This window comes from Craterilacuibacter sp. RT1T (assembly GCF_023502145.1).
Lineage (GTDB): Bacteria > Pseudomonadota > Gammaproteobacteria > Burkholderiales > Chromobacteriaceae > Craterilacuibacter.
The window spans coordinates 111,188-165,196 of record NZ_JAMFLI010000007.1; the positions used below are offsets into that span (position 1 = coordinate 111,188).

A 54,009-nucleotide genomic window follows, 5' to 3' on the forward strand; every position below is an offset into this window, starting at 1 on the left:
TATGATCGTACGCCGCCGCTATTCCACTAAAGGTTAATTGAAATGGCACGTTCGCTTAAAAAAGGCCCGTTTGTTGATCTCCACTTGCTGGGTAAGGTGGATGCGGCGCGTGCAACCAGTGACAAACGTCCGATCAAGACTTGGTCGCGTCGTTCGACCGTCCTGCCGGACTTCATTGGTCTCACGATTGCTGTTCACAACGGTCGCACTCACGTTCCGGTCTACATCTCCGAGAACATGGTTGGTCACAAACTGGGTGAATTCTCTCTGACTCGTACCTTCAAAGGCCATGCTGCCGATAAGAAGGCTAAGAAGAGGTAAGGTGAAGCGATGAGAGTATCTGCACATTTGAAAAACGCTCGCTTGTCGGCACAGAAGTGCCGCCTGGTGGCCGATCTTATCCGCGGTAAGTCCGTTGATGAAGCCCTGAACATTCTCGCATTCAGCCCTAAAAAAGGTGCGGAACTGCTGAAGAAAGTGCTCAACTCGGCGATTGCCAATGCTGAGCATAACGAAGGCGCTGATATCGACACCCTGGTGGTGGCGACCGTTTTTGTTGACAAGGGTCCGAGCCTGAAGCGCTTTACGGCCCGCGCCAAAGGTCGTGGCAATCGCATCGAAAAGCAGACTTGCCACATTACGTTGACCGTAGGCAATTGAGGGGTTAGCAATGGGTCAGAAGATTCATCCGACGGGATTCCGTCTTGCCGTTACTAAGAACTGGTCTTCGAAATGGTACGCCAGCTCCCAGGATTTTCCTGGCATGCTGTTGAAAGATATCGAAGTCCGTGAGTTCCTGAAAAAGCGTCTTGCTCACGCATCCGTAGGTCGTGTAGTGATCGAGCGTCCGGCTAAGTCCGCACGCATCACGATTCACAGCGCACGTCCGGGTGTGGTGATTGGCAAGAAGGGCGAAGACATCGAGTTGCTCAAGCGTGATCTGCAGAGCAAGCTGGGTGTGCCTGTGCACGTTAATATCGAAGAAATCCGCCGTCCTGAAGTGGATGCGCAAATCATTGCCGATGGCATTGCTTCTCAGCTCGAGAAGCGTGTAATGTTCCGTCGTGCCATGAAGCGCTCCATGCAGAACGCCATGCGCATGGGTGCCTTGGGCATCAAGATCATGAGTGCTGGCCGTCTGAACGGTATCGAAATCGCCCGTACCGAGTGGTACCGTGAAGGCCGTGTGCCTTTGCACACTCTGCGTGCTGATGTCGATTACGCGACTTCTGAAGCCAAGACCACCTACGGTATCATCGGTATCAAGGTTTGGGTCTACAAAGGCGATCTGAAGCCGGGTCAGGTTCAGGCTGCTCCAGTAGCGCCTGAGAAGAAAATCAGAAAGTCGGGGGCACGAAATGCTACAGCCAACTAGACTCAAGTACCGTAAACAGCACAAAGGCCGTAACACCGGTATCGCCACCCGTGGTAACAAGGTGAGCTTCGGTGATTTTGGTCTGAAGGCTGTGGGTCGTGGCCGTCTGACCGCGCGTCAGATCGAGGCAGCTCGTCGCGCCATGACTCGTCACATCAAGCGTGGTGGTCGTATCTGGATTCGTGTATTCCCAGATAAGCCGATCACCTCCAAGCCTGCCGAAGTACGTATGGGTAACGGTAAAGGTAGTCCGGAATTCTACGTGGCAGAAATCCAGCCTGGCAAAATGCTGTATGAGATGGACGGTGTAGCTGAAGAGCTCGCCCGCGAAGCTTTCCGCTTGGCCGCAGCAAAATTGCCGATCGCCACTATGTTTGTGATTAGACAGGTAGGTCAGTAATGAAAGCGTCCGAACTGAGAGCAAAGAACGTGGACGAGCTGAAGGTTGAACTGTTGAGCCTGTTGAAGGCCCAGTTTGCCCTGCGCATGCAAAACGCCACGCAGCAGCTCGCCAAAAACAGTGAACTGAAGAAAGTTCGCCGCGACATCGCTCGTGTGCGCACCATTCTGAAAGAGAAGGCTGCTTAATATGAGCGAAATCAAAATGGTACGTACGCTGACTGGTAAAGTCGTCAGCGACAAGATGGACAAGACCGTAACCGTACTGGTCGAGCGCAAAGTTAAGCACCCGATCTACGGCAAGGTGATCCGTCTTTCCAACAAGTTCCACGCGCACGACGAAGCCAACGAGTATCGTGAGGGTGATCTGGTTATTATCAGTGAGTCCCGTCCGCTCTCGAAGACTAAGACGTGGGTGGTAACTAGCCTGGTCGAGAAAGCTCGTCAGGCGTAAAGCTTGCAGAGGGGGCAGCCCCTCTGTATAATGGCCACTTCCCCATCATGTCTGGTGGGGATCTGCCCTTACGGGGTCCAAAACTGGCCGTTAGATACGCCGCAATTATTGCGGCGTTTCATCTGTGAAGTCGCTCAGCAACGCAGCTGACCGATCAGATGAAAGTGACGGGGTAAGTTGGATAAAAAAGGTAATCATAAATGATCCAAATGCAGACCATGCTTGAGGTCGCGGATAACACTGGTGCACGTCATGTCATGTGCATTAAAGTGTTGGGCGGCTCCAAGCGTCGCTACGCTAGCGTTGGCGATATTATCAAGGTGACCATCAAGGATGCTGCTCCGCGCGGCCGCGTCAAGAAAGGCGACGTATACAACGCTGTTGTTGTACGTACTGCCAAAGGCGTTCGTCGTCCAGATGGCTCGTTGATCAAGTTCGACGGTAATGCTGCGGTATTGCTGAATGCCAAACTTGAGCCTATCGGCACTCGCATCTTCGGGCCTGTTACGCGTGAACTGCGTACCGAGCGTTTCATGAAGATCGTGTCGCTGGCACCGGAAGTGCTGTAAGGAGCTAGCATGCGCAAGATTCGCAAAGGTGATGAAGTCGTAGTAATCACCGGTAAAGATAAAGGTAAGCGTGGCACCGTGTTGCGTTCGCTGGAAGGTAAAGTTGTTGTTGAGGGCGTTAACGTCGTCAAGAAGCACATGAAACCAAATCCGGTACGCGGCATCGCAGGCGGCATCGTTGACAAGACCATGCCGATTGACGTGTCCAATGTGGCCATTTTCAACACCGCCAGCCAGAAGGCTGATCGTGTTGGCTTCAAGACACTTGAAGACGGTCGCAAGGTGCGTGTGTTCAAGTCCTCCGGCGAAGTCGTCGGGGCTTAAGGAGTCAACATGGCACGTCTTTACGATTTTTACAAAGAAACGGTTGTTGCTGATCTGGTAAAACAGTTCGGTTACAAATCGATCATGGAAGTACCGCGCATCGAGAAGATTACCCTGAACATGGGTGTCGGCGAAGCTGTTGCGGACAAAAAAGTCATGGAATTCGCCGTTGGTGATCTGCAGAAGATCGCCGGCCAGAAGCCAGTTGTGACCACCGCTCGTAAGTCGATCGCCGGCTTTAAGATTCGTGATCACTACCCGGTTGGCTGCAAGGTGACACTGCGCCGCGAGCGCATGTACGAATTCCTGGATCGCCTGGTTACGATTTCGCTGCCACGTGTACGCGACTTCCGTGGTGTGTCCGGCAAGTCTTTTGACGGCCGTGGCAACTACAACATGGGTGTTAAAGAGCAGATCATCTTCCCGGAAATCGAGTACGACAAGATCGATGCTCTGCGTGGTATGAACATCACCATCACCACCACGGCGAAGACTGACGAAGAGGCCCGCGCACTGCTGGCTGCTTTCAAGTTCCCGTTCAAGGGTTAAGCACATGGCAACACTTGCACTGATTAACCGTGAAGAGAAGCGTACCAAAACTGTTGCAAAATTTGCAGCAAAGCGCGAAGCACTCATCGGCATCATCAACAACCAAAGTCTGTCTGACGATGAGCGCTTTGCTGCTCGTCTGAAGCTGCAACAGCTGCCGCGTGACGCTAGCCCGGTTCGCCAGCGTCGCCGTTGCGCTATCACTGGTCGTCCACGTGGCGTTTTCCGCAAGTTCGGTCTTGGCCGTAGCAAATTGCGTGAGATCGCCATGAAGGGTGAGATTCCTGGCGTTACAAAGGCCAGCTGGTAATAGGAGAAAACGAATGAGCATGCATGATCCTATTTCCGATATGTTGACCCGCGTTCGTAACGCTCAGCGTGCTTCGAAGGTTTCGGTTTCTATGCCGTCTTCCAAGCTCAAGGTCGCTATCGCTCAGGTTCTGAAAGAAGAAGGTTATATCGAAGACTTCGCCGTTGCCGGTGAAGAAAAGAAGCCTTCTCTTGATATCCAGTTGAAGTACTACGCTGGTCGTCCGGTCATCGAACGTATCGACCGTGTATCGCGCCCTGGTTTGCGCGTATACAAAGGTTCGAACGAAGTCCAGAAGGTCCTGAACGGCCTGGGCGTGACCATCCTTTCGACCTCCAAAGGTGTGATGACCGATCGCAAGGCACGTGTTGCCGGCGTCGGTGGTGAACTCCTTTGCATCGTGGCGTAAGGGGAGGGTTTAATGTCTCGCGTAGCTAAAAATCCCGTTGCGATTCCAGCCGGCGTTGAAGTTAAATTCACCGCAGAAGAAATCGTTGTTAAAGGCCCAATCGGTAGCCTGAGCACTGCTTTGTGCGCAGACGTTGCCGTTAAGCTGGACAACAATGAGCTGACTTTCGCAGCCCAAAATGACAGCAAGTTTGCACGTTCCATGTCCGGTACGTTGCGTGCTCTGCTGAATAACATGGTTATTGGTGTTACCAAAGGCTTCGAGCGCAGGCTCCAGCTGGTTGGCGTGGGCTATCGTGCCCAGGCTCAAGGTGATGCTGTAAACCTTTCTCTCGGTTTCTCCCATCCGGTTGTCCACAAGATGCCGGCAGGTGTTTCGGTAGAGACTCCGTCTCAGACCGAGATCCTGATCAAGGGCGCAGATAAGCAACAAGTCGGCCAGGTAGCAGCGGAAATCCGCGCATATCGTTCGCCAGAGCCTTATAAGGGCAAGGGTGTTCGCTATGTTGGCGAGGTTGTGACGCTGAAAGAAACCAAGAAGAAGTAATTGAGGCACTGACATGGATAAGAAACAAACTCGACTCCGCCGCGCACGCAAAACTCGTGCACGCATTGCGGAGCTCAAGGTGGTGCGTCTGTCTGTACACCGCACCAACTGCCACATTTACGCTCAAATCATTGATGCGACCGGTAGTGTTGTGCTTGCCAGTGCTTCCAGCCTGGAAGCCGAAGTGCGCGCAACCATTACCAATGGTGGCAACGTAGATGCAGCTGTTGCAGTCGGCAAGCGTATTGCCGAAAAAGCTAAGGCTGCAGGCGTTCTGCAGGTTGCCTTCGACCGTTCGGGCTTCAACTACCACGGCCGTATCAAGGCCCTGGCTGATGCAGCTCGCGAACACGGCCTGCAATTCTAATTCGGAGTGAAGAATGGCTAAGCACGAGATTGAAGATCGTGGCGACGGTCTGATCGAAAAGATGATCGGCGTCAACCGCGTCACCAAAGTGGTGAAGGGCGGTCGCATCATGGCTTTCTCCGCTCTCACCGTTGTAGGTGATAGCGACGGCGGCATCGGCATGGGTAAGGGCAAGTCCAAGGAAGTGCCTGTTGCCGTGCAAAAAGCGATGGAGCAAGCCCGTCGCACCCTGGTGAAAATTCCGCTCAAGAACGGCACGCTGCATCACGCTGTTTTTGGCAAGCACGGTGCTACCACCGTCTTCATGCAGCCGGCCAAAGAAGGTACCGGTGTGAAGGCTGGCGGCCCGATGCGCGCGATTTTCGACGCCATGGGTGTGCGTAACGTTTCTGCCAAGGTTCATGGTTCGACCAACCCGTACAACGTAGTTCGCGCTACCATTGACGGTCTGTTGAAGATCCAGACGCCTGCTCAGATCGCTGCCAAGCGTGGTCTGACCGTAGAAGAAATTCTGGGGGCGCATCATGACTAATGCTAAGACTGTCAAAGTGACCCTGGTTAAGAGCCTGATCGGTCGCCTTGAGTCGCACAAAGCTTGTGCGCGTGGCCTGGGTCTGAAAAAGATCCGCCAGACTGTTGAAGTGCTGGATACCCCTGAGAATCGTGGCATGATCACGAAGATCAACTATCTGCTGAAATGCGAGGGCTAACATGGAACTGAATACCGTTAAGCCTGGCGTTGGCTCCAAGCACGCCAAGCGCCGTGTAGGTCGTGGCATGGGTAGTGGTCTGGGTAAGACTGCTGGTCGTGGTCACAAGGGTCAGAAGAGCCGTGCCGGTGGTTTCCACAAGGTCGGTTTTGAAGGCGGTCAGATGCCACTGCAGCGTCGTCTGCCTAAGCGTGGCTTCAAGTCGCTGTCCGCTGGCAAGACTTCTGAAGTACGTCTGTCCGATCTGGCTTCGCTGCCAGTTGACGAGATCGATCTGTTGGCTTTGAAGCAGGCTGGTCTGGCAACTACGCAGGCTTTGGCTGCTAAGGTCATCCTGTCCGGCACCATCGATCGCGCTGTTAAGCTGCGTGGTGTGGCTGTGACTGCTGGTGCCCGTGCTGCTATCAAAGCTGCGGGTGGCGTTATCGTTGAATAAGGCGTAAGTACGTGGCGAATACTTCTCTAGTGGCAAACACCAATAAATTTGGTGATCTCAAGCGTCGCATCTGGTTTTTGATCGGCGCCCTGATCGTATACCGTATTGGTGCGCATATTCCGGTACCCGGGATCAACCCTGCCGAGCTAGCGAAGTTGTTCCAGTCGTCGCAAACGGGTCTGCTGGACATGTTCAACATGTTTTCCGGCGGAGCCTTGTCGAGATTTACGGTTTTTGCCATCGGCATCATGCCGTACATCTCGGCCTCTATTATTCTGCAGCTGGGCTCCGAGGTTGTACCTCAGCTCAAGCAGCTGAAGAAGGAGGGCGATGCGGGGCGTCGTAAGATAACCCAGTACACGCGTTATGCGACCGTTTTGCTTGCGACTTTCCAAAGTTTCGGCATTGCGGTGATGCTCCACAAGCAGCCTAATCTGGTGGTTGTCGGTCAGTGGGAGTTTTATCTCTCGACCGTAGTAACCCTGGTGACGGGTACAATGTTCCTGATGTGGTTGGGCGAACAGATTACAGAGCGAGGTATCGGTAACGGTATTTCCCTGATTATCTGTGCCGGTATCGCATCGGGTGTGCCTGCTGCCATCGGCAAGACTTTGACGCTTACCGGTCAGGGTTCTTTGCCCGTGTTGTTTGCGATTCTCCTGTTTGTCGGAGTGATTGCCGTAACCTATCTGGTTGTGTTCGTAGAACGCGGTCAGCGCAAGGTTCTGGTCAATTACGCCAAGCGTCAGGTAGGCAATCGTGTGCAGCAGGGACAAAGTACGCACCTGCCGTTGAAGCTCAATATGGCCGGGGTGATTCCGCCGATTTTTGCATCCAGCATCATTCTGTTTCCTGCGACTGCTCTCGGGTGGTTCGGTAGCGGAGAGGGTGTCGGTTGGTTGAAGTCGATTGCAGATAAACTGCATCCAGGTCAGCCGCTGTATGTCCTGCTGTATGCTGCAGCGATTATTTTCTTCTGTTACTTCTATACCGCCTTGGTATTCAATCCTAAGGAAACGGCAGATAACCTGAAGAAAAGTGGGGCTTTTATTCCCGGTATCCGTCCAGGCGAGCAGACTTCCCGTTATATCGAGAAGATCATTCTGCGGCTGACATTGATTGGTGCCGTTTACATTACTCTGGTATGTCTGTTGCCGGAGTTCCTGATCCTGAAGTGGAATGTTCCATTCTACTTTGGCGGGACTTCGCTGCTGATTATCGTGGTGGTGACAATGGATCTGATGGCGCAGGTTCAGTCCTATGTGCTGTCTCACCAGTATGAAAGCTTGCTGAAGAAGGCAAACTTCAAGGGTAATGGCCTTACCCGTTGATATACCGAGTTCGCTGGGTTATTTGGCTAGGAAGATACGATCCAGATGCAGGGCGGGGTTGTTATGACTCCGCCCGCTACGGACTTCATGGTCAAACTGAATCTGGGTATGTAGTCACCGGATAATGCTTGTTTTTGGTCGTGGCCTTCGGGTCTAGGCTACAGACGGGCAAGGAAAAGTCGGCGATATATGCTGATTTTCCGTTTTTCGGGTGGTCATCGTGCTCCAGGCGAAGTAACGCTAGCTCTTTCGTGTTCGATAAGGAACTGATATGCGAGTACAACCTTCGGTAAAGAAAATTTGCCGTAATTGCAAGATCATTCGCCGCAACCGTGTGGTTCGCGTGATTTGCACTGATCCCCGTCACAAACAGAAACAAGGCTAACATTTGTTAGCCGGAAGCTTGCGTGGTACAATCGCAAGCTTTTCTAGGTCTTAAGGATAGACTATGGCCCGTATTGCAGGGGTAAACATCCCCAATCATGCGCACGCCGTTATCGGCCTGCAAGCAATCTACGGCATCGGCCAGACCCGCGCTAAGCAGATCTGTGCAACCGTTGGCGTAAATCCTGCCTCTAAGGTCAAAGATCTGACCGATGTGGAGATGGAATCGCTGCGTGAGGCTGTTGCCAAGTTCACCGTAGAAGGTGATCTGCGTCGCGAAGTTACCATGAGCATCAAGCGATTGATGGACATGGGCTCCTATCGTGGCCTTCGCCATCGCCGTGGCCTGCCGTGCCGCGGTCAGCGTACCCGCACTAATGCTCGTACCCGCAAGGGACCGCGCAAAGCGATCGCTGGCAAGAAGTAATTTAAAGGATCTCTGAAATGGCTAAAGCAAACACAGCAGGTCGTGTACGCAAAAAAGTGCGCAAAAGCGTAAGCGAGGGCATCGTCCACGTTCATGCTTCCTTTAATAACACCATCATCACCATCACTGACCGTCAAGGGAATGCTTTGTCTTGGGCTACCTCCGGCGGTGCTGGTTTTAAAGGTTCGCGCAAAAGTACACCGTTTGCAGCTCAGGTAGCTGCAGAACATGCTGGTAAAGTTGCCCAAGAATATGGTGTAAAGAATCTGGAAGTTCGCATCAAGGGCCCAGGCCCAGGTCGCGAATCTGCAGTTCGTGCTCTCAACTCGCTTGGCTTCAAAATTACCAGCATCTCCGACGTGACGCCGGTGCCGCACAACGGCTGCCGTCCGCCCAAAAAACGTCGTATCTAATTCGGAGAGTGTGAGAACATGGCACGTTATATCGGCCCAAAATGTAAACTCGCGCGTCGCGAAGGCACGGATCTGTTCCTGAAAAGCGCGCGTCGTGCACTTGATTCCAAGTGCAAGCTCGACACCCCACCTGGCCAGCACGGTGCTCGTAAGACCCGTCTGTCCGAGTATGGTGTTCAGCTGCGTGAGAAGCAAAAAATTCGTCGTATCTACGGCGTCCTGGAACGTCAGTTCCGCAACTACTTCGCTGAAGCCGTACGCCGCAAGGGTTCGACTGGCGAAAACCTGTTGCAGATCCTCGAGTCCCGTCTGGACAACGTAGTGTATCGCGTAGGTATCGGTTCGACTCGTGCAGAAGCACGTCAGCTCGTCAGCCACAAGGCTGTGACTGTTAATGGTCAAACCGTGAATATCCCGTCCTACCAGGTTAAGGCCGGTGACGTGATTTCCGTTCGCGAAAAGAGCAAGAAGCAGGTTCGTATCCAGGAAGCCCTGGCGCTCGCAGAGCAGATCGGTTTCCCGTCTTGGGTCGCAGTTGACACCAAGAAGATGGAAGGTGTCTTCAAGACTGTTCCGGAGCGTTCCGAACTGTCTAGCGATATCAATGAACAGCTTGTTGTGGAATTCTACTCCAAGTAATCGCTAGCTCTAGGGAATGTCTATGCAAAACAACGCTTCGGAATTTCTTAAACCCCGTCTGATCGATGTTCAGCCGGTAAGTGCTACCCATGCCCGCGTTTCTATGGAACCGTTCGAGCGTGGCTATGCACATACCTTGGGTAACGCTCTGCGTCGCATCCTGCTGTCGTCGATGCCGGGCTTTGCTCCGACCGAAGTGACCATCGCTGGCGTTTTGCATGAGTATTCCGCACTTGATGGCGTTCGGGAGGATGTTGTAGATATCCTCCTGAACCTCAAGGGCGTGGTGCTTAAGCTGCATGGTCGTGACAGTGTCGTTCTGACCCTCAAGAAAGAGGGGCAGGGTCCTGTTCTGGCTAGCGATATCGATTTGCCGCACGATGTGGAAGTGATTAATCCTGACCACGTTATCTGCCATCTTTCGGCAGGCGGTAAGATCGAAATGGAGATCAAGGTTGAAAAGGGCCGTGGCTACCAGCCGGTTTCCACGCGCGTCAACAATGATGAAAACCGTTCGATTGGTACCATTCAACTCGATTCGTCGTTTTCGCCGCTCAACCGTGTCAGCTTTGCTGTTGAAAGCGCACGTGTAGAACAGCGTACCGACCTTGACCGTCTGGTCATGGATATCGAGACCAATGGTGTCATCGAGCCGGAAGAGGCTGTCCGCGAGGCTGCCCGCATCCTGATTGACCAGTTGTCCATTTTCGCCGATCTCCAGGGCACGACGGTAGAAGTCATCGAAGAAAAGCAGCCTCCGATCGATCCGATCTTGCTGCGCCCCGTCGACGATCTCGAACTGACGGTACGTTCGGCCAACTGCCTTAAGGCTGAGAACATCTATTACATCGGTGATCTGATTCAGCGCACCGAAACCGAGCTTCTGAAAACTCCGAACCTCGGCCGTAAGTCTCTGAACGAGATTAAGGAAGTTCTTGCCTCTAAAGGTCTGACTCTGGGCATGAAGCTCGAGAACTGGCCACCGGCAGGGCTCGAAAAACCGTAAGGTTTGGGATAAAAGGACAATAGAATGCGTCATCGTTATAGCAATCGTAAACTGAATCGCACGACCAGCCATCGTCTGGCCATGCTCCGTAATATGGCGGTATCGCTGCTGCGTCACGAAGTTATCGTGACTACGCTGCCTAAAGCCAAGGAGCTGCGTCGTGTTGCCGAGCCGCTTATCACGCTTGGTAAAAAGCCGTGCCTGGCCAACCGCCGTCTGGCGTTTGACCGCACCCGTGATCGCGAGATCGTGGGCAAACTGTTCGACGTTCTGGGCGAGCGTTATGCTACCCGTAACGGCGGCTATGTTCGCATCCTGAAATACGGTTTCCGTAAGGGCGACAACGCTCCTATGGCTCTGGTAGAGCTGGTAGACCGTCCGGAAGGTGAAGCTGTCGTTGTTGACGACGCTGAATAAGCCGACGCAGTTTAAAAAAGGCCATCCTGCGGGATGGCCTTTTTGTTATTTACCGTCCAGAAAATCCCATAGCAGGCTGTTGCGGCTATAGGCGACATTGAAGCGCCACCAATCCTGATAGCCGTCGCTGCTGGAAAACAGCTTGCCCGGTGCCAACATAATGCCCTGCTTGCGCGCACGCTCGGTCAGATTGGCGGCATCGCAGCTGGCAGGAGGTTTTGCCAGCAAGAAGAGGCCGTGTTCAGGTTGGGCAAACAAGCTCCAGCCGGCCGCGTGAAAGCGCTGTTGGCAGAGGTATTGCGCCTGGCTCAGCGCATCGCGCGCATCATCCAGCTGGCGGCGGCTGCCTGGCGCACCGTTCAGCTCCATCACCAGCATTTCATTCAATACCGGCGTAGTAAGCCCGGAGATCATTTTGTAACGCAGCAGCAGTTCGCTATGCCCGCTGTGGCTGGCGACATAGCCCACCCGCAAGCCGGGTGCCAGCGACTTGGAAAAGCTGCCGATATACAGGCTTTTACCGGGTGCTGCCAGCGAGCACAAAGGGGGTTGCGGCTTGGGGTGGAAAGGCTGGGCGACATTGTCTTCCACCACGATACAGTCGTGCGCATCCATCAGCTTCATCACAGCATGGGCCGTTGCCAGTGTATAGCTGGCACCGGTCGGATTGTGCAGCAGCGGATTGGTAAAAAACAGTTTCGGCTTGTGCCTGACCAAGAGAGCCTCAAGTTGCACCAGATCCGGCCCCTGTGCCGTCCAGGGTACGCCGACCAGATTGAAGCCCCTGAAGCGCAGGCAGGAGATCAGGTTGCAATAGCCAGGCTCGTCGATAAACAGCGTGTCCCCAGGGCGGGCTAGTGTGCAGGCCACCATATCCAATGCCTTGCTCGCGCCCTGGGTTAGGATGATGTGCTCGGGCGAAACATCCAGATGTTCCCGGGCTAGCTGACGGGCGATTTCACTTCGTAAGGGGGCATAGCCCTTGGGGTCGCCATAAGGATGGAAAGGTTCGTTGCGTCGAGCGATGGCCCGCATGGCCCGCGCATTGGCTTCTCGGTCATACCAGTGCTCCGGCAGCCAGCCGCAACCCGCCATCAGCAGCTTGCTGTCGCGTTGATAAATGCGGCTTAGCAGCCAGTCGTCGTCCACTGGCAAAGTGTTCAGCGCAGGGGAGGGAGGGGCTGACTGACGGCCTTGTGCCGCAACATAGTAGCCCGAGCCTTTACGGGAAACTGTATAGCCTCTGCTGACCAGGCGCTGATAGGCTTCGCTGACTGTAAAGGTACTGATCTGGTGCTCTTGGGCATATTGGCGTACGGAAGGCAGGCGGCTGCCGGGCGGTAATATACCCTGATCGATGCTGTCGCACAGGCGCATCACGATTTGCTCGGCCAGTGTGGCGTTTGCGGCTTTGCCCATAGGTTTCGTCTTGGCTGCTTGCGATTCTTTTAGCATAACCGCTTATTGTGGCGAGTACAGCCTCTGCCGCTCTTTTGCTGTAACTGTACAGTGCATATTTCTGTACAGATTGCTGCTTTTCGAACTAACTGCCTCTGTTATGCCATCTTGCTCCTGTCTACATTGCTGCTCATGGCACGCATGTGCAATGAGGAGAAAACCATGACCCAGGATCAGATGCAGGCTTACTGGATGCCCTTTACATCCAATCGCCATTTCAAGAGCGCACCGCGCATGCTGGTTTCGGCCGATGGCATGTATTACCGCGACGATTTGGATCGGCAGATTCTGGATGGCTGTGCCGGTTTGTGGTGTGTGAACGCAGGCCACAACCGCCAGCCCATTGTTGAGGCCATCCAAAAACAGGCGGCCACACTGGATTATGCCCCTCCTTTCCAGATCGGCCATCCCAAGGCATTCGAGGCGGCTGAGCAGCTGGCGGCAATGGCGCCGGCCGGTTTGTCCAAGGTGTTCTTCGTCAATTCGGGTTCCGAGGCTGCAGACACGGCGCTAAAGATGGCGATTGCCTACCACCGCGTAAGGGGGGATGCAGCAAGGGTCAAGCTGGTGGGGCGCGAGCGCGGTTACCATGGTGTCAATTTTGGCGGTATTTCGGTCGGTGGCATTGCAGGTAACCGCAAGCTGTTCCCGGTCAGCCTGCCGACGGTAGACCATATCAAGAGCACGCATGATCTGGCACGCAATGCCTTTAGCCGCGGCGAGCCCGAGTTCGGTGCCGAGCTGGCAGACGAACTGGAGGCGCGCATCACGACCTTGCATGACCCTTCCACCATCGCTGCGGTCATTGTCGAGCCTATGGCCGGCTCGACCGGGGTGCTGATTCCACCCAAGGGCTATCTGAAGCGGCTGCGTGAAATCTGCGACAAATACGGCATCCTGCTTATTTTTGATGAGGTCATCACCGGCTTTGGCCGTCTGGGTGCCGACTGGGCCGCCAACCGCTTTGATGTCCTGCCCGATATTATTACCTGTGCCAAAGGGCTGACCAATGGCGTCGTACCGATGGGTGCCTTGCTGATCAAGCCCGAGATCCATGATGCCTTTATGGCGGCTGCGGCAGACCGGGCTATCGAATTCCCGCATGGTTATACCTACTCGGCACATCCGCTAGCTTGCGCTGCGGCGATTGCGACGCTGGATGTCTACCGTCAGGATGGCTTGTTCGAGCGTGCCGCAACTCTGGCGCCACGTTTTGAAGACAAGGTGCATGCGCTGCGTGGCGAGCGCCATATCAAGGACATCCGCAATCTTGGACTGGTTGCCGGCATCGAGCTGGAGAGCCGGCCGGGTGCGCCGGGCGCGCGCGGCATGGATGTCTTTCTCAAATGCTGGGAAAAGGGCGTACTGGTGCGCTTTACCGGCGACATCATCGCCTGCTCGCCGCCTTTGATTATCAGCGAACAGGAAATCGACACCCTGTTTAGCGTGATTGGCGAAGCCATTCACGAAACCGAATAATAAGGAAACCCATCATGCAAAGCATTGCCCATTTTATTGGCGGTGAGCATTACGCCGGCCAGAGCGAAAGACATAGCGAAGTTTTCAATCCTGCATTGGGCGAAGTGATTGCCCATGTGCCCTTGGCGACGCTGGATGAAGTCAATGCCGCCGTAGCCTGCGCGCGCCGTGCCTTTCCGGCCTGGGCCGAAACGCCGCCGCTTAAGCGCGCACGGGTCATGTTCAAATTCAAGGCATTGCTGGAAGAAAACCAGCAAAAAATAGCCGAGCTGATTTCCCGCGAGCACGGCAAGGTCGTCTCCGATGCCATGGGCGAGGTGACGCGCGGTCTGGAGGTGGTGGAGTTTGCCTGCGGGATTCCGCAGCTGCTCAAGGGTGAATTTACCGAACAGGTGGGCGGCGGTATCGATAGCCATTCCATGCGCCAGCCCTTGGGCGTGGTTGCCGGGATTACACCATTCAACTTCCCGGCCATGGTGCCGATGTGGATGTTCCCGGTCGCCATCGCCTGTGGCAATACCTTTATTCTCAAGCCATCCGAACGCGACCCGTCGACGGCGCTGTTGCTGGCCGACTTGCTCAAGCAGGCGGGTCTGCCGGACGGCGTATTTAATGTGGTGCATGGCGACAAGGTCGCGGTGGATGCGCTACTGACCCATCCGGAGGTGGCGGCCTTGAGTTTTGTCGGCTCGACGCCGATTGCCCGCTACATTTATGAAACCGGTGCCCATCATGGTAAGCGGGTGCAGGCATTGGGCGGTGCCAAGAACCATCTGGTCGTGATGCCGGATGCGGATCTGGATGGCACGGTCGAGGCCCTGATTGGTTCGGCTTACGGCTCGGCCGGCGAGCGCTGCATGGCGATCTCGGTCGCCGTGGCGGTGGGCGATGTGGCTGATGCACTGGTGGAAAAGCTGGCCGAACGTGCCCGCAGCCTGAAAATAGGCGTAGGCGGCGAGGCGGATGCGGAAATGGGGCCGCTGGTGACGCGTATTCACCGCGACAAGGTGGCCGGCTATGTTGATGCCGGTGTCGCCGAAGGCGCGAAACTGGTGGTCGATGGGCGCGCTTACCGCCATCCAGCGTATGAGAACGGCTTTTTTATCGGCCCTTGCCTGTTTGATCATGTCTCGCCCGAGATGACCATCTATCAGGAGGAGATTTTCGGGCCGGTGCTGGCCGTGGTGCGTGTGCCCGACTTTGAAAGTGCCGTGCAGCTGATCAATGCCCACCCTTACGCCAACGGCACCGCCATCTTTACCCGTTCGGGTGCGGCTGCGCGCGAGTTCGGTCACCGTATTCAGGTCGGGATGGTTGGCGTGAATGTGCCGATTCCTGTGCCGATGGCGTTCCACAGCTTTGGCGGCTGGAAGGCTTCGCTGTTCGGCGACCATTCCATGCATGGCCCGGAGGGCGTGCGCTTTTATACCCGCATCAAGACCATTACCAGCCGCTGGCCGGAGAAACTCACTGCCGAGTTTGTCATGCCCACCATGAAGTGAGGTGAGACGGTAGGCAAAAGAGCCGGCATCATGCCGGCTCTTTTGTTTTCGGCCTTGCTTAGCGGGTTTTGGCGAGGCGGCGGCACTGCCACCACTCAAGCAGCATCACCCCCAGCAATAGCATGGCACAGCCTATAATCACCGGCAGGTTGCCGCTACGCATATAGGGCGTCAGGCCGCGACGCCCTTGCACCTCGACCTTGAGCACCTGTTCGGTGTCCGGTGCTGCCAGGCTCTTGATGCTGCCGTCCGGATTGATCAGTGCCGTCATGCCGGTATTGGTTGAGCGCAGCATGGGGCGGCCGGTTTCCAGTGAGCGCGCTTGCGACAACTGCAAATGCTGGTCCATGGCCGAGCTTTTGCCAAACCAGGCGAGATTGCTGACGTTGGCGAGCAAGGTCGCCTCGCGCGCCGGGCCGATCAGCTCTTCGCCAAAACTATCCTCGTAGCAGACATTGAACGCGACTTTTTGTCCGGCCAGCGTCAATGGTGCCTGTGCCGGCCCGCCGCGCGAGAAGCCGGAGAGCGGCATATTCATATACTGGTAGATCCAGCCTATGAACTGCGGCAGCGGAATAAACTCGCCAAACGGCACCAGATGATTCTTGGCGTAGTAGGGCAGGTCGGGCTGGCTGAAAGCGACCACGGCATTGAGATAGCCCTCTCCGTCATCGGTGCGGCGCGGAATGCCGATGGCGATATCCATCTGTTTGGCTTTGGCCTCGCGCTGAATCATGCTGATCAGCCCGGGCGGCAGGTCTTCCAGAAATAGCGGGAAAGCGGTTTCCGGCAGAATCATCAGATCGGCGCGCTGGCTGCCTATCATCTGGTAGTAGCGCTCTATCGTCAGTTGCAGTATTTCCGGGCTCCATTTGAGCGACTGTGGAATATTGCCCTGCGCCAGCGCCACGCTGACCGGCTGGCCGGCATTTTGCGTCCAGCTGACCGACTTCAGTAGTTGTGCGCCGCACCACAGACTGATTAACAAGGCGATCAGCGCCAGGCGCCCGCCCTTGGCCAGCCGCGGCAAGGCCACCAGTGCGCCTGCGCTCAAGGCTACGGCAAAGGTTACGCCGTGGATGCCGCTGACAGCGGCAAGGCCGGCCAACGGGCTTTCCGCAATCTGGCTGTAACCGATCGCGCCCCACGGAAAGCCGGTAAACATCCAGCTGCGCAGCCATTCGCCCAGCGTCCACAAGGCGGGAAAGGCAACGAGCCAGCGCAGCCACGGCCTCTCACTTAACCTGACGGCAAACAGCATGGCCAGCGCCGGGTAGAGTGCGAGATAAGCGGGCAGCAGCAGTGTTGCCAGTGCCGCCGGCAAGGCCGGCAGCTGGGCGACGTCATGCAGGCTGTTGTAGATCCAGTTGAAGTTGGCGGTATAAGCCGCCAGTGCCCAGCCATAGCCCAAGGCAAACGCATGGCGCGGATGGCGCTCGACCAGCTCGGCCAGTATGGCCAGCAGCAGCGGCATCAGCCAGAACAGACGATGGGGGGCGAAGGCAAACAGCGTGGCGGCGCCGGCCAGCAGGCAGGCGGCCAGATAGAAAAACCTTTTCGGCATCAGGCGTCCTGCTCGCTGCTGCTGTCATCGCCTGCATCGCGCCGTGGCGCCACCACCAGCGTATGCAGGCGACGGCTGTCGGCGCGCAAAATGGTAATGTCCAGCGGGCCCAGCGTAACTTTCTCGCCACGTTTTGGCATATGTGCCATCGCGGTCAGTACCAGCCCGCCCAGCGTGTCGGCGTCATCGTCGGAAAAGTCGGTGCCGAAGAAGGCATTGATATCTTCGATTTCGGTTTGTGCCTTGACCCGGTAGCGCCGGCCGCGGATGGGGACGATATTGTCTTCGGCTTCATCGAAGTCGTATTCGTCTTCAATATCGCCGACGATCTGTTCAATGACGTCCTCGATGGTCACGAGGCCGGAAACGCTGCCATATTCATCCACCACGATAGCCATATGGTTGCGCGTGCTCTTGAAATCCTTGAGCAACACATTGAGCGGCTTGGACTCCGGAACAAATACCGCTTGGCGCAGGGTGTCGCGCAGGTCGAACAACTTGGGGTTGTGGAAGTAGCGCAGCAAATCCTTGGCCAGCAGAATGCCGACAATATCGTCCTTGTCGTCATCGATGACCGGGAAGCGCGAGTGTGCCGTATCCATTACGAAGGGCAGGAATTGCTCGACCGGATCATCGACGCGCACGACATCCATCTGGCTGCGCGGCACCATCACGTCGCGCACCGTTTGTTCCGAGACATTGAGTACGCCTTCTATCATCGCCAGCGCGTCCGCATCCATCAGGTTGCGTTCGAATGCGGCATGGAGTTGGGCGATCAACTCTTCGCGGTCTTCAGGCTCATGGGTAAAACGGTTCAGTAGTCGTTCGAACCAGCTAGGTGACGGTTTGCCAGAGTCGTCCATTAGACGGATTTTTCCTCAAGATAAGGGTCGGGATATCCCAGCTTGGCCAGGATCAGGGTTTCCAGAGCTTCCATGGCATCGGCTTCGGCTTCGTCTTCGTGGTCGAAGCCTTGCAGATGCAACAGGCCATGTACGGTCAGATGGGCGTAATGCGCCAACAGGTCTATGCCTTGCTCGGCCGCTTCTTTTTCGACGACCGGCGCGCACAGCACCAGGTCGCCGAACAGCGGCATGCCGGCTACGGTTTCGCCTTCATTCAGGGCGAAGGACAGGACATTGGTGGCGTAGTCTTTGCCACGGTAGTCGCGATTGAGTGCGCGGCCTTCATCGGCATCGACGATCAGCACGCTGACCTCGGCGGCTTTGACGCCGGCTTGCAGCGCGGCACGCGCCCAGCGGCCTAGTTCTTTGGCCGGGGGCAGGGTCGTGGCCGTGCTGCGCACATCCAGAGTCAGTTGCAATCGCGCGGCAAGGCGGGCGAGCAGGGGGTTACGCTTGGCTTTTTTCATCGTTTTTCTGTTGGTAATGCTCGTAGGCATCGACGATTTTTTGCACCAGCGGATGGCGCACAACGTCGTCGCTGTTGAAATGGTGGAAATGCAGGCCGCGCACATGGCCCAGAATCTGTTCCACTTCGACCAGCCCGCTTTTCTGGTGGCGGGCCAGATCGATCTGGGTGATGTCGCCGGTAATCACCGCGCGCGAACCGAAGCCGATGCGGGTGAGAAACATCTTCATCTGTTCGGGCGTGGTGTTCTGTGCCTCGTCCAGAATGATAAAGGCGTTGTTGAGCGTGCGCCCGCGCATATAGGCCAGTGGTGCAATCTCGATCTGTCCTTTTTCCAGCATGCGCTCGACCCGTTCGCTGCCGATCAGGTCATAGAGCGCGTCGTACAGCGGGCGCAAATACGGGTCGACCTTTTGCGCCAGATCGCCGGGCAGAAAACCCAGCTTCTCGCCGGCTTCGACCGCCGGGCGCACCAGCACGATACGCTTGACCGCGTCGCGCTCGAAGGCATCGACGGCGCAGGCGACGGCCAGATAGGTCTTGCCGGTGCCGGCAGGGCCGATGCCGAAACTGATGGTGTGCTCCAGCATGGCGCGGATATAGCCAACCTGGCGCGGCGTGCGCCCGCGCAAATCGCCACGGCGGGTGCGCAAAGCGGGCGAGCTGTCGGTTTCGCTGCTGGCAGCGACCGGGTTTTGTCTGAGTTCGACCAGACACAATTGCACGTCTTCCAGCTCCAGTTCCCGCGTCTCGGCCTGCAGATAGAGTTGGGTGAGTGCGCTGGCGGCTTCGCGCGCACGTTCGCCCTGAATGCGCAACTGCTCGCCACGGCGGGCGATGCTGACATCCAGTGCGATTTCTATCTGCTTGAGGTTGCTGTCCAGCGGGCCGGTCAAGCGCGCCAGACGGGCATTGTCGATCGGATTGAAACTGAGCTGTTCGGCGTGGGGCATGGGGCAGTCGGGTCTCGGGTCTGGTGTCCGGCCGTATCGGTGTGAACAGGCCGGACCATCGTCATGCTTCTGATGGTATTACACCATTTGGGTGCTGACTACCTCGCCCACCAGTGAATGCGGGTGGGCCTCGGTGATGCGCACCTGCACCATCTGCCCCAGCAGGTGCGGCTCTCCGACAAAATTGACCACCCGGTTGTTGCCGGTGCGGGCTGCCAGCATGCTGGCGTCGCGGCGCGAAACCGATTCGACCAGCACTTGCTGGATCGTGCCTTGCATGGCCTGGTTGATGGCAAATCCGGTGGCCTCGATTTCACGGTTCAGTGCCGCCAGACGGCGCTGCTTCACTTCATAAGGCGTGTCGTCGCTCAGGTTGGCGGCCGGTGTGCCCGGGCGCGGGCTGTAGATAAAGACAAAGCTGAAGTCGAAGGCCAGATCCTTGACCAGCTTAAGCGTCGCCTCGAAGTCGGCGTCGGTTTCGCCGGGGAAGCCGACGATAAAGTCGGAGGACAGGCTAAGATCCGGACGCACGGCACGCAGCTTGCGGATGATGGATTTGTACTCAAGCGCGGTATAGCCGCGCTTCATCGCCATCAAAATACGGTCGGAACCGCTTTGCACCGGCAGGTGCAGATGCGAAACCAGCTTGGGCAGGCGCGCAAAGCAGTCGATGATGCGTTCGGTGAATTCGCGCGGATGGCTGGTGGTAAAGCGGATGCGCTCGACGCCCGGTATCTCGTGCACGAACTCCAGCAGCAGGGCAAAGTCGGCGATCTCGCCATCGGCCATCAGGCCGCGGTAAGCGTTGACGTTCTGTCCCAGCAGCGTGATTTCCTTCACCCCCTGCAGTGCCAGCCCGGCGATTTCGGTTAGCACGTCTTCGAACGGGCGCGAGACTTCCTCGCCGCGGGTATAAGGCACGACGCAGAACGAGCAGTATTTGGAGCAGCCTTCCATGATGGAGACGGCGGCCGCATGGCCGTCGACCTTGGCCGGCGGAATATGGTCGAACTTTTCGATCTCGGGGAAGGAAATGTCCACTTGCGATGTGCCGCTTTCTTGCCGGTTTTTGATCAGCTCCGGCAGGCGGTGCAGCGTTTGCGGGCCGAACACCACGTCTACATAGGGTGCGCGCTTGACGATGGTCGCACCCTCCTGGCTTGCCACACAACCGCCCACGCCTATGATCAGCCCGGGTTTCTCCAGCTTGAGTTCGCGCACGCGGCCCAGATCGGAGAACACTTTTTCCTGTGCCTTTTCCCGCACGCTGCAGGTATTGAACAGAATGATGTCTGCGTCTTCGGGCCGGTCGGTCTTGATGGTGGCCTCGTTGCCGGCGAGTACATCCACCATCTTGTTGGAGTCGTATTCGTTCATCTGGCAGCCGAACGTCTTGATGTAAACCTTTTTCATGGTGTGCACGCTTGTCAATATGAAATGCCAGCACGCCCGCGCGCTCCCTTTTATGGCGGGGAGGACGGTTTTTGCTGGCAAATGAAGATGTTGCGCGCGAGTGTACCACAGGCCATCACTCAGACGATGCTGTGCGCTACGCGTTACAGCCTGGCATCACGCCCTGTTCTGTCTGCGAAGCGCTTTGCGGCTGGCGGGTACGGCCTTTGTCTGGTTTTGTTGTTTTTTGTTCGTATGTCGAGGCCGTCCCGGGCGGAATCAGGTAAAAAATCAGGAATTTCCATTCAGGATTTTTGCTTGTTTTTTTAAGCCCTTTTGCATTTATCCGTTTTTAAATCAGTGGATAAGACATTTTTTTCTGGCTAACGGCATAATCTGCAAGAAAAACTTGATTAGAATCAACTGATGTACCTATATGCCCTTGCAAAGTTCACAAACGAAAGTAGAATTGCCGCAAATTTATTAGCGGAAGAAGTTTCTATCATGCGCGTTACGGTTGATTTGGCTGTTCTGGCGGATTTTCTGTCCCAAGTGCTGGGGCAGCGTACTGAAGTGGCAGTACACGACATGAGCGATCTCGATCAGTCGTTGTGCATCATCCGGAATCCTATTTCCGGTCGGGAGGTCGGTGCGCCGGCAACCGATATGGCTTTGCGTCTGCTCAATGAATTCCAGCGCGGGGATGGCCCGTCGTTCCGGACTAACTATCCGGGCAAGCTGGTGGATGGGCAGCGCATGCGCTCTTCCAGCTTGCTGATTTGCGACGAGAAGGACAAGGCCCGCGCCATGGTTTGCCTGAATAGTAATGATCACGAGCTGCAGCGTGCGGTCGAGCTTTTGCAGGTGCACTTCCGTCGTGATCAGGACATGCACAGCGAAGAGTCCGCGGCCCACTCGGTAGAAAGCCTGGGTGACGACATTATCGGCAAGGTGATGGCCGCTTATCCGCCGCCTGCCGAACTGGGCAGCCAGCAAAAAAGAGCCATTGTCAGCGAACTGGAGCACAAGGGGATTTTTCTGGTGAAGGGCTTTATTGCCAAAACGGCCCACTTGCTGCTGATTTCCGAACCCACGCTGTATCGCTATCTGAAAGAAGCCGCCCAGGGCGACAGCCCGGCGACTGCTTGATTATTTAACGGCCACATTTGTGGCGATCCAATCTGCCATTTGACTTGAAAGCAAGGAAGACAAGAATGTCTCAATCCAATGTTTATACCCCTGAAGCGTCTGCTCAGGCTGGACAGGCTGCCGCTGGCAAGCCGGCCTGGACGCGTCAGGATACGACCTGGATGCTAGGCCTGTACGGTACTGCCGTGGGTGCCGGTACGCTGTTTCTGCCGATCAACGCGGGTATTGGTGGCTTCTGGCCATTGCTGGTCATGCTGGTGCTGGCCTGGCCGCTGACCTACTTTGCCCACCGTGGCCTGAACCGCTTCGTGCTGTCCGGTTCGACCCGCGACGGCGACATTACCGAAGTGGTCGAAGAGCATTTTGGCCTGACCGCAGGTAAGCTGATTACGCTGCTGTACTTCTTTGCTATCTATCCGATTTTGCTGGTGTATAGCGTGGCGATCACCAACACGGTGATGTCTTTCCTGACCCACCAGTTCGGCATTCAGCTGGGTAACGATATCGTCACCCGCGGCATTTTTGCCCTGGGTCTGATTCTGGCGCTGATGTCGGTGGTTCGTCTGGGCGGCGAGTTCATCGTGAAGGCGATGAGCGTGCTGGTGTTCCCGTTCGTCGCTGCATTGATGCTGCTGGCGCTGTATCTGGTGCCGCACTGGAATAGCTCGATGATCGACCAGGCCGGCACCTTTAGTGCTGCTGTCAGCAGCGGTGCATTCTGGAAGACCCTGTGGCTGGCGATTCCGGTGATGGTGTTCTCGTTCAACCATTCGCCTATTATCTCGTCGTTTGCCGTTGACCAGAAAAAACTGCACCCAGGCTGCGAAGATGCCGCGTCCAACCGTACGCTGAGCCGCGCGCACATCATGATGGTTGCTTCGGTCTTCTTCTTCGTGTTCAGCTGCGTGCTGAGCCTGTCGCCAGCTGATCTGGCCGAAGCCAAGGCACAGAACCTGTCCATCCTGTCTTATCTGGCCAACCACTTCCAGAACCCGATCATTGCCTGGGTTGCGCCGCTGATTGCCATCGTCGCGATTTCCAAGTCGTTCTTCGGTCACTATCTGGGTGCCAAAGAAGGCTTCAATGGTCTGGTGATTAAGGAACTGCGTCAGCGTGGCAAGACCATCGATACCGCCAAGCTGGACCGCTTTACCGCCGTATTCATGATCGTGACCACCTGGATTGTTGCCACGCTCAACCCGAACATCCTGGGCATGATTGAAAACCTGGGTGGCCCGGTGATTGCCGTGCTGCTGTTCCTGATGCCTATGTATGCGATTTATAAAGTGCCTGCAATGAAGAAGTATGCCGGCGCTGCCAGCAACTACTTCGTAGTCGCCATCGGCCTGATCGCCATCTCGGCCATCTTCTACTCGCTGGTGTTCTGATAGCGCTTTGAGCATGGACTTTGTGTCTGTGCTCTTGCTCTTACTTTTAATCCCCGATTCGTGTTGAAAACCCGGGTCGGGGATTGCGCAATTCTATTACTCAAACCAGACACGATCGACCCGATCCGGAGCCTAGCCCTGTCGTGGTCGCGGTACGTTTTCCGGGCGCTGCCCGGTTAAGGAAAAAGGACTCATTATGTTCAGCATGGCGGATATCTACAAAATCGGCGTAGGCCCTTCCAGTTCGCACACCATTGGCCCGATGAAGGCCGGTCATATGTTTCTGGGTACGCTGAAAGAAACCGGGCATTTCAGCCAGACAAGCCGTATCAAGGTGGATTGCTTTGGCTCGCTGGCTCTGACCGGCAAGGGGCATTGCACCGACCACGCCATTATTCTGGGTCTGGCCGGCAACCAGCCGGAAACCGTCGATCTGGATGCGGCGCCGGCCATCATTGCCGAAGTCGAATCGCACGGCCGTATCACCCTGGGGCGCACCCAGCAGAGCGTGGCTTTTGCTCTGGAATTCCATAGCGACAACCTGCCGCGCCACGAAAACGGCATGCAGATCCATGCTTATATCGGTGAAGAACTGGTGCTGTCCAAAACCTATTACTCCATCGGTGGCGGCTTTATCGTGGACGACGAGCATTTCGAGCAGAGCTCGTGCAGCGACACGCCGGTGCCGCACCACTTCCTGAGCGCAGCCGATCTGGTTGGGATGTGTGAAGAAAACGGCCTGCCTATCTCCAGCCTGGTGATGGAAAACGAGCTGGCTTTCCATGATGAGCATGAAGTGCGCGCTCACTTTGCCCGCGTCTGGGAAGTGATGAAGAGCAGCATGGAGCGCGGCATGCGTACCGAAGGCAATCTGCCGGGGCCTATGCGCATTCCGCGCCGTGCGCCCGCTTTGCATCGCAAGCTGACCGGTATGCTGCAGGTGTCGCAAGATCCGATGAGCGTACTGGACTGGGTCAATATGTACGCGATGGCCATGTCGGAAGAAAATGCGGCCGGCGGCCGCGTCGTGACTGCGCCAACGAATGGCGCGTGTGGCGTGGTGCCGGCAGTGATGGCTTATTACAACCACTTTATCCAGCCGTTGAATGACGATACTTGCCTGCGTTTCTTCCTGTCGTCCGGCGCGATCGGTTGCCTGTTCAAGCTGAATGCTTCGATCTCGGGTGCCGAAGTGGGTTGTCAGGGTGAAATCGGTGTGGCTTGCGCCATGGCCGCAGCCGGTCTGGCCGAGCTGATGGGGGCAAGCCCGGATCAGGTGTGCATGGCGGCAGAAATTGCCATGGAGCACAATCTGGGCCTGACGTGCGATCCGGTTGCCGGTCAGGTGCAGATTCCTTGCATCGAGCGCAATGCCATTGCCGCGGTCAAGGCGATCAACGCCGCGCGTATGGCGATGCATCGTACCAGCAGCCCCAAGGTGTCGCTGGACAAGGTCATTGCCGCGATGTACGCCACCGGCAAGGATATGGATGCCAAGTACCGCGAAACCTCGTGCGGTGGTCTGGCCTTGCAGATCACGGCAGGCGAGAAGCCTGTCGTTTGGATCAAGCAGGCGGCCTGAGTGCTTACCCTGTAGTGGGTCGGTTTACAGCCTGCCCTGCAAAAACGCCACGCACAAAAGCGTGGCGTTTTTATTTGTCTGCGGCATAGATGGTTTAGCGCAGTGCGCGCAGCATGCCTTGTGCGCCTTGGCCGTAGCAGGCCAGTTTGCCCGGGCGTAAGGGGTAGGGTAAAAAGCCTTGGCGCTTCCAGTAACTGTCCGCGCCCTGTACCGCGACCAGCCTGGCGCAGTTAAGACCGCGGCGCCGGGCATATTGCAGAACCTTCTCCATCAGGCGTGGCGCGAGACCCTGGCCGCGTGCGGTCTTGGTCAGCGCCATATCGTGCAGGAATAAGGTATCGCAGTGCTCGGGTAGTGCCGGCAGCGGTGTGTCCAGTGCGGGCGGTTGTTCTCCATGCCATGGGTGAGCAAACAGGTAGCCATGTACACGGCCGTTTTCTTCGGCTACCCAGCAGGTATCGGGTGACAGGCGCTGGCGTGAAGCCAGGGCAGCGTGGCTTTCGATCAGCTCGTCGCGGTAGCATTGTGCCTGCACGGCAAGAACCGCATCGATATCGCTTGCGCGCATCGCGCGCAGCATGAGTGCGCCGGATGTACGGGCGGCTTGAGTCTGGCTTGGCATGGTATGGAGGGTGCGGTCGGTGCCGCAGCGAATATTTTGTATACAGTCAGCGCAAGATTGTCGCGATGCAGCATAGCTTCGTCAAGATTGGGTGTGTCCAGTCTCTTCCTCGAAGGGAGGGCTTGCGTATTTCCTCCGTCCCTCCTTGGGTGTTGCGTTTTGGCTTGTGTTTGGCGAGTGCTCGATCTGGCCTGGTGGCTTCAGGCATAAGGCAAAACCCCCGCTTGCGGGGGCTTGGGTGATTTTAAAGTGCACGCAGAGGGCGTGCGTGATGGCGTGTCCGCTTTAGTTGCTTTGATAGTCCTGCGGATGGGCTTTGATGACCTCGCCTGCTGCCGCATCCTGTGCGGCGCGTTCGGCATCGCTTAGTGCCGGGGCTTGATAAAGCCCTGAGTTGTGGCGTGCATGGAAGTTATCTGCGCCTCCTCCATTGCGTTCATGGTGGGAGGGTGTGTGATGGCTGCTGCTATCGTCTGCAAAAACCTGACTGCCGGTGATGGCCAGTGTTGCGGCGAGTAGCAGGGAGGGGAGCTGTCTCATGTTGTTCTCCTTGTCTACCGTTGGCGAATGGCATTTGCCAATCCGTAGACTGGCAGACGCCAGCTACTAAGACAGGGTGTAGCGGGCTTGGTTCTTTGGCTTGGGGTGTGGGTGTTGTTTTTGGCAGCGGCGGGCATGAAAAAAGCCGCTATCCCGAAGGAAGCGGCTTTTTTCTGAATGGGTGGTGGCGAATCAGGGACTCGAACCCCGGACCTGCGGATTATGATTCCGTCGCTCTAACCAACTGAGCTAATTCGCCACGCGGTCACTTCGCTGCGGTGTTTCTGTGTTGCGTCGAAGTGGGGCGAACTATACCGGCCTCCCTTTTTTCTGTCAACACCTTGGGCGAAGAAAAATGCAATTCATGCCGCGCATCCACCTTTTTCAGTGGCTTGTGTGACGATAAATTGCCATAAATTCAAAGTCTTGGGCTGTTTATAGCGTATGGCAGCGATCGCCATGAATCAGGCCGCGCCAGTCTATGCTGATGCCGCGACCGAAGCCGATCACCTTGAATAGTTCGCCCATTTCTGCCGGCGAGCACAGTTTTTGTACGGCGGCAGACTGTGGTACGTAGTGGCGGACGTCTTCCGGGTCGAGTAAGGCGAGCTCGTCGGTGATGCCGGCGCTGAGCAGGAACTGGGCCTGGCTGGTATAGCCGATCAGATCCAGGCCGGCTGCCAGGCCGGTTTCGGCGATGGCAGTAAAGTCGACATGGCAGGTCAGGTCCATCAGGCCGGGCAGGTAGAAAGGGTCGGTCACGGTGTGGTGGCGGTAGTGGCCGATCAGGGTGCCCATATGGCGCTGCGGATGATAGTACTCGTGTGCCGGAAAACCGTAGTCGATAAACAGCAAGGCACCGCGGGTCAGCCGTTCGCCCAGGGTGCGGATAAAGGCGCGGTTGGCCAGGCTGATTTCACTGCTGTAGCCGGCAATGGCGGGTATCAGGGCCTGCGCAAGCTCGGTCAGGGCCGGGTCCTGCAGTGCGCGCTCGGCCAGCACAAACTGGCCGTCTTTCAGGCTGACACCGCGCAGGCTGACGTTCTGGCCATTATGCAGCAGCAGCTCGCACGGCATGGCATCCAGGACTTCGTTGCCGATTACGATGCCATCCAGCGTGTCCGGCAGCGTGCTTAACCAGCTTACCTTGTCCAGCAAATGCGGCAGGCGCTCGCGCAGCAGGGTTTGTTGGCGCTCGATCAGGTCGGCCGACAAATCGATAATGATATAGCGCAGAGGCAGGGCATCCAGTTGCTCCAGCTTTTGCAGGATGTCGGCCGCAAGCTTGCCGGTGCCGGCACCAAACTCATAGATGACGCCAGCGGTTTGCGGCAACAGTTCGGCGATTTGCCGCGCCAGCGTCGCGCCGAACAGCGCGCTCATTTCCGGTGCGGTGGTGAAGTCGCCGGCGGCGCCCAGTTTGGCGCTGCCCGCCGCGTAGTAGCCAAGGCCGGGCGCGTACAGTGCCAGTTCCATATAGCGCGAGAAGGGAATCCAGCCGCCGGCGGCGGCTATTTCGGCGGCAATCTGTTGTGACAGAGCTTCGCTGGTGGCAAGAGCTTCGGCGCTGGCTTGGGGAAGGCTGGTCATAATGGGCAATCCTGTTCAATATAACGGGATTGTCGGTCAATCCCGCGTGCATGAGAAGGGTGTGGCCATGAATCAAGGGGCGCAGGAATGGATACCAAGGTTGTTCTGATTACGGGCGCGGCGCGGCGGGTGGGGGCGGGGATTGCCCGTCACCTGCATGCGCGCGGTGCGTCTTTGCTGCTGCATTATCACCAGTCGGAAGCCGATGCCTGGCGTTTGGCGGGGGAGCTGAATGCCCAACGTCCGGGTTCGGTGCAGTTGGCGCAGGCCGATTTGCAGGATACGGCACGCTTGCCCGAGCTGGTGGCAGCGGCCATTTCGGCTTTCGGCCATCTGGACGGGCTGGTGAATAATGCGTCCGGTTTTTACCCGACGGCGGCGGGTGCCATCGAAGAGGCGGACTGGGACAGCCTGATGGGCTCCAATCTCAAGGCGCCGCTGTTTCTGGCTCAGGCTGCGCTGCCTTATTTGCGCCAGAGTTCGGGTGCCATTGTCGGCATTGTCGACATTCACGCCGAGCGTCCGATGCCGCGCCATGTGGTGTATAGCCTGGCCAAGGCCGGCCATGCCCAGCTGATCCGTTCGCTGGCGCTGGAGCTGGCTCCGCATGTGCGGGTGAACGGCGTGTCGCCCGGCGTGAATCTGTGGCCGGAGACCGATCTGTCGTTTGATAGTGCCGAGCGGCGCGAGATCGAAAGCCGCATTCCCCTGGCGCGTACCGGGGTGCCGGATGATATCGCGCGGGCCGTGGGCTTTTTGCTGTTTGATGCGACCTATGTCACCGGCCAGATTCTGGCAGTTGATGGCGGGCGCAGCATCGTGTTGTAGGCGGGCAGGGAGCGCAGTCGTTTCCGCCTGTGTCCATTGTTGTGGGCAGAGGTGGCGCGAGGGGGGCGTTTGGCGGTAAAATCGCCGGATTTTCAGTCCCTTAGCCCTACCCTCATGCCCGAACATATCGCCGTTGCCGACAAGAAAGCCGAAAAGGCCGCCTACGAGGGCAATAAGCTCACCAAGCGTTTGCGCCACCATGTGGGTGACGCGATCAACGATTTTAATATGATAGAAGCGGGCGACCGGGTCATGGTCTGCCTGTCCGGCGGCAAGGACAGTTTTGCCCTGCTCGACATTCTGCTGGGCTTGCAAAAATCCGCACCGATTGATTTTTCCATCGTGGCGGTCAATCTCGACCAGAAACAGCCGGGCTTCCCCGCGCATGTGCTGCCTGCCTATCTTGAATCCATCGGGGTCGAGTACCGCATTGTCGAGGAAGATACCTACTCCATCGTGAAGCGGGTGATTCCGGAGGGCAAGACCACATGCAGCCTGTGTTCGCGCCTGCGTCGCGGCGTGCTGTACCGTGTGGCCGAAGAGCTGGGCGCGACCAAGATCGCGCTGGGCCACCACCGCGACGATATGCTGCACACCCTGTTCCTCAATATGTTCTATGGCGGCAAGCTCAAATCCATGCCGCCCAAGCTGGTGTCGGACAACGGCAAGCATATGGTGATCCGTCCGCTGGCTTATTGCCGCGAAAAGGATCTGGAACGCTATGCCGAACTGCGCGCCTTCCCCATCATCCCGTGCAATCTGTGTGGCTCGCAGCCCAATCTGCAGCGCCAGGTGGTCAAGGAAATGGTCAACGACTGGGACAAGCGCTTCCCGGGCCGGGTCGAAACCATGTTTACCGCCATGCAGAACGTGGTGCCTTCGCATCTGGCCGACGCCAAGCTGTTCGACTTTGCCGGCCTGAAAGTGGGCGATGCGCTGGTCGAGGGCGATACCGCTTTTGACAAGGAAGAGTTTACCGATCCGCGTCCGCTGGACGAAGACGGCAAGCCGCGCCGGGCTTTCAGTATTCTCGACTCGCGGGCCAAGGAGAATGCTTGTGGCGGGTAAGGCATGCCATCCCTTTCGTCGCCGCGTGCGTGCGGCCATAGACGAGATGCCGGAGGTGGAAATTTCCGAGTCGGGCAATATCCGCTCGCTGCATCTGGGCTCGGAAACGGTGCAAAGCTCGATGAATTTGGACGAGCCGGCCGATCTGGTCTTGAGTTATACCCGGGCGATGATGGGCTTTTTGCTGTTTGGCGAGGAGCCGCAGCACATTCTGCAGATCGGTCTGGGCGGCGGTTCGATTACCCGCTTTATCGACGAGTATCTGCCCAATGCCCGCTCGCTGGTGGTCGAGATCAATCCGCAGGTGATCGCGGTGGCGCGTGCCTTTTTCCAGATGCCGGAGGAGGGCGAGTATTTCGAGATCATCGAGGCCGATGGCGCCGACTATGTGAAGATTTTCCGCGAGTCGACCGACGCCATTCTGGTCGACGGTTTTGACGGCGTGCAGATTGTCGATGCGCTGACCACCGAAGACTTCTTTATGGATTGCCGGCGGGCCTTGTCGCCCAATGGCGTGTTCGTTGCCAACTGGTGGAGTGGCGACAAGCGCTATCAGGCTTTCCTCGAGCGGCTGCTGGAGGTGTTCGAAGGGCGGGTGATCGAGCTGCCGTCGGCCAGTCACGGCAATGTGGCGGTGATGGCCTTCCGCCAGAGTCCGCATCCGGTGAGCTGGGATGCGCTGGAGTTTCGTGCCGATCAGCTTGAGTGCCGCTACGGCATTGAGTTTGGCGATTTCGTGCGCCGCATCAAGGAGTGCAATTTGCACTCTGCCGGGCGCTTGCTGATATAGGGCATCGCCAGACACGCTGTTTCCAGCCCCGCGCATGTGTCGCGGGGCTTTGTGTATCTGATGCCGTGCGCAATAAGCGCGTATAATCTCGCGTTTTAAAGCAGGCAGCCGGGCGAGGCTATGCGCTGCCTGCAGGCTGGTTTACGTCTTTCCGGGGTTTCTCGTGCACAAACAACAGTTTCTCTCGCGCATCGCCGACAAGTCGGCTGTTATCGGTATCGTCGGTCTGGGCTATGTCGGCCTGCCTTTGATGCTGCGTTTTGCCGAAGTCGGCTATAAAGTCATCGGTTACGACATCGATCAGGGCAAAGTTGACGCCCTGATGAACGGCCAAAGTTATATCGAACACATTCCGGCAACCAGCATTCAGGGCGCGCTGCTGGATGGTTTTGAGGCCACTTCCGATTTTGTTCGTGCCTCCGAGGCCGATGCGCTGATTCTGTGCGTGCCGACCCCGCTGAATAAATATCGCGAGCCCGATCTCAGCTTCGTGATCAATACCATCGATTCACTGGTGCCTTATTTGCGCGCCGGCCAACTGGTATCGCTGGAGTCGACTACCTATCCGGGTACCACCGACGAAGAGTTGCTGCCGCGCATCGAGTCGCGCGGCTTCACCGTTGGCGAAGACGCCTTTCTGGTGTTTTCGCCCGAGCGTGAAGACCCGGGTAATCCGGACTTCAGCACCCGCACCATTCCCAAGGTGTGCGGCGGCGTGACCCCCGCCTGCCAGGAAATCGGCGTGGCGCTGTATGGCGCGGTAATCGACACCGTCGTGCCGGTGTCCAGTACCCGCGCGGCCGAAATGACCAAGCTGCTGGAAAACATCCACCGTGCGGTCAATATCGGTCTGGTGAACGAGATGAAGATCGTCGCCGATAAAATGGGCATCGATATTCATGAAGTCATCCGCGCCGCCGCGACCAAGCCGTTCGGCTTCGTGCCCTACTATCCGGGCCCGGGTCTGGGCGGGCACTGCATCCCGATCGATCCCTTCTATCTGACTTGGAAGGCGCGCGAGTATGGCGTCAATACCCGCTTTATCGAGCTGGCCGGCGAAGTGAACTCCGGTATGCCGGACTGGGTGGTGGCCAAGGTTGCCTCCGCGCTGAATAGCCGCAAGAAGGCGATCAATGGCAGCCGCGTGCTGGTGCTGGGCATTGCCTACAAGAAGAACGTCGATGATATGCGCGAAAGCCCATCGGTATTCCTGATGGAAAAACTGCGCGATCTGGGCGCCGAGATCAGTTACAGCGACCCGCATGTGCCGGTTTTCCCCAAGATGCGCGAGCACCACTTTGATCTGGCCAGCGTCACCTTGTCGCCCGAAGTCATTGCCGCTTACGACTGCATTTTGCTGGCCACCGATCATGACCGTTTCGACTACGCCATGCTCAAGGAACACGCCCAGCTGATTATCGACAGCCGCGGCAAGTTCCTCGACCCCGCCGACCATATCGTTAAGGCCTGATCATGCACGCTTACGAAACCATTACCGATCGCAAGATCCGTTTTGCCCTGGTCGGCTGTGGCCGCATCGCGCAAAACCATTTCGCTTCGCTGGAGCAGCACGCCGACCGGGCCGAGATTGTCGACGTGTGCGATATCCGTCCCGAGGCGCTGCAAGCGGCGGTGACGCGTACCGGCGCGCGCGGCCATGCCGATTTGAAAAGCCTGCTCTCCAGCAGCAATGCCGACATCGTGATCCTGACCACGCCTTCCGGCCTGCATCCGGCCCAGAGCATAGACTGCTCCGAGGCGGGCTTTCATGTGATGACGGAAAAGCCGATGGCGACGCGCTGGGAAGACGGCCTGGAGATGGTGAAAGCCGCCGACAAGGCCGGCAAGCGCATGTTTGTGGTCAAGCAGAACCGCCGCAATGCCACCTTGCAGCTTTTGAAGCGCGCGATGCAGGAAAAGCGTTTCGGCCGTATCTATATGGTCAACGTCAATGTGTTCTGGACCCGTCCGCAGGACTACTACGACTCGGCCGCCTGGCGCGGCACTTGGGAGTTTGACGGTGGCGCCTTTATGAACCAGGCCAGCCACTATGTGGATCTGCTGGACTGGCTGATCGGCCCGGTCGAGAGCGTACAGGCCTATACCGCTACGCTGGCGCGCAATATCGAGGTGGAAGACACCGGCACGGTCAGCGTCAAATGGCGCTCGGGTGCCTTGGGCAGCATGAATGTCACCATGCTCACCTACCCGAAAAACCTGGAAGGCTCGATCACCATTCTGGGCGAGAAGGGCTCGGTGCGCGTGGGCGGTCTGGCGGTCAATGAAATCCAGCACTGGGAGTTCGACACGCCGCATGCGATGGATGGCGAGATTGGCGACGTCAGCTACGCCACCACCAGCGTGTACGGTTTTGGCCATCCGCTGTACTACGACAACGTGATCAAGGTCATGCGCGGCGAAGCCGAGCCGGAAACCGATGGCCGTGAAGGCCTGAAGTCGCTGGAACTGTTGATCGCCATGTATTTGTCGGCGCGCGACGGCCGCCGCGTCAGCCTGCCGCTGGACTATTAAGCGATGCTGGACGGAGCAACGCTAGGCTTGTTTCTGGCCGCCTGTCTGGTGCTGGCGGCGACGCCGGGGCCGGATATGCTGTTGATCAGCTCGCGCAGTCTGAGTCAGGGGCCGGCTGCCGGTTTTGTCACCCTGCTGGGCATCCAGCTGGGTACCTATTGCCATGCGCTGGCGGTGGCGCTGGGCTTGTCGCAACTGGTGCTGGCGGTACCGCTGGCATTCGAAGTGGTGAAGCTCTCCGGTGCGGCTTATTTGCTGTTTCTGGCCTACAAGGCGATACGCGCACCGGCCGCGGCCGGCGCGGGTCGTTGCGAAGCGGCGCGTTACGGCTTGCCACGCTTGTTTGCGCAGGGTTTGTTGACCAATTTGCTCAACCCCAAGATGGCGCTATTCATGCTGGCCCTGTTGCCGCAGTTTCTGTCGTTCTCGGATGGCTATGTGGTGGGGCAGGCCTTGCTGCTGACCAGCTTGCTGAACGGTGTGGGGCTGGTGGTGAACGGCGTGGTGATTTTATTGGCCGGGCGCTTGCGTCAGCGTTTTGCCGCGTCCTCCGGCCGTCGCTGGCCGCAGTATTTGCTGGGTTCGGTGTTTGCCACGCTGGCACTGCGTCTGGCTTTAAGCGAGCGTTAGGCTCGCGTGATTGCTGAATAAGGTTGTTTATGACTGCCACTATCCACTCCAGCGCCATCGTTGATGATGGCGCCACGCTCGGTGAGGGCACCTGTGTCTGGCACTGGGTACATATCTCGGCCGGTGCGCGCATCGGTGCACGCTGCTCGTTCGGGCAGAATGTGTTTGTTGCGGGTGACGTGCTGATCGGTGACAACGTCAAGGTACAGAACAATGTATCCATCTACGACGCGGTCACGCTGGAAGACGATGTGTTCTGCGGCCCATCCATGGTGTTCACCAATGTGAACAATCCCCGCAGCCACGTCAGCCGCAAGCATGAATACCGCCGCACCATCGTGAAAAAGGGCGCGACCATAGGTGCCAACGCCACCATCGTCTGCGGCCACACCATAGGCGAATATGCCTTTATCGGCGCAGGTGCCGTGGTGACGCGCGATGTAGAGGCGTATGCGCTGATGGTGGGCACGCCGGCCAAGCGCATCGGCTGGATGTGCCAGTGCGGCGAGCGGCTGGATAGTACGCTGGGCGAACACGCCTGTGCCGCCTGCCACTCGCGCTACCAGATCAGCGGCAATAGCTGTACGCCGGTTTAATTGATTTTTGCGTGGCGGCATCTTTCTGCTGCCATGCGCTGCCAAATACAAGTGAGTGTATGTCCATCCAGTTTATCGACCTCAAGGCGCAGTACCAGCATCTCAAGCACGACATCGATGCGCGCATTCATGGGGTGCTCGATCACGGCCAGTACATTATGGGGCCGGAAGTTGCCGAGCTTGAAGCCGCACTGGCCGCCTACGTCGGCGTCAAGCACGCCATCGGCGTATGCGACGGCACGGCAGCGCTGCAAATTGCGCTGATGGCGCTGGGCATCCAGCCCGGCGACGAGGTGATTACCACCCCGTTCACCTTTATCGCTACCGGCGAAATGATCGCGCTGATGGGCGCCACGCCGGTGTTTGTCGATATCGACCCCATCAGCTACAACCTTGACCCTGCGCGCATCGAGGCGGCGATCACGCCGCGTACCCGCGCCATCATGCCGGTCAGCCTGTATGGCCAGTGTGCCGATTTTGCCGCCATCAACGCGATCGCAGAGAAGCACGGCCTCGCGGTGATCGAGGATGGTGCGCAGAGCTTTGGCGCAACGCAAAATGGTAAAAAATCCGGCAGCCTGTCGACCATAGGCTGCACCAGCTTCTTCCCGTCCAAGCCGCTGGGTTGCTATGGCGATGGCGGCGCATGCTTTACCGACGACGATGCCTTGGCCAAAAAAATGCGCGCCATCCGCATCCATGGCCAGGACCGCCGCTACCATCATCCGCTGATCGGCATCAACGGCCGCCTCGATACCATTCAGGCGGCGGTGCTGTTGGCCAAGCTGCCCAGCTTCCCAAGCGAAGTCGAGGCGCGCGCGCGGATCGGTGCGCGTTACAGCGAACGATTGGGTGATGTAGCGCGGGTACCGGTCATCATGCCGGGCAATAGCCATGTTTATGCGCAGTACACCATCGAGCTTGATCAGCGCGAGGCGGTGCAGGCCAGCTTGAAAGAAGCCGGCGTGCCCACTGCCGTGCACTACCCGATACCGTTGCATCTGCAGCCGGCATTTGCCCATCTGGGCTTGGGTGCGGGCAGCTTTCCGCTGGCCGAAGCAGCTGGCCTGCGGGTGATGAGCCTGCCTATGCATCCGTTTATGGACGAAGCGACGCAGGACGTGGTGGTGGCGGCCGTCAAGCGGGCGCTGGGCTAAGCCGTGTTGCTGTTGCGCCTGAAGGCGCTGGCCGCAGGCGGCTTTGCGCGCAATGTGGCGACGCTGGCAGGCGGGGCGGCCATTGCGCAGTTTTTGCCCCTGGCCGCTGCGCCTTTGCTGACGCGCCTCTATACGCCGGCGGAGTTCGGCGTATTGGCCATTTATGTGGCCTGGCTGTCCAACCTCGCGGTGCTGATGACCGGGCGCTACGATATGGCCATTGTGTTGCCGGACGACGAGCGTCGCGCCGCCAATCTGATGGGCTTGTCCTTGTGGCTGTCGCTGGCCTTGTCGCTGCTGGTGCTGCTGGCGGTGTTGCTGGGGCATGACGAGCTGTCACGTCTGGCGCAGGCGCCGGCCTTGTCCGGTTTGCTCTTGTGGCTGCCGTTGTCCTTGCTTCTGGCCGGCGGCATGCAGGCATGGAATAGCTGGAACAACCGCCATCAGCGTTATCGGGCCAATGCCGGCGGGCGCATGGCGCTGGCGCTGGGCATGACCGCCACCCAGCTGGGGGCCGGTTTTGCCGGGTTGGGCGCGGTGGGGCTGGTGCTGGGGCAATTGGTCGGGCAGGGCGCTTCGCTTGTGGTGCAGGCATGGCAGGATGTGCGTACGCGTTTTGGCTGGGGCCATATGGTCAGCCGGGACGACATGCGCGCGGTGGCGTATGTCTATCGCGAATTTCCGCGCATCAATGCGCCGCATGCCTTTGTCGGCGCCTTGCAGGACACGCTGGCGGTGACCTTGCTGACGCTATTGTCCGGCTCGGTCACGGTCGGGCTCTACGGCTTGATGATGCGCGTGCTGAAGATGCCGGCGGCGCTGGTGGGGCAGGCGGTGGCGCAGGTCGCCTACCGCGATATGGCTGCCGCCAGGAACCGCGGCGAATCGCTATTGCCCTATCTCAACAAGACGCTGGCCATTTTGTCGGCGCTGGCGCTGCCGCCGTTTGTCGTCATTATCCTGTGGGGCGACAGCCTGTTTGCCTGGGTGTTTGGCGAAGACTGGCGCATGGCCGGCAACTACGCGCGCGCCTTGTCGCCCTATATCCTGTTCCACTTTGTCGCCTCGCCCCTGGGCATGGTGCCGCTGGTGATTAACCGCCAGCGTACGGCTTTTGCCTTTACGGTGGCCGGTAGCGCCTTGTTTCTGGGCGCGCTGTGGGGCGGTTTTGTGCTCTGGCAGGACGTGAGCGCCGCTTTTGCGTTAGTCTCGGTAGTCATGACACTCTATTTCTCCTGTTACTTTATCTGGTTATGGCGGGCGGTGCGGCCATGAAACTATGGGATAGCCTGCGTTTTCGCCTGTCGGGCCTGATCGGTCCGCGCATGGTGCTGGGCCTGACGCGCAGCGACGGCGTGCGCCTGCGCCGGGTGCGTATTTCCAATATGACCCGCATCGAGCACCCGCATAAGCTGCAGCTGGAAGACAATGTCTTTATCGGCCATTTCAATATGATCGATGCCTCCGGCGGGCTGTATATCGGCGAGGGCTGCCAGATTACCAACTATGTTTCACTGCTGACCCATTCCAGCCACGATACCGTGCGCCTGTATGGTGCGGCCTATCTTGACCACCAGAACCATGTCGGCTATCTGAAAAAGCCGTCGGTGATTGGCGACTATAGTTTTATCGGTCCGCATACGCTGTTGATGCCGGGCGTGCGCCTGGGCAAGGGCACGCTGGTGTCGGCCTATTCGCGGGTCGATGCCGGGGAGTATCCCGACTTTGCCATTCTTGCCGGCAATCCGGCGCAGATCGTGGGCGACACCCGCAAGCGTGATGCCGAATTTTTGGCGGCCCACCCCGAATTGCAACCCTTGTACAAGGCCTGGGCCGATGAAAATTAAACGCTTGCTGCTGGTGGGTTCGGCCTCGGTGCATACCTGGCGCTATCTCGAGGGTATCGCTGCGCATGTGGATGAAATCTGGCTGGCGACCAATGCCGAGGTGCCCGAAGGGCGTCGTCCGGCCAATCTTGCCGGTGTGTTGCGTGTCGACTTCCGTTTTTCCTCGTTTTCGGCGGTGGGCAAGCTGCGTGGCTGGATGAAATCGGTCAAGCCGGATGTGGTGCATATCCATCAGGCCAATAGCGTGGCCTGGCATGCGACGCGCGCCGCGCGCGGGCTGAATATCCCGCTGATGCTGACGACCTGGGGCTCGGATGTGCTGCTGCTGCCGGAGGGCAATCCGCTGATGGCGCAGATGGTGAAATCCAATCTGGCCAGCGCCGATCTGATTACCTCGGATTCGCTGTATATGGCGGCCAAAATCCGCGAGCTGGCGGGGAGCAGCAAGCGCATCGCCATTCTCAATTACGGCATGGATGCCCTGCCTGAGGCTGCGCCTTCTGCGACTAAAGCCAAACGCGTGCTGTCGTGCCGCCTGCACAAAAAGCTGTACCGCATCGACACCATTTTGCGTGCCTGGGCCGGGGTCGAGGCCTCGGGGCGCTATCCCCACTGGCGCCTGACCGTTGCCGCCAGTGGCGATCAGAGCGAGGCGCTACAGGAACTGGCGGCCACGCTTAAGCTTGAGCGCGTCGACTTTACCGGCTTTGTGCCGGCGGCCGAGCTCGCGGCTTTGTATCGCGACAGCCGTGTTTTTGTCAGCGTGCCCAAGAGTGACGCGACCAGTATCAGTTTGCTGGAGGCCATGGGCCATGGTTGCCTGCCGCTGCTGTCCAATCTGCCGGCCAATCTCGAGTGGGTGATCGATGGCTTGAATGGCCGGATCGCCGAAGATCTGGGCCGGCTGGATGCGGCGCTGATGCAGGCGATGGATGCCGCGACGGACAATGAACAGCTCGATGAAATCGCGACGCTTAACCGCAAACTGGTAAGCAAGAAAGCCTTGCACCGCGACAATATGGCGCAGTTTGCCGCCTTGTATGGCGAGCTGCTGCACTCACCCGAATCACACCTGAAATCCTGATGAAAATTGTCCACCTGAGCAGCGCCCATCCGCGCCACGATATCCGAATTTTCGTCAAAGAGTGCGTCACGCTGGCCAATGCCGGCTTTGACGTCAGCCTGATTGTCGCCGACGGTTTGGGCGAAGAAATCAGGCAGGGCGTGCGCATCCATGATGTGGGCGCGAAAAGTGGCGGGCGCATGCGGCGCATGACGGCGACCGTCAAGCGCGTCTTCGATGCCGCGCTGGCGCTGCAACCCGATGTGGTGCACTTTCACGACCCGGAACTGGTGCCTGCCGCGCTGCGCCTGAAGCAGGCCGGCATCAAGGTGATTTACGACGTGCATGAGGACATGCCGCGCCAGATTCTGGGCAAGCACTGGATACCCGGTGCCTTGCGCCCGCTGGTAGCGGGCAGCGTCGAGCGGGTGGAAGACTGGGCCGTGCAGCGCTTTGACGCCATCGTCACCTCGACCCCGCATATCCGTGAGCGCTTTTTGTCACGCAACAGCCGCAGCGTGGCCATCTGCAATTTCCCCATTCTGGCCGAACTGGTGCGCGATACACCGTGGGAAGCGCGGCGCAACGAGGCGTGTTATCTGGGCAGTATCTCGCGCATACGCGGCATCGCGCCGATTATCGCCGCCCTGCCTGACACCGGCGTGCGCTTGAATCTGGCCGGTTTGTGGAGCGAGGCCGGGCTGTATGAAGAGATGCAGCGCGAAGCGGGCTGGGCAAGAGTCAATGATCTGGGCGTGCTCGACCGCAGTGGGGTAGGTGAAGTACTGGCTCGCAGCAAGATCGGTCTGGTGACGCTGTTTCCGACGCCCAATTACGTCGACGCGCTGCCGATCAAGCTGTTCGAGTATATGGCAGCCGGCATGCCGGTGATTGCCAGCGATTTTCCGGTATGGCGCGCCATTGTCGACGATGCCGGCTGCGGCCTGTTGGTCGATCCGGAGGATCCGGCGGCGATTGCCGCCGCAATACGCGAGCTGATGGCCGATGAAGCGCGCGCCCAAGCCATGGGCGAGGCCGGGCGTGCCGCCGTGCTGGCCAAATACAGCTGGGCGGCCGAAGGTGAAAAGCTGGTCGCCCTGTACCGGACGCTGGAGGCGTGCTAGGGCGGATAGCCGCCCGCATTGCCCATTCACCGTAAACGACGACAAGCCCCAGATGAAAATCCTGTATATCAATCACTACGCCGGTTCACCCATGCACGGCATGGAGTTTCGCCCCTATTATCTGGCGCGCGAATGGGTCAAGGCCGGGCATGAGGTGAATATCGTCGCCGCCGATTATTCACACCTGCGCCAGCATAATCCCGAACTCTCCAAGGCTTATGCCGACCAGAGCATAGACGGCATCCGCTATACCTGGTGCCGCACGCCGCATTACGCGGGCAATGGCGCCCGGCGGGTGGTCAATATTTTTGCCTTTTTGCGCCGGCTGATGGGCTTGTCCGGACGCTTTATCCGCGACTGGAAGCCGGATCTGGTGATCGCCTCGAGCACCTATCCGCTGGACACCGTACCGGCGGCGTTTATTGCCGGCAAGACCGGCGCGCGCCTGGCGTATGAAGTGCATGATTTATGGCCGCTGACGCCGGTGGAAGTGGGCGGCATGAGCCCCAAGCATCCGTTTATCCGCCTGCTGCAATGGGCCGAAGACTTCGGCTACAAGAAGGCTGACACCGTGGTGTCGATGCTGCCGTGTGCCAAGGACTATATGCTGGCGCACGGCATGGCGCCGGAGAAATACGCGGTGGTACCCAATGGCGTGGACGTGGCCGAGTGGCAGGGCGCGGCCGAAGCGCTGCCGGCGGCGCATGCGCAGGCCATCGCGCGGCTTAAGGCCGACAAGCGCTTTTTGTTGGGTTACGCCGGTGGTCACGGTCTGGCCAACGCGCTCGACTTTTTGCTGCAGGCAGCGGCGCAGCTTAAAGAGGAACGGGTGAGCGTGGTGCTGGTGGGCGACGGGCCGGACAAGGCGGCGCTGATGGCCCAGGCACAGGCGCTGGGTCTGGATAATGTGCTGTTTCTGCCCTCCATCGCCAAGCGTGCGGTGCCGGCCTTCCTCGCCGAGATGGATGCGCTGTATATCGGCTGGCGCAAACTGCCGATTTACCGCTTCGGCATCAATCCGAACAAGCTGTTCGACTATATGATGGCCGGCAAGCCGGTGATCCACTCGGTCGACGCCTGCAACGATATCGTGCAATACGCCGCTTGCGGCATCAGCGTCGTGAGCGAAGACGCCGGCGCGATTGCCGGCGCAATACGCCAGATGATGGCCGAAACACCCAATGCGCGCGGGCGCATGGGTGCGGCGGGGCGGCAATATGTATTGGCCAACCATGATTACAAGGTGCTGGCGCGGCGGTTTATCGACGCTTGCTGCCGGTAAAGACGGTGGCAGGGGACGGTCTGTGGCCTAGCCGTATCTTGCAGCAAATGACATGTAGGGTGGGTGAGCCCCGCCGGGGCGTAACCCACCATCAGAATGGTGGAGAAAAAGTGATGAGCGAACAAAAATTCCTGCCCTTTGCCTTGCCCGATATCGGCGAGGAAGAAATCAATGAAGTGGTCGATACGCTGCGTTCGGGCTGGGTGACCACCGGGCCGAAAACCAAGCAGTTCGAAGCCGATTTCGCCGCCTTTCTCGGCGACGGTGTCGAGGCCATTGCCGTGAATTCGGCCACTTCCGGTCTGCATCTGGCGCTGGAGGCACTGGGCGTTGGCCCCGGTGACGAGGTGATCGTCCCGACTTACACTTTTACCGCCACGGCCGAGGTGGTACGTTACCTCGGCGCTGACCCGGTGTTTATCGATGTCGACCCGGCAACGCTGAACATGACGGCAGAGGGTTTGCGCGCCGCGATCACGCCCAAAACAAAAGTGGTGATGCCGGTGCATTTCGCCGGCCTGGCCTGCGATATGGACGCGATTATCGCGCTGGCGCGCGAACACGGCATCAAGGTGGTGGAAGACGCCGCGCATGCGCTGCCAACCTTGTATAAAGGGCGGCTGATCGGCACGCTGGACTCGGATGTGACGGTGTTCAGCTTTTACGCCAACAAGACCATGACCACCGGCGAAGGCGGCATGGTGGTGTCGAAAAATAAGGATCTGATCGCGCGCTGCAAGGTGATGCGCCTGCACGGTATCAGCCGCGATGCTTTCGACCGTTACCAGTCCAAGACGCCGGCGTGGTTTTACGAAGTGATCGCCCCCGGCTTCAAGTACAACATGCCGGATATCTGCGCGGCGCTGGGTCTTCACCAGCTCAAGAAAATCCGCCGTTTTCAGCAACAGCGCGAAGAAATGGCCACCCGCTTCGATGCCGAACTATGCGATCTGCCGCTGATCCTGCCGGCGCGCCCGCTTGAGGGGGGCAGCGAGCATGCCTGGCATCTCTATCCGGTGCGGCTCAAGCCCGAGGCGGGCATCAGCCGCGATGACTTTATCGCGCGGATGAGCGAAAAGGGGGTTGGCTGCTCGGTGCACTTTATCCCGCTACACCTGCATCCGGTGTGGCGTGACGGTTATGGCCTGACGCCTGCCGACTTTCCGGTCGCGCAGGCGGCGTTTGAAGCCGAGGTGACCTTGCCGCTCTATACGCGCATGAGCGCCGGGGATCAGGCACGGGTGATTGCTGCGGTGCGCGAGGTGCTGGGCGCATGAGTTTGCCGGATTCCCGTCCTGTTTTGCCTTGCTGCGCGCCGGCCGCCCATGGCTCGCGTGCGCTCAAGCGTGCTTTTGATCTGCTCGCTTCGGCGCTGGGCTTGTTGCTGCTTGCACCGCTCTTGATCGCGCTTGCCTTATGGATCAAGAGCGACTCGCCCGGGCCGGTGTTTTTCCGCCAGATTCGCGTCGGACGCGGTGGCGTGCTGTTTCGCATCCACAAATTCCGCACCATGCAGGTGGGGGCCGAAGGGCGCGGTCAGTTGACGGTGGGGGCGGACGCGCGCGTGACCGGCGCGGGCCGCTTGCTGCGCAAGACCAAGCTGGACGAGTTGCCGCAATTGATTGATGTATTGCTGGGGGATATGAGCCTGGTCGGCCCGCGCCCCGAGGTGCCCAAATATGTCGCGCATTATCCGGACGAGGTGAAGGCGCTGGTGTTATCGGTGCGCCCCGGCATTACCGACTGGGCGTCGATCCGCATGATAGACGAGAACGAAATTCTGGGCGGCGCAGCCGACCCTGAGCGGGCGTATATCGAGGAAATACTGCCGCAGAAGCTGGATTACTACGTGCGTTATGCACAAAGCCATAGCCTGCTGGAGGATTTGCAAATCATTATGGCGACGCTACTGAAAATCATCACGCGCTAAGGCGATACTTATCTAGGCTCCACGGGCTCGGGCTGCTTTGTGGCGCAGGTGTTTTGATTGTAATTGTTGCATATCGCGCAGGCTGGCCGCGCATGCTCGGGGGCGTGACAGTGGATGCTGTCCCGCCCGCTGGATTTAGCCTGATACATGCGACTGTCGGCGCAGGCGACGAGGTCTTCCCAGCTATTGCAGCCATCATTGATACGTTCGGCGGTGCCGGTGCTGGCCGTTTGCGGGTGACCGTCGGGTCGTGTGCCCAGCCCTTGCTGGTATAGGCGGGCCAGAGCCTGAAGGCTTTGCTGGCAATCGGTATTGGGCAGGATCAACAGAAACTCTTCCCCTCCCCAGCGCGTCAGGACATCGCCGCGGCGCAGTCTGGCCGATATGGCTTTGACCAGTGATTTCAGAACCTGATCACCGGCCTCATGGCCGTAGCGGTCATTGATTTGCTTGAAATGGTCCAGGTCAATAAAAGCGAGCGACAAGGGGGTGCCGGTGCGGGTTGACTGCTCAAACTGCAAGGCGAGGATTTCTTCACCGCTGCGTCGTGAATAGCAACCGGTCAGCGGGTCGCGTATCGCTTGTCCGACCAGGGCCATCATGAGCACCAGCTGACTGATGCTGGCCAAGGTCGAGACGCCGGTAATCAGTATCAGCAGCCAGTACTCGGCGCTAAAGGCCGGCCAACTACCGCCGCCCCAGTGTTCTATACCAGCCAGGCCATAAGCTACCAGCACCGGAGTGGCAAAGGCTAAGCTTTCCAGCAGTGTGAGCGGGAAAATGGCAAATCCGGCCAGCAGGACAAAAGGCAGAAAGGCATAGCCGGCACTGATGGCGGCGGAAAGGCCTTGTAGCGAATAGCGGGTCAATAACAGATGGGATATCACATAGAACACGGTGGGAATGGCAAATAGCGTCGCCATTGCCCGGTAGGCGTTGAGCATCCCGGCTTGCCGCTTGTAGTAGACCAAGCCGATAAAGGCGGCGCTAGCCAGCAGGCGTAGCGCCATGAGCTGTGGCCATAGTGTATCGGGCAGGGTCAGGACATCTACCACGATCCACAGCGGGGTGAGAACGGCAAACAAAAAAGCAAACAGCCGCACCCGGTTGATAATCATGCGGGCACGGCGATGGGCCATCAGCGGCATATGTTGATGCGGGCTGAATAACCAGCTGCTCTGGTCGGCCATCAGCTCGCCGGGTAGCAAACCGGACAAACGCAGCCAGAGGAAATGCGAAATTTTTTGCATGTGGACGCCAAAAATATAGGGCTGAGGCGCGTACTTAAGACGGCACCCCGGTATCGGGCTATTGCTATTTTGTATTGTTATCAATATTTTTAATGATATTAACATGCATTAATGCCTTGTTGTTTTCCTTGGGCATTATTTGTATTGCACAGGGAGCTTGGCCATGGAAACGCGCTGGCTGGAAGATTTTCTGGTCTTGGCCGAGACAGGTAGCTTTACCCGCTCGGCCGAGATCCGTCATTTGACGCAGCCGGCGTTTTCACGCCGCATCAAGTCGCTGGAGGGCTGGGCCGGTACCGAGCTGATCGACCGCACCTGTTACCCGACGCAACTGACGGCGGCAGGTCTGGCTTTTCGCCAGGAGGCCGCTGCGGTGCTGGCTCAGATGCGCGCCGCGCGCTCGCGTTTGGCGGGTATGCGGGCGATGCCGGCGGATACGCTGGAGTTTTCCGTGCCGCATACCTTGTCGTTCTCCTTCTTTCCCCACTGGCTGTCCGGCGTGGTCGAGGATTTTGGTGCGCTGTCGTGCCGCTTGCAGGCCAGCAATGTGCACGATGCCCTGCTGGCTTTTGTCGAGGGTGGCAGCGATCTGTTGATGTGCTACCACCATGCCCGCCAGCCGGTCAGCCTGAGCGATGCCTACTATAGCGGGCTGAAGCTGGGGCTGGAGCATTTGCGCCCTTATGCCCGCGCAGATGGTGACGGTCAGCCTTGCTTGCGTTTGCCGGGCACAGAAGCGCAGCCATTGCCGTTTTTAGGCTACTCGCCCGGCGCCTATTTCTACCGTATGAGTGAGCTTTTGCTGGGGCAGGCGCCCGAATCTGCGCACTTGAGTCTGCGTTACGAGACCGATATGGCCGAGGGCTTGAAGCATATGGTGTTGCAGGGGCACGGTGTTGCTTTTTTGCCCGATAGTGCGGTGCAGGAAGAGATCAAGCGTGGAGAGTTGGCGCTGGCTGGCGGTGAGGGCTGGCAGATTGATATGGAAGTGCGGCTTTATCGCGATATACGGCGGCAGCGCCCGGCGCTGGATGCACTATGGCGCTATTTGTCCGGGCGTTACCCGCGCGTGTAAAAACGGGAAGCTTGGCTTCCCGTTAGTCGTTCAGGCTTAGAAGTGGTAGCTGGCACCGGCCTGCAGGGCCATGGCTTTGACACTGCCCATGCTGTCGCCGTTCTGGTTTTCCAGCGTCACCTTGCCGTAATGCGTCAGCTCGGCAAACAGGCGCCATTCATTGCTGATGGTTCCTTCAACACCGATGCCGACAACAGGCTGGTAGTCGTGGGTGGTGTAGCTGCCAAAGCCGTAATCACCGCGGGCACGCAGCTGCCCTGCACCCAGACGACCGTAAACGCCAAACTGTTCAGTCACGGGCAAATGCCCCAGCGCACTGAAGGATACCGAGCGGATGCTGGTGCTGACCTTGCCGTTGAAGTCCTTGCCGTCGCTATCGCCCAGATCGGCAAAAGCCAGTTCCAGCGACAATTGTGGCAACACATAGTAGCCAGCGGTCAGCGCGTAGCCGACGCGGTTGTCTTCATTGCTGTTGTAACTTGGGTAGCTGACATTGTGGTGGGCGAATGCGCCGCTAAAGCCGATGTATTCGTCAGCCAGCTGCGGAGCGGCGCTGGCAACGCCGGCGATCAGGGAGAGGGAGAGCAGCAGGACATTCGGCTTCATGGTGATGACTCATCGCAGGATAAAACGCCATCTTATTCAAATGCATTTGATTGGGCAATAAATGTAATGCCAAATGTATTATTTGTTGTTGCCCTTGCTGTCCAATCCATGTGATGCAAATTTTGCATAATGCCATCGATATTCGGAATTGGTCAGGCGTACTTATGAAGTCTAGAGTCTTTCCCATTCCCGCCGCTCGCGGCTCACCCCAAGAATGAGACCTCGCATGACTACCCGCATCGAACACGATCTGATTGGCAACCGTGATATTCCCGCTCAGGCTTACTGGGGCGTGCATACCTTACGCGCGGTGGAAAATTTTCCGATTACCGGGGTGCCTATTTCGCACTATCGCGAGCTGATTCTGTCGCTGGCGCTGATCAAGCAGGCTGCTGCACAGGCCAATCACGAGATCGGTTTGCTGGATGATGCCAAGGCACAGGCGATTGTCGGGGCATGCGAGGAAATCCGCGCCGGCAAGCTGCATCAGGAGTTTGTCGTCGACTCCATTCAGGGGGGCGCCGGCACTTCGACCAATATGAATGCCAACGAGGTGATTGCCAACCGCGCCCTCGAGCTGATGGGCAAGCAAAAGGGCGAGTACCAGTATCTGCATCCGAACGAGCACGTGAATCTGTGCCAGAGCACCAACGATGCTTATCCGACTTCGTTGCGTCTGGCGACCTATATGGGCTTGCAGCAATTGGGTGCGGCGCTGGAGCGTCTCAAACTGCACTTTGCTGCCAAGGCCGAAGAGTTCAATGATGTACTGAAAATGGGGCGTACCCAGTTGCAGGATGCGGTACCGATGACACTGGGGCAGGAGTTTCAGACCTATGCGGTGATGCTGGGGGAAGACCAGCAGCGCCTGCTGGAAGCCTCGCAACTGATGCTGGAAATCAATATGGGTGCCACCGCTATCGGTACCGGTATCTGCGCCCATCCCGATTACGCGCCGCTGGTGTGCAAGCATCTGGCCAAGCTCTCCGGCTTTGCGCTGGTGACCGCGCCCAACCTGATTGAGGCCACACAGGACTGTGGTGCCTTTGTGCAAGTGTCGGGCGTGCTTAAGCGCATCGCAGTCAAGCTGTCCAAAATCTGCAACGACTTGCGCCTGCTGTCATCCGGCCCGCGTGCCGGTTTGGGCGACATCAATTTGCCCGCCCGTCAGGCTGGCTCGTCCATTATGCCGGGCAAGGTTAATCCGGTGATTCCGGAGGTGGTGAACCAGGTGGCGTTCGAAGTGATCGGCAACGATATGACCGTGACCATGGCCGCTGAAGGTGGCCAGCTGCAGCTCAATGCTTTCGAACCGGTGATTGCCTACAGCCTGTTCCGTAGCGTCGCGCATCTGATTGCCGCCTGCGACACGCTGGGGGAAAACTGCGTTAAGGACATTACCGCCAACCGCGATTTCCTTAAGCAGCAGGTGGAAAATTCCATCGGCCTGGTGACGGCGCTGTTCCCCATTATCGGCTATGCCGCAGCCACCGAAGTGGCGGGTGAGGCCTTCCATAGCGGCGGCAGTGTGTCCGAAATCGTGCTGGCGCGCGGCCTGATGACCCGCGAGCAACTGGATGAAGTGCTGCAGCCGGCCGAGTTGACCCGTCCGCGCTGGGTGAGTCTCTGATCTTGCATTTGTAATATTTCTTGGCTATAAGCTCCATTGTGCGCTGCACCATGGAGCTTATTTATGTCTGAGCCGCTGATCGCCTTGCGCATGCAACCCGCTGCGCTGCATTTTTCTTTGGGCCTGTTGCGCCTGTATCAGGTGTTCTGGCGTTCCCAATCCCTGTTTACCGCCCGTACGCTGGCGAGTCCCGCTCCGCTGGCCGACAAGTCGCATCGTCTGTTGGCACGCCAGTGTGCCGATTGCTTGTTCGTGCTGCATGATGGTGTCGGCTTGCATGGCGAGCTGGCCCAGCAATGGGTCGCCGTCGCCAGGCCGGGAGACGCATGCTGGGAGCGCGAGCTGCAGCAAACGCTGGCGCGCTTATATGGACGCTGGCAAACGGCGATGGTCAGCGCCATGCGCGCACAAATCCGCCCCCTGACGGACGGCGGATAAAACAAGGGCCCGGAAAATTCCGGGCCCTTGGTCGTGAGCGGGGCAGGCCCCGTCAGTCCATCTTGTTTACCACTCGATATTCCACAGGTCAGCCAACTCGTCGGCATCGACCGCATCGACTTCGGCGCGAGCCGACAGCCAGGCAACCAGTGCGGTGCGGGTTTCAGCGCTGACGCTGCCACGGCCAACCGGGAACACGATGCCTTCGAACTGCAGGGTTTCGGCGCCGGCAAAGTGGCCGCCAAAGCTGACGCCCTGTGCGTCCACTGCTTCCAGCCATGCATCCAGCAGCGCATCCTGTGCGCCCAGATCGGTGTCTTTTTTCAGGGTTACGATCAGCGAAAAGCCCAGTTCGGTATATTCACCTACGCGCAGTTTCTTGCGCTGGCGCGGCTTCAGGCGTTTCAGACGAGCATTGGAGTTCGGGTTGTGCAGCATGATGCCTCCTTATAAAGGCGAGATGATGCGGTGAGCCAAGTCTTTCGGCAAGAGCTGATCGCAAGAAAATACCCCGGCGTAGACCGGGGTGTGGAAGGTATTGGGTTAGCGGATAGGGTAACTCTTGCTAACCGCGATGCCACTGGGCGTGGTGATGGTGACGAGCATGCTGTCGGCCAGACCAGAGGTGCCGCAGTCAGAGCCAGTACTAATGCCATAGTTGGCCGTGAATGTGGTCGGGGTCGACTTGTTGGGGACAATGAACTCGCTGTCGCCTTGCAGGCCAACAGCACTTCCCAGTATTGCAAATTTGACCTTGCTGCCCGAGGGTACCGGGTTGCCATTGACGTCGGTCGGTGTGATGGTTAGTGAGCCGGTCCGATCCGTGCCAGCCGTACAGATCAGGTTGGCCGCGGTGGGGATTGTCGGTGCCTGCCATGGGCCGGACCAGACGATCTCGATATTCTTGCGGATATGCACCGAGGTGCGCGCACCCGAGCTGTAGTTGCGGGTGACCCCATTGAAGTTGTCGTCTTTGGCGTCGTACTGGAGGTTGGCATTCAGATCTTCGAAACGTTCGTCCAATACCTTACCTGTCGTGGCAAATTGTACTGTGGGTAGCCCGAGATTTCGCGTGCCATTCATATTGGCGTCAACGAATGCTTCCGGCAGATCATCAAATGGTTCGCCCATATCGTGCAGGCCGTTACCGTTGCTATCGGAAAAGCTCTCTTCGCCCAAGGTGTAGGCGAGAATGGTCTGCCTGCCCGCACCAACCAGCGCATTACGGTCGCCTGACGAGCTGAGCTTGACACTGCATCGGCCATTTTTGGTCTCGCATTTGGAGTCAACCTGACCAACGCCCGCCTCTGTAACGAAATAGATCGGCGTACCGTCCGGCACGAGGTTGCCGGCGCGGTCGGATGCGGAAGCCGTTAGCGTCGTTTCCTCGCCATCGCGGTTGAGGAATTCAGGATTTAAGCTAGTCGCAGCCAGCGAAAATCCATCCTGGTGCGGGTAGCCGGTCGAGATAACCAATTTCTCAGATTGAGCTTGTAGTGGTGTTCCCGGAATTTCGGCGTTGACGCGGATCGAGGTGGCCACATTGCCTGCGATCACCTGAGTGCTGGCAACACCGTTGGCGTCGGTCAGCGCTGTCTTTGTGCTGAGCATGAGGCCGCCCGCTTCGTTTTCTAGGCGGAAGTTGACCTGCTGGTTTTTGACCGGGTTACCTTGAGCGTCCTTGACCAGAAAAGTAACGGTCGAACGAGTAATCCCCCCCATGTTCAGCAATTTGATGAGCGCAGGCTGGGCATCGGCAAATTCGATAGTCGCAGGTGTTGCCGAGGGTTTGGGTGTACTGATATCGCCGCCTGCCCCGCCACCTCCACCCGGTGCGACCGTATCCGGCCCGCTTCCTCCGCCCCCTCCGCCACAAGCGGTCAGGCTTGCGGCGATCAGGGTCATGGCGAGCAGGTTTTTAGCTTGAAGCGGGTGGCGGCTGGGCATGGCGGCATTCTCATCGCATAATGTATGCTCGCGATGCTAACACTATGCAATTTAAATTGCAGTGTGGTGGCTATATTGTTGCCCTCCGCCGTTGGCAAAAAAACTACAGTCCCAACTCCCCCCACATCGCATCCACCCGCGCCTTGACCGTGTCATCCATCACGATGGGGGTACCCCATTCGCGCGTGGTCTCGCCCGGCCATTTATTGGTCGCATCCAGTCCCATCTTGCCGCCTAAGCCCGACACCGGGCTGGCAAAGTCGAGGTAGTCGATCGGGGTGTTTTCGATCAGCACTGTGTCGCGCACCGGATCCATACGGGTGGTGATGGCCCAGATCACTTCTTTCCAGTCACGGGTGTTCACATCGTCGTCCACCACCACGATGAACTTGGTGTACATGAATTGGCGCAGGAAAGACCACACACCCATCATCACGCGCTTGGCGTGGCCGGGGTACTGCTTCTTGATACTGACCACCGCCATGCGGTAGCTGCAGCCTTCGGGCGGCAGATAAAAATCGGTGATTTCCGGAAACTGCTTTTGCAGTATGGGCACAAACACTTCGTTCAGTGCCACGCCGAGAATGGCCGGCTCATCCGGCGGTTTGCCGGTATAGGTGCTGTGATAGACCGGATTCTCGCGCATGGTGATGCGGTCTATGGTCAGTACCGGAAAGCGGTCTTGCTCGTTGTAATAGCCGGTATGGTCGCCATACGGACCTTCCAGCGCGGTGTCGTCCGGGTGGATATGGCCTTCGAGCACCATCTCGGCACGCGCCGGTACCTGCAGATCGGAGCCCCGGCACTGGGTCAGCTCGGTGCGGCTGCCGCGCAGCAGCCCGGCGAACTGATATTCGGACAGGGTGTCCGGTACTGGCGTCACCGCGCCGAGTATGGTCGCCGGGTCGCAACCCAGTACCACCGCCACCGGATAGGGCTGGCCCGGATTTTGTTGGCAGAATTCGCGATAGTCGAGCGCGCCGCCCCGGTGCGCCAGCCAGCGCATGATCACGCGGTTTTTGCCTATGACCTGCTGGCGATAAATGCCTAGATTCTGGCGTTTTTTGTTCGGGCCACGGGTGACGGTCAGGCCCCAGGTCATCAGCGGTGCTACATCGCCCGGCCAGCAGTGCTGGATAGGCAGGCGCGCCAGATCCACGTCTTCGCCTTCCCATACGATTTCCTGACAGGGCGCTTTGCTGACCAGTTTGGGAGCCATGGACAGTACTTGCTTTAATAGCGGTAGCTTGTCCCATGCATCGCGCAGTCCCTTGGGTGGCTCCGGCTCTTTCAGATAGGCCAGTGTCTGGCCGATTTCGCGCAAGGCAGCAATGCCGTCGGCTCCCATGCCCTGCGCTACGCGCTCGGGCGTGCCGAACAGGTTGGCCAGTACCGGATAGTCATAGCGTTTGCCATCCTGTGTCGGTGCTTCGAATAACAGGGCAGGGCCGCCGGCCTTAAGTACGCGGTCGGCAATCTCGGTCATTTCCAGATAGGGCGAAACCGGGCGGGTGATGCGCTTGAGCTGGCCATCGGCTTCGAGTTGCGCGATGAATTCCCTTAAATCTCGATATGGCTTTTTCATATTTATGTTCTTTTCATGATCTGGCGCAAAGTTTCACTGCTTGGGCTTTGATATTTTCCTGCCTGACAGGCACGCACTGCAGCATGGTCAGGACAAAGTCTGACACAAGCCGGCGCCGCCCACGAATTTTAAGTCCAAACAAGCAAACCTGTAACAGGAGAAGAATGATGAAAAAGCTCGCACTTGCCGCTCTGATCGCCGCCATGGCTGCCCCTGCTTTCGCCGCACAAGGTGATATTCTGGCGCGTTTTCGTGTCATCAACGTGAGCCCGGATGCCACTTGGAATAACAGCGGTGCTGTTCCTGGCCTGACGGTAGATGCGAAGGACGCGTGGGCTCCTGAGCTGGACTTCACCTATATGATCACCAACAATATCGGCGCTGAGCTGATCTTGGGAACCACTCGTCACAAGGTCACATCTTCTGCTGGTGATTTGGGCAAGGTCTCGGTGTTGCCTCCAACCCTGACCCTGCAATACCACTTCACGCCGGAAGCGGCTTTCCGTCCGTACGTAGGTGCTGGTATCAACTACACTCGCTTTTACAATAATGATCTGAGAGCAGAAGCGCTTAATACTGATCTAAGTGTTGATAAAAATAGCTGGGGTGGTGCGCTGCAAGTGGGCGCCGACTATGCGATCAACAAGGACTACTTCGTCAACGTTGATGTGAAGAAAATCTGGATCAAAACAGACGTGACTGCAGATGCGCTTGGTGGTGCACATGTTGGCACCCTCAAGATCAACCCATGGGTGTTCGGTGTAGGTATCGGTACCAAGTTCTAATTTTGCTTGTTGGCAGTATGGCAAGGCGTCCTTTGGGGCGCCTTTTTGCATTTCTGCGCTCCTGAAGCAGCTTTAAGTGCTGGGTGGAATTAGGTGTAGTGGGCTATATGAAAGCAGCACACAGGCGCTTTTTGTCGTAGTGAACATGGATGACGGATCAAATACGCGGATATTTTTTGCATCAAGCTGATTTAGCAGGCATGCGATTTTTTTCAGCAAAAATAGCTACTTGGCCGGCTTTGGCCGGCAGCTTTTGTTCCTGATCAGGAAAATGCGCTGAGGTCTTGAATTTTCAGGGCAATTTGGGGTTCCCCCGGGGGGGATTTTTGCTACAATTGCGCCCTTTTTTATGGGCGGGGAAGATCCATGGCTCTCCTTGAAATCCGCAACGTTGTAAAGCAGTTCGATGACTTCACCGCTGTGAACAACGTCAGCCTGTCCGTCGAGGCAGGTGAGTTCTTTACCTTGCTGGGTCCTTCCGGTTGCGGCAAGACAACCTTGTTGCGCATGTTGGCCGGTTTCGAGCAGCCCGATTCGGGCCAGATTCTGCTCGATGGCAAGGATATGTCGCAGGTGCCGCCGGAAAAGCGTCCGGTACATACGGTATTCCAGAACTACGCCTTGTTCCCGCATATGACGGTGCGCGAGAACGTGGCTTTCCCGCTCAAGATGGCCGGCTGGGCCAAAGACAAGATTGACGCGCAAGTGGACGAACTGCTGGAGGACGTACGTCTGACCCGGTTCGGTAAGCGCTATCCGCATGAGATGTCGGGTGGTCAGCGTCAGCGTGTAGCGATTGCGCGCGCGCTGGTCGACCGTCCGCGCCTGTTGCTGCTGGACGAGCCGCTGTCTGCGCTGGATGCCAAGTTGCGTGAAGAGATGCAGCTTGAGCTGATCAATCTGCAAAAAGAAGTCGGCATCACCTTTGTCTATGTCACCCACGATCAGGGCGAGGCGCTGGCGCTGTCGCACCGTATCGCGGTGATGAGCAACGGTCAGGTCGAGCAGCTGGATATTCCGGAGAATATCTACGGCAACCCGAAAAACCGTTTTGTCGCTGACTTCATCGGTCAGTGCAATGTGCTGGAAGGCTCCGTCAAGGCAGTCGATGGCGACACCATGACGGTGGATATCAAGGGCTGCGGCGAGGTCAAGACGCTGGCAGTGCCCGGTGCGGCCGTTGGCAAAGCGGGCTGGCTGGCGCTGCGTCCGGAAAAGATCAAGCTGGATAAAGAGCTGCCGGATCTGCCGGACGAAGCCTATTTCAAGGGACGCATTCATGACTGCCTGTATCTGGGCGATGTGACGATCTACATCGTCGAGGTGGCCGAAGGCGTGCTGATCGAGACCATGCTGCCGAACAATATCCCCGGCGTGGCCAAGTTCTTTGACGATAACGACGAAGTGGAAGTCGCCTGGCGCTTTGACGCCGGGCGCTTCCTGTTCGAGTGAGGCCGGTGATGAAGCTGCAAAACCGATTGGGCAAGTATTTGCTGTCCTGGCCGCCGCTCGTCTATCTGGTGCTGTTTTTCCTGATTCCGACCTGCATCATGTTTGTCGCGGCCTTCCGCTTTCCGGGCGACTACGGCGGGCTGGCACCGATGTATTACATCGAAGAAGGCCGCATGGTGTGGGATCTGACGCTGGAGAACTTCCAGCGTATCGTGGAAGAGCCGATCTACCTCGAGCTGTTTCTCAAGTCGGCAGGCTATGCCGGGCTGACGACGCTGGTGTGCATCCTGATGGCGTATCCGCTGGCATGGCTGATTGCGCGCTCGCAGAAAAAGCACCGCGATCTGATGCTGTTGCTGGTGATCCTGCCGTTCTGGTCCAACTTCCTGATCCGCATCTATGCCTGGATGATTATCCTTGGGCCGCAGTCGGCATTTACCAAGGCGCTCAACTGGGTGTGGACCGGTATGGGCTTTGAGCCTTTGCAGCTGCTGTTTACCCCGTTCGCCGTGATTGTCGGCATGGTCTATGTGCATCTGCCGTTTATGGTGTTGCCGCTGTACGCCAATCTGGAAAAGCATGATATGTCGCTGCTGGCGGCGGCGCAGGATCTGGGGGCCAATGCCTGGCAGCGCTTCTGGAAGATTACCTGGCCGCTGTCCCTGCCCGGCATCTTTGCCGGCTCCGCGCTGGTGTTTATTCCGGCCCTAGGCATGTTTGCGATTCCGGACATTCTGGG

64 protein-coding genes and 1 tRNA gene (2 of these 65 only partly in view) are annotated in these 54,009 nt (G+C 58.0%); 50 read left to right on the forward strand and 15 right to left on the reverse strand.

Annotation, left to right across the window (positions count from 1 at the left end):
• From rplB to rplQ, 24 genes are all read left to right on the forward strand, one after another.
• On the forward strand, positions 1-37 hold the 3' portion of the coding sequence (rplB, locus tag M3P88_RS11700; RefSeq protein WP_124735781.1) for a 50S ribosomal protein L2. Its footprint begins 797 nt before the window's first position; only the last 37 of its 834 coding nucleotides appear in the window; its start codon lies off the left edge, out of view; the stop codon is at positions 35-37.
• 5 nt (positions 38-42) lie between these two features.
• Positions 43-321: a 30S ribosomal protein S19 gene (rpsS, locus tag M3P88_RS11705; protein ID WP_124735780.1), complete on the forward strand. Its 279-nt coding sequence runs from the start codon at positions 43-45 to the stop codon at positions 319-321.
• Positions 322-330: 9 nt separating this feature from the next.
• On the forward strand, positions 331-660 hold the full coding sequence (gene rplV / locus M3P88_RS11710; RefSeq protein ID WP_124735779.1) for a 50S ribosomal protein L22: 330 nt from the start codon (positions 331-333) through the stop codon (positions 658-660).
• A 10-nt stretch (positions 661-670) separates the two neighbouring features.
• The gene (gene rpsC, locus M3P88_RS11715) at positions 671-1,375 is read left to right on the forward strand and encodes a 30S ribosomal protein S3 (protein ID WP_249616206.1); all 705 of its coding nucleotides are present in this window, start codon (positions 671-673) and stop codon (positions 1,373-1,375) included.
• Positions 1,359-1,775, forward strand: a complete 417-nt coding sequence (gene rplP / locus M3P88_RS11720; RefSeq protein ID WP_124735777.1) for a 50S ribosomal protein L16 — start codon at positions 1,359-1,361, stop codon at positions 1,773-1,775. Before rpsC ends, rplP begins: the two co-directional genes overlap by 17 nt.
• Positions 1,775-1,963, forward strand: a complete 189-nt coding sequence (gene rpmC / locus M3P88_RS11725) for a 50S ribosomal protein L29 (RefSeq protein WP_124735776.1) — start codon at positions 1,775-1,777, stop codon at positions 1,961-1,963. The genes rplP and rpmC overlap by 1 nt, the downstream gene beginning before the upstream one ends.
• A 1-nt stretch (position 1,964) precedes the next feature.
• Positions 1,965-2,228 (forward strand): 30S ribosomal protein S17, encoded by a 264-nt coding sequence (gene rpsQ / locus M3P88_RS11730; protein ID WP_249616207.1) that lies wholly within the window; start codon positions 1,965-1,967, stop codon positions 2,226-2,228.
• 200 nt (positions 2,229-2,428) lie between these two features.
• Positions 2,429-2,797: a 50S ribosomal protein L14 gene (gene rplN, locus M3P88_RS11735; RefSeq protein ID WP_124735774.1), complete on the forward strand. Its 369-nt coding sequence runs from the start codon at positions 2,429-2,431 to the stop codon at positions 2,795-2,797.
• Between the two features lie 9 nt (positions 2,798-2,806).
• On the forward strand, positions 2,807-3,121 hold the full coding sequence (rplX, locus tag M3P88_RS11740; protein WP_249616208.1) for a 50S ribosomal protein L24: 315 nt from the start codon (positions 2,807-2,809) through the stop codon (positions 3,119-3,121).
• Positions 3,122-3,130: 9 nt separating this feature from the next.
• The gene (gene rplE, locus M3P88_RS11745) at positions 3,131-3,670 is read left to right on the forward strand and encodes a 50S ribosomal protein L5 (protein ID WP_124735772.1); all 540 of its coding nucleotides are present in this window, start codon (positions 3,131-3,133) and stop codon (positions 3,668-3,670) included.
• Positions 3,671-3,674: 4 nt separating this feature from the next.
• Entirely contained in the window at positions 3,675-3,980 is a 306-nt protein-coding gene (gene rpsN, locus M3P88_RS11750; protein WP_124735771.1) for a 30S ribosomal protein S14, read from the forward strand.
• A gap of 13 nt (positions 3,981-3,993) precedes the next feature.
• Positions 3,994-4,389, forward strand: coding sequence for a 30S ribosomal protein S8 (rpsH, locus tag M3P88_RS11755; protein ID WP_124735770.1), 396 nt, complete (start codon positions 3,994-3,996; stop codon positions 4,387-4,389).
• Positions 4,390-4,401: 12 nt separating this feature from the next.
• Positions 4,402-4,935 carry a 50S ribosomal protein L6 gene (gene rplF / locus M3P88_RS11760; protein ID WP_124735769.1) on the forward strand — a complete coding sequence of 178 codons (534 nt, stop codon included), beginning with the start codon at positions 4,402-4,404 and terminating at the stop codon, positions 4,933-4,935.
• A gap of 13 nt (positions 4,936-4,948) precedes the next feature.
• The gene (gene rplR, locus M3P88_RS11765) at positions 4,949-5,302 is read left to right on the forward strand and encodes a 50S ribosomal protein L18 (RefSeq protein WP_124735768.1); all 354 of its coding nucleotides are present in this window, start codon (positions 4,949-4,951) and stop codon (positions 5,300-5,302) included.
• Between the two features lie 13 nt (positions 5,303-5,315).
• On the forward strand, positions 5,316-5,834 hold the full coding sequence (gene rpsE, locus M3P88_RS11770) for a 30S ribosomal protein S5 (RefSeq protein ID WP_124735767.1): 519 nt from the start codon (positions 5,316-5,318) through the stop codon (positions 5,832-5,834).
• Positions 5,827-6,012, forward strand: a complete 186-nt coding sequence (rpmD, locus tag M3P88_RS11775) for a 50S ribosomal protein L30 (protein WP_124735766.1) — start codon at positions 5,827-5,829, stop codon at positions 6,010-6,012. Before rpsE ends, rpmD begins: the two co-directional genes overlap by 8 nt.
• 1 nt (position 6,013) lies before the next feature.
• On the forward strand, positions 6,014-6,448 hold the full coding sequence (gene rplO / locus M3P88_RS11780) for a 50S ribosomal protein L15 (RefSeq protein WP_249616209.1): 435 nt from the start codon (positions 6,014-6,016) through the stop codon (positions 6,446-6,448).
• 11 nt (positions 6,449-6,459) lie between these two features.
• Positions 6,460-7,779, forward strand: coding sequence for a preprotein translocase subunit SecY (gene secY / locus M3P88_RS11785; RefSeq protein WP_124735764.1), 1,320 nt, complete (start codon positions 6,460-6,462; stop codon positions 7,777-7,779).
• A gap of 271 nt (positions 7,780-8,050) precedes the next feature.
• Positions 8,051-8,164 carry a 50S ribosomal protein L36 gene (gene rpmJ / locus M3P88_RS11790; protein ID WP_011137711.1) on the forward strand — a complete coding sequence of 38 codons (114 nt, stop codon included), beginning with the start codon at positions 8,051-8,053 and terminating at the stop codon, positions 8,162-8,164.
• Between the two features lie 63 nt (positions 8,165-8,227).
• Entirely contained in the window at positions 8,228-8,590 is a 363-nt protein-coding gene (gene rpsM / locus M3P88_RS11795; RefSeq protein WP_124735763.1) for a 30S ribosomal protein S13, read from the forward strand.
• 17 nt (positions 8,591-8,607) lie between these two features.
• Positions 8,608-9,003, forward strand: coding sequence for a 30S ribosomal protein S11 (gene rpsK / locus M3P88_RS11800; protein WP_124735762.1), 396 nt, complete (start codon positions 8,608-8,610; stop codon positions 9,001-9,003).
• An 18-nt stretch (positions 9,004-9,021) separates the two neighbouring features.
• Positions 9,022-9,642 carry a 30S ribosomal protein S4 gene (rpsD, locus tag M3P88_RS11805; protein WP_124735761.1) on the forward strand — a complete coding sequence of 207 codons (621 nt, stop codon included), beginning with the start codon at positions 9,022-9,024 and terminating at the stop codon, positions 9,640-9,642.
• A 22-nt stretch (positions 9,643-9,664) separates the two neighbouring features.
• Positions 9,665-10,648, forward strand: coding sequence for a DNA-directed RNA polymerase subunit alpha (locus M3P88_RS11810; RefSeq protein ID WP_124735760.1), 984 nt, complete (start codon positions 9,665-9,667; stop codon positions 10,646-10,648).
• 24 nt (positions 10,649-10,672) lie between these two features.
• Positions 10,673-11,065 (forward strand): 50S ribosomal protein L17, encoded by a 393-nt coding sequence (gene rplQ / locus M3P88_RS11815; RefSeq protein WP_124735759.1) that lies wholly within the window; start codon positions 10,673-10,675, stop codon positions 11,063-11,065.
• A 45-nt stretch (positions 11,066-11,110) separates the two neighbouring features.
• Here the strand turns inward: rplQ and M3P88_RS11820 are convergent, their stop codons facing one another.
• Entirely contained in the window at positions 11,111-12,484 is a 1,374-nt protein-coding gene (locus M3P88_RS11820) for an aminotransferase-like domain-containing protein (protein ID WP_249616210.1), read from the reverse strand.
• Between the two features lie 201 nt (positions 12,485-12,685).
• Here M3P88_RS11820 and aptA point away from each other — a divergent pair, with 201 nt between their 5' ends.
• Together aptA and M3P88_RS11830 are read left to right on the forward strand one after the other, a co-directional pair.
• Positions 12,686-14,002, forward strand: a complete 1,317-nt coding sequence (gene aptA / locus M3P88_RS11825) for an omega-aminotransferase AptA (protein WP_249616211.1) — start codon at positions 12,686-12,688, stop codon at positions 14,000-14,002.
• Positions 14,003-14,016: 14 nt separating this feature from the next.
• Entirely contained in the window at positions 14,017-15,504 is a 1,488-nt protein-coding gene (locus M3P88_RS11830; protein WP_249616212.1) for a CoA-acylating methylmalonate-semialdehyde dehydrogenase, read from the forward strand.
• A 58-nt stretch (positions 15,505-15,562) separates the two neighbouring features.
• Here the strand turns inward: M3P88_RS11830 and lnt are convergent, their stop codons facing one another.
• The 5 genes from lnt to miaB all read right to left on the reverse strand — a co-directional run bounded on the left by lnt (position 15,563) and on the right by miaB (position 20,805).
• Complete coding sequence (gene lnt / locus M3P88_RS11835) at positions 15,563-17,068, reverse strand: apolipoprotein N-acyltransferase (protein WP_249616213.1); 1,506 nt, start codon at positions 17,066-17,068, stop codon at positions 15,563-15,565.
• Positions 17,068-17,931, reverse strand: coding sequence for a CorC family transporter (locus tag M3P88_RS11840; RefSeq protein ID WP_249616214.1), 864 nt, complete (start codon positions 17,929-17,931; stop codon positions 17,068-17,070). The genes lnt and M3P88_RS11840 overlap by 1 nt, the downstream gene beginning before the upstream one ends.
• Positions 17,931-18,440 carry an rRNA maturation RNase YbeY gene (gene ybeY, locus M3P88_RS11845; RefSeq protein WP_249616215.1) on the reverse strand — a complete coding sequence of 170 codons (510 nt, stop codon included), beginning with the start codon at positions 18,438-18,440 and terminating at the stop codon, positions 17,931-17,933. The genes M3P88_RS11840 and ybeY overlap by 1 nt, the downstream gene beginning before the upstream one ends.
• Positions 18,421-19,392 carry a PhoH family protein gene (locus M3P88_RS11850; RefSeq protein ID WP_249616216.1) on the reverse strand — a complete coding sequence of 324 codons (972 nt, stop codon included), beginning with the start codon at positions 19,390-19,392 and terminating at the stop codon, positions 18,421-18,423. The genes ybeY and M3P88_RS11850 overlap by 20 nt, the downstream gene beginning before the upstream one ends.
• Positions 19,393-19,470: 78 nt before the next feature.
• A complete protein-coding gene (miaB, locus tag M3P88_RS11855; protein ID WP_249616217.1) occupies positions 19,471-20,805 on the reverse strand; it encodes a tRNA (N6-isopentenyl adenosine(37)-C2)-methylthiotransferase MiaB in 1,335 nt (444 codons plus the stop codon).
• A gap of 483 nt (positions 20,806-21,288) precedes the next feature.
• Between miaB and M3P88_RS11860 the strand changes: the two genes are divergently transcribed.
• The 3 genes from M3P88_RS11860 (at position 21,289) to M3P88_RS11870 (ending at position 24,903) form a co-directional block, all read left to right on the forward strand.
• Positions 21,289-21,933 (forward strand): helix-turn-helix transcriptional regulator, encoded by a 645-nt coding sequence (locus M3P88_RS11860; RefSeq protein WP_249616218.1) that lies wholly within the window; start codon positions 21,289-21,291, stop codon positions 21,931-21,933.
• Positions 21,934-21,998: 65 nt separating this feature from the next.
• Complete coding sequence (locus M3P88_RS11865) at positions 21,999-23,321, forward strand: HAAAP family serine/threonine permease (RefSeq protein WP_249616219.1); 1,323 nt, start codon at positions 21,999-22,001, stop codon at positions 23,319-23,321.
• A gap of 196 nt (positions 23,322-23,517) precedes the next feature.
• The gene (locus tag M3P88_RS11870; RefSeq protein ID WP_249616221.1) at positions 23,518-24,903 is read left to right on the forward strand and encodes an L-serine ammonia-lyase; all 1,386 of its coding nucleotides are present in this window, start codon (positions 23,518-23,520) and stop codon (positions 24,901-24,903) included.
• Positions 24,904-24,997: 94 nt separating this feature from the next.
• Here the strand turns inward: M3P88_RS11870 and M3P88_RS11875 are convergent, their stop codons facing one another.
• The 4 genes from M3P88_RS11875 to M3P88_RS11890 form a co-directional block, all read right to left on the reverse strand.
• Positions 24,998-25,525 carry a GNAT family N-acetyltransferase gene (locus tag M3P88_RS11875; RefSeq protein ID WP_249616222.1) on the reverse strand — a complete coding sequence of 176 codons (528 nt, stop codon included), beginning with the start codon at positions 25,523-25,525 and terminating at the stop codon, positions 24,998-25,000.
• A 285-nt stretch (positions 25,526-25,810) separates the two neighbouring features.
• Entirely contained in the window at positions 25,811-26,065 is a 255-nt protein-coding gene (locus M3P88_RS11880; protein WP_249616223.1) for a hypothetical protein, read from the reverse strand.
• A 182-nt stretch (positions 26,066-26,247) separates the two neighbouring features.
• Positions 26,248-26,324: transfer RNA gene (locus M3P88_RS11885), tRNA-Met, on the reverse strand.
• Between the two features lie 176 nt (positions 26,325-26,500).
• Positions 26,501-27,655 (reverse strand): class I SAM-dependent methyltransferase, encoded by a 1,155-nt coding sequence (locus M3P88_RS11890; protein WP_249616224.1) that lies wholly within the window; start codon positions 27,653-27,655, stop codon positions 26,501-26,503.
• 87 nt (positions 27,656-27,742) lie between these two features.
• Here M3P88_RS11890 and M3P88_RS11895 point away from each other — a divergent pair, with 87 nt between their 5' ends.
• The 15 genes from M3P88_RS11895 (at position 27,743) to M3P88_RS11965 (ending at position 42,502) form a co-directional block, all read left to right on the forward strand.
• Positions 27,743-28,483 (forward strand): pteridine reductase, encoded by a 741-nt coding sequence (locus M3P88_RS11895; protein ID WP_249616225.1) that lies wholly within the window; start codon positions 27,743-27,745, stop codon positions 28,481-28,483.
• Between the two features lie 114 nt (positions 28,484-28,597).
• Positions 28,598-29,551 (forward strand): tRNA 2-thiocytidine(32) synthetase TtcA, encoded by a 954-nt coding sequence (gene ttcA, locus M3P88_RS11900; protein WP_249616226.1) that lies wholly within the window; start codon positions 28,598-28,600, stop codon positions 29,549-29,551.
• The gene (locus tag M3P88_RS11905) at positions 29,535-30,341 is read left to right on the forward strand and encodes a polyamine aminopropyltransferase (protein ID WP_249616227.1); all 807 of its coding nucleotides are present in this window, start codon (positions 29,535-29,537) and stop codon (positions 30,339-30,341) included. Before ttcA ends, M3P88_RS11905 begins: the two co-directional genes overlap by 17 nt.
• A 163-nt stretch (positions 30,342-30,504) precedes the next feature.
• Positions 30,505-31,812, forward strand: coding sequence for a nucleotide sugar dehydrogenase (locus M3P88_RS11910; protein WP_249616228.1), 1,308 nt, complete (start codon positions 30,505-30,507; stop codon positions 31,810-31,812).
• Positions 31,813-31,814: 2 nt separating this feature from the next.
• Complete coding sequence (locus M3P88_RS11915) at positions 31,815-32,873, forward strand: Gfo/Idh/MocA family protein (protein WP_249616229.1); 1,059 nt, start codon at positions 31,815-31,817, stop codon at positions 32,871-32,873.
• A gap of 3 nt (positions 32,874-32,876) precedes the next feature.
• Positions 32,877-33,503 (forward strand): LysE family translocator, encoded by a 627-nt coding sequence (locus M3P88_RS11920; RefSeq protein ID WP_249616231.1) that lies wholly within the window; start codon positions 32,877-32,879, stop codon positions 33,501-33,503.
• A gap of 29 nt (positions 33,504-33,532) precedes the next feature.
• Positions 33,533-34,099: an acyltransferase gene (locus tag M3P88_RS11925; protein WP_249616233.1), complete on the forward strand. Its 567-nt coding sequence runs from the start codon at positions 33,533-33,535 to the stop codon at positions 34,097-34,099.
• Between the two features lie 59 nt (positions 34,100-34,158).
• Entirely contained in the window at positions 34,159-35,256 is a 1,098-nt protein-coding gene (locus tag M3P88_RS11930) for a DegT/DnrJ/EryC1/StrS family aminotransferase (protein WP_249616234.1), read from the forward strand.
• Positions 35,257-35,259: 3 nt separating this feature from the next.
• On the forward strand, positions 35,260-36,531 hold the full coding sequence (locus M3P88_RS11935) for a lipopolysaccharide biosynthesis protein (RefSeq protein WP_249616235.1): 1,272 nt from the start codon (positions 35,260-35,262) through the stop codon (positions 36,529-36,531).
• The gene (locus M3P88_RS11940; protein ID WP_249616236.1) at positions 36,528-37,103 is read left to right on the forward strand and encodes an acyltransferase; all 576 of its coding nucleotides are present in this window, start codon (positions 36,528-36,530) and stop codon (positions 37,101-37,103) included. The genes M3P88_RS11935 and M3P88_RS11940 overlap by 4 nt, the downstream gene beginning before the upstream one ends.
• A complete protein-coding gene (locus M3P88_RS11945) occupies positions 37,093-38,187 on the forward strand; it encodes a glycosyltransferase family 4 protein (protein ID WP_249616237.1) in 1,095 nt (364 codons plus the stop codon). Before M3P88_RS11940 ends, M3P88_RS11945 begins: the two co-directional genes overlap by 11 nt.
• Positions 38,187-39,290: a glycosyltransferase family 4 protein gene (locus M3P88_RS11950; RefSeq protein WP_249616238.1), complete on the forward strand. Its 1,104-nt coding sequence runs from the start codon at positions 38,187-38,189 to the stop codon at positions 39,288-39,290. The genes M3P88_RS11945 and M3P88_RS11950 overlap by 1 nt, the downstream gene beginning before the upstream one ends.
• 52 nt (positions 39,291-39,342) lie before the next feature.
• Positions 39,343-40,572, forward strand: a complete 1,230-nt coding sequence (locus tag M3P88_RS11955) for a glycosyltransferase family 4 protein (protein WP_249616239.1) — start codon at positions 39,343-39,345, stop codon at positions 40,570-40,572.
• A gap of 113 nt (positions 40,573-40,685) precedes the next feature.
• Positions 40,686-41,849 carry a DegT/DnrJ/EryC1/StrS family aminotransferase gene (locus M3P88_RS11960; protein ID WP_249616241.1) on the forward strand — a complete coding sequence of 388 codons (1,164 nt, stop codon included), beginning with the start codon at positions 40,686-40,688 and terminating at the stop codon, positions 41,847-41,849.
• The gene (locus M3P88_RS11965) at positions 41,846-42,502 is read left to right on the forward strand and encodes a sugar transferase (RefSeq protein WP_249616242.1); all 657 of its coding nucleotides are present in this window, start codon (positions 41,846-41,848) and stop codon (positions 42,500-42,502) included. The genes M3P88_RS11960 and M3P88_RS11965 overlap by 4 nt, the downstream gene beginning before the upstream one ends.
• Before the next feature lie 8 nt (positions 42,503-42,510).
• Here M3P88_RS11965 and M3P88_RS11970 read toward each other — a convergent pair whose 3' ends face one another.
• Entirely contained in the window at positions 42,511-43,752 is a 1,242-nt protein-coding gene (locus M3P88_RS11970) for a GGDEF domain-containing protein (protein ID WP_249616244.1), read from the reverse strand.
• A 163-nt stretch (positions 43,753-43,915) separates the two neighbouring features.
• Between M3P88_RS11970 and M3P88_RS11975 the strand changes: the two genes are divergently transcribed.
• On the forward strand, positions 43,916-44,827 hold the full coding sequence (locus M3P88_RS11975; protein WP_249616245.1) for a LysR substrate-binding domain-containing protein: 912 nt from the start codon (positions 43,916-43,918) through the stop codon (positions 44,825-44,827).
• 36 nt (positions 44,828-44,863) lie between these two features.
• Here M3P88_RS11975 and M3P88_RS11980 read toward each other — a convergent pair whose 3' ends face one another.
• Positions 44,864-45,433: an outer membrane beta-barrel protein gene (locus M3P88_RS11980; protein ID WP_249616246.1), complete on the reverse strand. Its 570-nt coding sequence runs from the start codon at positions 45,431-45,433 to the stop codon at positions 44,864-44,866.
• Positions 45,434-45,659: 226 nt separating this feature from the next.
• On the opposite strand from M3P88_RS11980, the gene aspA reads away from it, so the two are divergent.
• Positions 45,660-47,063: an aspartate ammonia-lyase gene (gene aspA, locus M3P88_RS11985; RefSeq protein ID WP_249616247.1), complete on the forward strand. Its 1,404-nt coding sequence runs from the start codon at positions 45,660-45,662 to the stop codon at positions 47,061-47,063.
• Between the two features lie 63 nt (positions 47,064-47,126).
• Entirely contained in the window at positions 47,127-47,501 is a 375-nt protein-coding gene (locus tag M3P88_RS11990) for a hypothetical protein (RefSeq protein ID WP_249616248.1), read from the forward strand.
• A 66-nt stretch (positions 47,502-47,567) separates the two neighbouring features.
• On the opposite strand, the gene M3P88_RS11995 is transcribed toward M3P88_RS11990, so the two are convergent.
• The 3 genes from M3P88_RS11995 to ubiD form a co-directional block, all read right to left on the reverse strand.
• Positions 47,568-47,939 (reverse strand): YggL family protein, encoded by a 372-nt coding sequence (locus tag M3P88_RS11995; RefSeq protein WP_249616249.1) that lies wholly within the window; start codon positions 47,937-47,939, stop codon positions 47,568-47,570.
• A 105-nt stretch (positions 47,940-48,044) separates the two neighbouring features.
• Positions 48,045-49,448 carry an Ig-like domain-containing protein gene (locus tag M3P88_RS12000; RefSeq protein ID WP_249616250.1) on the reverse strand — a complete coding sequence of 468 codons (1,404 nt, stop codon included), beginning with the start codon at positions 49,446-49,448 and terminating at the stop codon, positions 48,045-48,047.
• Positions 49,449-49,551: 103 nt separating this feature from the next.
• Complete coding sequence (gene ubiD / locus M3P88_RS12005; RefSeq protein ID WP_249616251.1) at positions 49,552-51,033, reverse strand: 4-hydroxy-3-polyprenylbenzoate decarboxylase; 1,482 nt, start codon at positions 51,031-51,033, stop codon at positions 49,552-49,554.
• Positions 51,034-51,200: 167 nt separating this feature from the next.
• Here ubiD and M3P88_RS12010 point away from each other — a divergent pair, with 167 nt between their 5' ends.
• The 3 genes from M3P88_RS12010 to M3P88_RS12020 all read left to right on the forward strand — a co-directional run.
• Complete coding sequence (locus tag M3P88_RS12010) at positions 51,201-51,818, forward strand: OmpW/AlkL family protein (RefSeq protein WP_249616252.1); 618 nt, start codon at positions 51,201-51,203, stop codon at positions 51,816-51,818.
• Between the two features lie 366 nt (positions 51,819-52,184).
• Positions 52,185-53,270, forward strand: coding sequence for an ABC transporter ATP-binding protein (locus M3P88_RS12015; protein ID WP_249616253.1), 1,086 nt, complete (start codon positions 52,185-52,187; stop codon positions 53,268-53,270).
• A gap of 8 nt (positions 53,271-53,278) precedes the next feature.
• Positions 53,279-54,009, forward strand: the 5' portion of a protein-coding gene (locus tag M3P88_RS12020; RefSeq protein WP_249616254.1) for an ABC transporter permease. 163 nt of this gene lie beyond the right edge of the window; the window shows 731 of its 894 coding nt (coding positions 1-731); it begins with the start codon at positions 53,279-53,281; the stop codon falls past the right edge of the window.

Excerpts from the sequence above, each read along its gene's own strand:
- M3P88_RS11860 (WP_249616218.1), top strand. The coding sequence starts at position 21,289 with ATGCGCGTTACGGTTGATTTGGCTGTTCTGGCGGATTTTCTGTCCCAA.
- rplF (WP_124735769.1), top strand. The coding sequence starts at position 4,402 with ATGTCTCGCGTAGCTAAAAATCCCGTTGCGATTCCAGCCGGCGTTGAA.
- M3P88_RS11915 (WP_249616229.1), top strand. The coding sequence starts at position 31,815 with ATGCACGCTTACGAAACCATTACCGATCGCAAGATCCGTTTTGCCCTG.
- M3P88_RS11930 (WP_249616234.1), top strand. The coding sequence starts at position 34,159 with ATGTCCATCCAGTTTATCGACCTCAAGGCGCAGTACCAGCATCTCAAG.
- M3P88_RS11840 (WP_249616214.1), bottom strand. The coding sequence starts at position 17,931 with ATGGACGACTCTGGCAAACCGTCACCTAGCTGGTTCGAACGACTACTG.
- M3P88_RS12010 (WP_249616252.1), top strand. The coding sequence starts at position 51,201 with ATGAAAAAGCTCGCACTTGCCGCTCTGATCGCCGCCATGGCTGCCCCT.
- rpsK (WP_124735762.1), top strand. The coding sequence starts at position 8,608 with ATGGCTAAAGCAAACACAGCAGGTCGTGTACGCAAAAAAGTGCGCAAA.
- rpmJ (WP_011137711.1), top strand. The coding sequence starts at position 8,051 with ATGCGAGTACAACCTTCGGTAAAGAAAATTTGCCGTAATTGCAAGATC.
- rpmD (WP_124735766.1), top strand. The coding sequence starts at position 5,827 with ATGACTAATGCTAAGACTGTCAAAGTGACCCTGGTTAAGAGCCTGATC.
- M3P88_RS11810 (WP_124735760.1), top strand. The coding sequence starts at position 9,665 with ATGCAAAACAACGCTTCGGAATTTCTTAAACCCCGTCTGATCGATGTT.
- ttcA (WP_249616226.1), top strand. The coding sequence starts at position 28,598 with ATGCCCGAACATATCGCCGTTGCCGACAAGAAAGCCGAAAAGGCCGCC.
- rplR (WP_124735768.1), top strand. The coding sequence starts at position 4,949 with ATGGATAAGAAACAAACTCGACTCCGCCGCGCACGCAAAACTCGTGCA.
- rpsN (WP_124735771.1), top strand. The coding sequence starts at position 3,675 with ATGGCAACACTTGCACTGATTAACCGTGAAGAGAAGCGTACCAAAACT.
- rpsS (WP_124735780.1), top strand. The coding sequence starts at position 43 with ATGGCACGTTCGCTTAAAAAAGGCCCGTTTGTTGATCTCCACTTGCTG.
- aptA (WP_249616211.1), top strand. The coding sequence starts at position 12,686 with ATGACCCAGGATCAGATGCAGGCTTACTGGATGCCCTTTACATCCAAT.
- ubiD (WP_249616251.1), bottom strand. The coding sequence starts at position 51,033 with ATGAAAAAGCCATATCGAGATTTAAGGGAATTCATCGCGCAACTCGAA.
- M3P88_RS11865 (WP_249616219.1), top strand. The coding sequence starts at position 21,999 with ATGTCTCAATCCAATGTTTATACCCCTGAAGCGTCTGCTCAGGCTGGA.
- rplV (WP_124735779.1), top strand. The coding sequence starts at position 331 with ATGAGAGTATCTGCACATTTGAAAAACGCTCGCTTGTCGGCACAGAAG.
- M3P88_RS12015 (WP_249616253.1), top strand. The coding sequence starts at position 52,185 with ATGGCTCTCCTTGAAATCCGCAACGTTGTAAAGCAGTTCGATGACTTC.
- rplN (WP_124735774.1), top strand. The coding sequence starts at position 2,429 with ATGATCCAAATGCAGACCATGCTTGAGGTCGCGGATAACACTGGTGCA.
- rplX (WP_249616208.1), top strand. The coding sequence starts at position 2,807 with ATGCGCAAGATTCGCAAAGGTGATGAAGTCGTAGTAATCACCGGTAAA.
- rpsH (WP_124735770.1), top strand. The coding sequence starts at position 3,994 with ATGAGCATGCATGATCCTATTTCCGATATGTTGACCCGCGTTCGTAAC.
- M3P88_RS11990 (WP_249616248.1), top strand. The coding sequence starts at position 47,127 with ATGTCTGAGCCGCTGATCGCCTTGCGCATGCAACCCGCTGCGCTGCAT.
- M3P88_RS11980 (WP_249616246.1), bottom strand. The coding sequence starts at position 45,433 with ATGAAGCCGAATGTCCTGCTGCTCTCCCTCTCCCTGATCGCCGGCGTT.
- M3P88_RS11925 (WP_249616233.1), top strand. The coding sequence starts at position 33,533 with ATGACTGCCACTATCCACTCCAGCGCCATCGTTGATGATGGCGCCACG.
- M3P88_RS11940 (WP_249616236.1), top strand. The coding sequence starts at position 36,528 with ATGAAACTATGGGATAGCCTGCGTTTTCGCCTGTCGGGCCTGATCGGT.
- M3P88_RS11880 (WP_249616223.1), bottom strand. The coding sequence starts at position 26,065 with ATGAGACAGCTCCCCTCCCTGCTACTCGCCGCAACACTGGCCATCACC.
- M3P88_RS11960 (WP_249616241.1), top strand. The coding sequence starts at position 40,686 with ATGAGCGAACAAAAATTCCTGCCCTTTGCCTTGCCCGATATCGGCGAG.
- rpsE (WP_124735767.1), top strand. The coding sequence starts at position 5,316 with ATGGCTAAGCACGAGATTGAAGATCGTGGCGACGGTCTGATCGAAAAG.
- rplO (WP_249616209.1), top strand. The coding sequence starts at position 6,014 with ATGGAACTGAATACCGTTAAGCCTGGCGTTGGCTCCAAGCACGCCAAG.
- M3P88_RS11955 (WP_249616239.1), top strand. The coding sequence starts at position 39,343 with ATGAAAATCCTGTATATCAATCACTACGCCGGTTCACCCATGCACGGC.
- M3P88_RS11890 (WP_249616224.1), bottom strand. The coding sequence starts at position 27,655 with ATGACCAGCCTTCCCCAAGCCAGCGCCGAAGCTCTTGCCACCAGCGAA.
- aspA (WP_249616247.1), top strand. The coding sequence starts at position 45,660 with ATGACTACCCGCATCGAACACGATCTGATTGGCAACCGTGATATTCCC.
- ybeY (WP_249616215.1), bottom strand. The coding sequence starts at position 18,440 with ATGAAAAAAGCCAAGCGTAACCCCCTGCTCGCCCGCCTTGCCGCGCGA.
- rplQ (WP_124735759.1), top strand. The coding sequence starts at position 10,673 with ATGCGTCATCGTTATAGCAATCGTAAACTGAATCGCACGACCAGCCAT.
- M3P88_RS11965 (WP_249616242.1), top strand. The coding sequence starts at position 41,846 with ATGAGTTTGCCGGATTCCCGTCCTGTTTTGCCTTGCTGCGCGCCGGCC.
- rplE (WP_124735772.1), top strand. The coding sequence starts at position 3,131 with ATGGCACGTCTTTACGATTTTTACAAAGAAACGGTTGTTGCTGATCTG.
- M3P88_RS11830 (WP_249616212.1), top strand. The coding sequence starts at position 14,017 with ATGCAAAGCATTGCCCATTTTATTGGCGGTGAGCATTACGCCGGCCAG.
- M3P88_RS11970 (WP_249616244.1), bottom strand. The coding sequence starts at position 43,752 with ATGCAAAAAATTTCGCATTTCCTCTGGCTGCGTTTGTCCGGTTTGCTA.
- M3P88_RS11820 (WP_249616210.1), bottom strand. The coding sequence starts at position 12,484 with ATGGGCAAAGCCGCAAACGCCACACTGGCCGAGCAAATCGTGATGCGC.
- rpmC (WP_124735776.1), top strand. The coding sequence starts at position 1,775 with ATGAAAGCGTCCGAACTGAGAGCAAAGAACGTGGACGAGCTGAAGGTT.
- rpsM (WP_124735763.1), top strand. The coding sequence starts at position 8,228 with ATGGCCCGTATTGCAGGGGTAAACATCCCCAATCATGCGCACGCCGTT.
- M3P88_RS11995 (WP_249616249.1), bottom strand. The coding sequence starts at position 47,939 with ATGCTGCACAACCCGAACTCCAATGCTCGTCTGAAACGCCTGAAGCCG.
- M3P88_RS11950 (WP_249616238.1), top strand. The coding sequence starts at position 38,187 with ATGAAAATTGTCCACCTGAGCAGCGCCCATCCGCGCCACGATATCCGA.
- rpsC (WP_249616206.1), top strand. The coding sequence starts at position 671 with ATGGGTCAGAAGATTCATCCGACGGGATTCCGTCTTGCCGTTACTAAG.
- M3P88_RS11945 (WP_249616237.1), top strand. The coding sequence starts at position 37,093 with ATGAAAATTAAACGCTTGCTGCTGGTGGGTTCGGCCTCGGTGCATACC.
- M3P88_RS11875 (WP_249616222.1), bottom strand. The coding sequence starts at position 25,525 with ATGCCAAGCCAGACTCAAGCCGCCCGTACATCCGGCGCACTCATGCTG.
- miaB (WP_249616217.1), bottom strand. The coding sequence starts at position 20,805 with ATGAAAAAGGTTTACATCAAGACGTTCGGCTGCCAGATGAACGAATAC.
- M3P88_RS11895 (WP_249616225.1), top strand. The coding sequence starts at position 27,743 with ATGGATACCAAGGTTGTTCTGATTACGGGCGCGGCGCGGCGGGTGGGG.
- rpsD (WP_124735761.1), top strand. The coding sequence starts at position 9,022 with ATGGCACGTTATATCGGCCCAAAATGTAAACTCGCGCGTCGCGAAGGC.
- rplP (WP_124735777.1), top strand. The coding sequence starts at position 1,359 with ATGCTACAGCCAACTAGACTCAAGTACCGTAAACAGCACAAAGGCCGT.
- M3P88_RS12000 (WP_249616250.1), bottom strand. The coding sequence starts at position 49,448 with ATGCCCAGCCGCCACCCGCTTCAAGCTAAAAACCTGCTCGCCATGACC.
- M3P88_RS11850 (WP_249616216.1), bottom strand. The coding sequence starts at position 19,392 with ATGCCCCACGCCGAACAGCTCAGTTTCAATCCGATCGACAATGCCCGT.
- M3P88_RS11920 (WP_249616231.1), top strand. The coding sequence starts at position 32,877 with ATGCTGGACGGAGCAACGCTAGGCTTGTTTCTGGCCGCCTGTCTGGTG.
- M3P88_RS11975 (WP_249616245.1), top strand. The coding sequence starts at position 43,916 with ATGGAAACGCGCTGGCTGGAAGATTTTCTGGTCTTGGCCGAGACAGGT.
- M3P88_RS11870 (WP_249616221.1), top strand. The coding sequence starts at position 23,518 with ATGTTCAGCATGGCGGATATCTACAAAATCGGCGTAGGCCCTTCCAGT.
- lnt (WP_249616213.1), bottom strand. The coding sequence starts at position 17,068 with ATGCCGAAAAGGTTTTTCTATCTGGCCGCCTGCCTGCTGGCCGGCGCC.
- rpsQ (WP_249616207.1), top strand. The coding sequence starts at position 1,965 with ATGAGCGAAATCAAAATGGTACGTACGCTGACTGGTAAAGTCGTCAGC.
- M3P88_RS11905 (WP_249616227.1), top strand. The coding sequence starts at position 29,535 with ATGCTTGTGGCGGGTAAGGCATGCCATCCCTTTCGTCGCCGCGTGCGT.